This is a genomic window from Salinicola sp. CR57 (assembly GCF_003206585.1).
In the GTDB taxonomy this organism is placed as follows: Bacteria; Pseudomonadota; Gammaproteobacteria; order Pseudomonadales; family Halomonadaceae; genus Salinicola; species Salinicola lusitanus.
This window is the reverse complement of sequence record NZ_PZJL01000011.1, coordinates 57672-114801: the sequence shown is the minus strand read 5'-3', so window position 1 is coordinate 114801 and position 57130 is coordinate 57672. Positions and strand designations below refer to the sequence as shown.

Here is a 57130-nt window from a genome sequence, read left to right as displayed (position 1 = left end):
AACGGCGATTGCGTCTTCTCCCCCAATCCATCACTAGAGGTTCGACCATGAATCCCTGGCGTTTCGTGACCCAGCTTTCCCGCCTCAGACAGCGTGGCGGCGCATTGGCCCGGATCGGACGCGCCTTTCGCGTCTTCGGACCCATGAGCATGGACGTCCTTCGTGGACGCTACCGTCCCATCCCGTGGGCGGCTTTCGGGTGGATGGCGCTGGCACTGGTCTATCTGGTGTCGCCGCTGGACCTGATCCCCGACTTCCTGATGATCATCGGGCTCATCGATGACGTCTTCATCGTCGGCTGGTTGCTGACGCGGGTCGACCGGGCGATGGGCGACTATCGCCGCTGGAAGGGCATCGACGACGACGAGGTCGTCGTCGACTGAACGCGCTTCCCGCGAGCATGGCTTGAAATGGGGCTGGCCAGCCCCATATCGCTGGGCACCCGATTTCGTTCGTCTTCATTTCCCGTTTCGTCTTCATCACGAAAAACCGTCAAGAGGCCATCAATGACCACCGCGACTCAAGAAGAAACGCTAGGCTTTCAGACCGAGGTCAAGCAGCTTCTCCATTTGATGATCCACTCCCTGTACTCCAACCGGGAGATTTTCCTGCGTGAGCTGATCTCCAATTCGGCTGACGCCTGCGACAAGCTGCGCTACGAGGCGCTGGAGAATGACGGCCTCTACGCCGGTGATGCCGAGTTGCGCGTCGAGATCGAGCATGACGCCGAGGCGGGCACGGTGACCGTGCGCGATACCGGTATCGGCATGAGCCGCGACGAGGTGATCAAGAACCTGGGGACGATCGCCAAGAGCGGTACCGCGGATTTCCTCAAGCAGCTCTCCGGCGAAAAGCAGAAAGACGCCAAGTTGATCGGCCAGTTCGGCGTCGGCTTCTACTCCGGCTTCATCGTCGCCGACGAGATGGTCGTGCGTACGCGCCGCGCCGACAGCGATCAGGGGGTCGAGTGGCGCTCGAAAGGCGAGGGCGAGTTCACCATCGCCGACATCGACTACCCCCAGCGCGGTACCGAGATCGTGCTTCATCTGAAGGATGACGCCAAGGAGTTCGCCGACGACTTCCGGCTCAAGAATCTGGTTCGCAAGTACTCGGATCACATCGATGTGCCGGTGCGCATGCCCAAGGTCGAGAAGGCTCGCGACGAAGAGGGCAACGAGATCGAAGGCAGCGAGACCGTCAGTTGGGAGACCGTCAACGAGGCGACCGCGCTGTGGGTGCGACCCAAGGCCGAGATCGGCGACGACGAGTACAAGGCGTTCTACAAGCATATCGCCCACGATTTCAGCGACCCGCTGACCTGGAGCCACAACAAGGTCGAAGGCAAGCTCGAGTACACCAGCCTGCTCTACGTGCCGGAGCGTGCCCCGTTCGACCTCTACCAGCGTGACGGCGTGCGCGGGCTCAAGCTCTACGTCCAGCGTGTCTTCATCATGGACGATGCCGAGGCTTTCCTGCCGCTCTATCTGCGCTTCGTCAAGGGCGTGCTGGATTCCCGCGATCTGCCGTTGAACGTCTCCCGCGAGCTGCTGCAGAAATCGCCGCAGGTCGACTCGATGAAGTCGGCGTTGACCAAGCGTGCGCTGGACATGCTCAAGAAGCTGTCGAAGGACAAGGAAGCCTATCAGACCTTCTGGAACACCTTCGGTGACGTACTGAAGGAAGGTCCGGCGGAGGATTACGCCAACCGCGACAAGATCTCGGGGCTGCTGCGTTTCTCGACCACCCATACCGACAGTGCGACGCAGGACCAGTCGCTGGCGGATTACGTCGAGCGCATGAAGGAGGGCCAGAAGAAGATTTATTACATCGTCGCGGACGGTTTCAACGCGGCCAGCCACAGCCCGCACCTGGAGATCTTCCGCAAGAAGGGGATCGAGGTCCTGCTGCTGCATGATCGCATCGACGAGTGGCTGATGAGCCATCTGACCGAGTTCGACGGCAAGTCGTTTGCCGATGTCGCCAAGGGCGATCTGGAACTCGACGACATGGCCGATGAAGCCGAGAAGCAGGCGCAGGAAGAGACGGCCAAGTCGAAAGAGGAACTGGTCAAGCGAGTCAAGGAGGTGCTGGGCGATAACGTTCAGGAGGTGCGGGTCACCCATCGCCTGACCGACTCGCCGGCCTGCGTGGTCTTGCCAGAGCACGAGATGGGCTTCCAGATGCGTCGCATGATGGAGGCGGCCGGGCAGCCGTTGCCGGAAGTGAAACCTATCCTCGAGCTCAATCCGGAACACGCCCTCGTTTCACGACTCGAAAGTACCGAGGGGGGCAATTTCGACGATCTGGCTCATATCCTGCTGGATCAGGCGGTCATTGCCGAGGGTGGCCACCTCGACGATCCGGCAGCCTACGTCAAGCGCCTCAACCTGCTGCTAAGTGCCTGATCGATATCAGGCATCGCCCATTCAGCGTGTCATGGCCGGCCTTCGTGGCCGGCCATTCTTTTACTGAAAATGGGCTAATTGCACCTTTTTTCCTCAAGTTTGCAGTCAATGGCTGGTAACCTGCCGACTTCTTTTCAACGGAGGAGCGAGCATGTCGCGTTCCTTTTTATCGTATTTGTCTGAATTTTCCCCTGTCGACTCCCGTCGACGCAGTCGTCGGAAGCTATCGCAGCACGCTGCCGTGGCCATCGTGGGACTGGGGATCACACTCAGCACTGCAACGTTTTCGATAGCGGCTCATGGCGAACCGCTCTCAAAAACTCCTCAGTCGCCCCCTCACACCGTGTCGACGCTCACATCTCGCGTTCAGCCTCCGGCACTGGATCCGGTGAGTGAGCTTCCGGATCTGGGCGAGATCAAGGCGGGCCCGAAGCGCAAGGCCGCTTTCCTGAGCATGCTGGTCCCTCTGGTGCAGGCCGAGAACGCCCGCATTCAGAGCGACCGCAACTGGCTGTTCGCGGTCAGCACCCGTGTCAATCCGCTGCGCGACGACGAGAAGGCGCGTCTGGCGCGGCTGTGCGACGCCTACGGGGTGACCTGCGAGCCGGGCCAGGTGAGCCGGGATCTGCTCAGCCGGGTCAACACCATTCCGCTCGAGATGGTAGTGATCCAGGCCGTCGAGGAGTCCGGCTGGGGCACCTCGCGCATCGCCCGCGAGAGCAACAATCTGTTCGGTATGCGCTGCTTCTCGGCCGGCTGTGGCATTGCCCAGAACGGCACCTCGCGGCGCTTCCAGGTGTTCGATAGCGTGCGTGACGGCGTCCGTGCCTATCTGCACAACCTGAACACCCATCGGGCCTATGCCCAACTGCGCCAGGAGCGCATGGTGCTGGCCACGAGTGGCCGTTCGATTTCGGCCGAGCGGTTGATCGGCAAGCTGCACAACTACTCGACGTCTCCCAACTATCAGCAGCAACTGTTGTCGCTGTTGCGCACCAACGGTGACCTGATCCGGGATCATGGCATCGACGATCCTTTCGCGGCAGGCAGCCCGGCCTGATTCGTCAGGCCGAGTCCCCGACTCGACCCGGTCATCGCGAGCGCTACCGAGGAGAGATCGTCGGGTAGCGCCGGTTCGTGTGTGACCGCTCTTTTGGGCTAGACTACAGCCAATCCCCGCCAACCCGAGGAGGCCGCCATGGCCAGCGCGACATCCCTCGAGTCACTGACCTTCGACAATGTCTGGTCTCGCTTTCCCCAGGACTTCTTCAGCCGGGTGAATCCAACCCCTTGGCGCGACACTCGGCTGCTCGACGTCAGCCCTGCGGGCGCCGCGCGGCTGGGGCTGGAGGTGGACGATATCGATCGGGATCGGTTGACAGCCCTGATGAGCGGTGAGCGCCTGCTGGACGGCATGGAGCCGCTGGCCCAGAAATACACCGGCCACCAGTTCGGTACCTACAACCCGGCGCTCGGCGACGGCCGCGGGTTGCTGCTGGGCGAGGCGATGACGCCGCAGGGGCCGATCGACCTGCATCTCAAGGGTGCCGGCCAGACACCCTACTCGCGTTTCGGCGATGGCCGCGCGGTGTTGCGCTCCTCGATCCGCGAGTATCTGGCCGGGGAGGCGATGACCGGGCTCAAGATTCCCACCACTCAGGCGTTGGCGGTGGCCATCAATGGCGAGAAGGTCATGCGCGAGCGTGTCGAACCGGGTGCGACCCTGCTGCGCCTGGCCGAGAGTCACGTCCGATTCGGTCACTTCGAATGGCTCTACCAGCAGCAGCGGGTGGAGGACATCGAGCGGCTGATGCGCCACGTGATCGATCGCCACCGCTCCGACCTGGCCCAGGAGGAGGCACCGCTCGAGGCGCTGTTCCAGGACGTGGTCACCCGCACCGCCGAACTGGTCGCCCGTTGGCAGGCGTACGGTTTCGTGCATGCGGTGATGAACACCGACAACATGTCGATTCTGGGACTGACGCTGGACTACGGTCCCTATGCGTTCATGGATCGCTTCGAGTCCAATCTGACTCCCAACCATACCGATGCCTCGGGTCGCTACGCCTTCGACCAGCAGCCGGGCGTGGCGTTGTGGAACCTGACCATACTGGGGCAATCACTGACCCCCTTGATCGAAGTGGCGCGGCTGCGTGAAATACTCGACAGCTACGAGCCTACGTTGCAGGCCGCCTACGCCATCCTGATGCGGGGGCGTCTCGGGCTCGAGACCGAGCAGGAGAGCGACGGCGAACTGATCGACGAATGGCTCGACCTGCTCGAGCGCTCGCGGGCCGATTTCCATCGCAGTTTTCGCGCACTGAGCGACCGGGATGTGGTCGGCGGCCTGTCACTGGCCGAGGAGATCGACAGCCCCGCGCTCGGTCCCTGGCTCGAGCGCTACCATCAACGCCTGGCTTGCGAGCACCGCGGGGAAACGGAGCGTCTGGCAGCGATGCGGCGTGTCAATCCGCTCTACGTCCTGCGCACCCATCTGGCGCAACAGGTGATCGAAGCAGCGGAGGAGGGCGATGCTCGCCCGCTCGCGACGTTTCGCGAGCTGCTTTCATCACCGTTCAATCGTCGACCCGGCATGGATATCTGGGCCGAGGCACCGGCGGCGAGCGCGCCACCGGTATGCCTCTCCTGTTCGTCCTGATGGCCAGGTGCCGGTGGATTCCACCGGCATTATCGGTGATAAGTCATTCGTTATAAGTTGGATAACGAAAATGTGACGTTCATTTTTTAATATTGAAAACAAGCGGTTGTTGGCGGTTTTAAACATAACGCATTCATTATGCCTGCCATAAAATATTGATCGGGTTGGTTTTTCTCCTAATTACTTGATTCGCCTCCATTCTTGCCGGAAAACTGTCGTACCTATCCACAACGCTCAACCCGATGATCGTTGCCTTCTCTGCCTGGCTCATCGCTGCCGGGCATTGGGCCGCTGCGTCATCGGCGGGCCGGTCATCGGGAATCGTTGAGCGATATACGAAAAAAGGAATCTCGACACATGGCTGATCATCGGGAGAACGACGAATGAAAATTGGGGCGCCGAAGGAGCTCGCCAAGGGAGAGGCGCGGGTGGCGCTGACGCCCGAGAGTGCGCAGCAGATAAAGAAACTGGGGCATGAGTGCCTGATCGAGAGCGGTGCAGGCGTGCTGGCCGGGTTCAGCGACGAGGCGTATCGCGATGCCGGTGTCAGCGTGGTGGAAGGCGCTGCCGCCCTTTGGCGCGAAGCCGAGGTGGTGATCAAGGTGCGCGAGCCTCTGGCCGAGGAGACCGAGCGGCTAAGGGAAGGGCAGACGCTGATCACGTTCTTCTGGCCGGCGCAGAACGAGGAGAATCTCGAGCGTTGCCGTGCCAAGGGCGCGACGGTGGTCGCCATGGACATGGTGCCGCGGATCTCGCGTGCCCAGAAGATGGACGCGCTCTCCAGCACCGCCAACATTGCCGGCTATCGTGCCGTCATCGAAGCCGGCAATCAGTTCGGGCGCTTCTTCACCGGCCAGGTGACGGCAGCGGGCAAGGTGCCGCCGGCCAAGGTGCTGATCGTCGGCGCCGGCGTCGCCGGTCTGGCGGCGATCGGTACCGCCACCAGCCTGGGCGCGGTGGTGCGCGCCTTCGACGTGCGCCCGGAAGTCGCCGAGCAGATCGAGTCGATGGGCGCCGAGTTCCTGTTCCTCGATTTCGAGGATAGCCAAGATGGCGCGGGCAGCGGCGGGTATGCGGCACCCTCCAGCCCCGAGTTTCGTGACAAGCAGCTGGCACTGTTCCGCGAGCAGGCGCCGGAAGTGGACATCGTCATCACCACCGCGCTGATCCCGGGCCGGCCGGCACCCAAGCTGTGGCTCGAGGACATGGTCGCGCTGATGAAGCCCGGTTCGGTGATCGTCGATCTGGCCGCCGAGAAGGGCGGCAACTGCGATCTGACCGTACCCGACGAGCGCATCGTCACCGACAACGGCGTGATCGTGGTCGGTTACACCGATTTCCCCTCGCGCATGGCGACCCAGGCTTCGCTGCTCTACGCCACCAACATCCGCCACATGCTGACCGATCTGACGCCGGAGAAGGATGGTGTCATCGTCCATGACATGGAGGATGACGTCATTCGTGGGGCCACGGTGACGCACGCCGGTGAAGTCACCTTCCCGCCGCCCCCGCCCAAGGTCAAGGCGATCGCGGCTGCCAAGCCCAAGCCCAAGGTCAAGGAGCCGACACCGGAGGAGAAGAAGGCGGCCGAGCACGCCGCATTCCTGGCCCAGAGCAAGCGCCAGATCGGCATTCTCGTCGCCGGTGGCGTGCTGATGTGGTTGCTGGGGATGGTCGCGCCGGCGTCGTTCATGCAGCACTTCATCGTTTTCGTCCTGGCCTGCTTCGTCGGGTTCCAGGTGATCTGGAACGTCAGTCACTCGCTGCATACGCCGTTGATGGCGGTGACCAATGCGATCTCCGGCATCGTCATCCTGGGTGCGATCATGCAGATCGGCTCCGGCAGTGGGCTGGTGGCGCTACTGGCGGCCGTCTCGGTGCTGATCGCGTCGATCAACATCGTCGGTGGCTTCCTGGTGACCCGTCGCATGCTCGCCATGTTCCAGAAATCCTGACCCGCGGAGAGAAAGGCAATGTTGCAACATGAGTTCGTTTCCGCCGCGGCGATCGCGGCGAGTGTCCTGTTCATCCTCTCCCTGGGCGGGTTGAGCAATCAGGAGAAGGCCAAGCGCGCGGTCTGGTACGGTATCGTCGGGATGGCGATCGCGGTGTTCTTCACCGCCCTGGGGCCGCTGATCGGCGGCTACGGCTGGATGATCCCGATGATGCTGGTCGGCGGTCTGGTCGGCGCCTGGCTGTCACGCAAGGTCGAGATGACCGAGATGCCGCAACTGGTGGCGGCGCTGCACAGCTTCGTCGGGCTGGCGGCGGTATTCATCGGCTGGAACGCCGAGCTGGAACGAGCCCGGGTCATGGCGATCAAGGCCGCCGGTGTCTCCTTCGACGGGCTGTCGGCGTTCGCCGCGACCCTGGCCCACAAGACGCCGGCGGAACTCGCCTTCCTGCAGGGCGAGGTGGTGCTGGGCGTGTTCATCGGTGCGGTGACGTTTACCGGCTCGGTGGTGGCGTTCGGCAAGCTGGCCGGCAGAATCGGCGGCAAGCCGCACAAGCTGCCCGGCGGGCATCTGCTCAACGCCGGCGCGGTAGCGCTGTGCCTGCTGCTGGCCATCGCCTACTTCAACGGCGCCGGCTTCTGGACGCTGTTGCTGCTGGCGGCGCTGGCGTTCTTCATCGGCTGGCATCTGATCATGGGCATCGGCGGCGCCGACATGCCGGTGGTGGTGTCGATGCTCAACAGCTACTCCGGCTGGGCGGCGGCGGCGATCGGTTTCACCCTCTCCAATGATCTGCTGATCGTCACCGGGGCCCTGGTCGGCTCCTCCGGTGCGATTCTCTCCTACATCATGTGCAAGGCGATGAACCGCAACTTCGTCAGCGTGATTCTGGGCGGCTTCGGCGGGACCCAGGGGCCGGCTGCGGAGATCGAGGGCGAGCAGATCGCCATCGACACGGGGGGCGTGGCGAGCGCGCTCAACGATGCCGACAGCGTGATCATCGTCCCCGGTTACGGCATGGCTGTGGCCCAGGCCCAGAACGCGGTGAGCGATCTGGTGCGCAAGCTGCGGGCGGCGGGCAAGGAGGTACGTTTCGGCATCCATCCCGTCGCCGGCCGCCTGCCGGGGCACATGAACGTGCTGCTGGCGGAGGCCCGCGTACCCTACGACATCGTGCTGGAGATGGACGAGATCAATGACGATTTCGCCACCACCGACGTGGTGATCGTCATCGGCTCCAACGACATCGTCAATCCGGCGGCGCAGGAAGATCCCGCGAGCCCCATCGCCGGCATGCCGGTGCTGAAGGTTTGGGAGTCGAAGCAGGTGTTCGTGTGCAAGCGAGGCCAGGGCACCGGCTACTCCGGTATCGAGAACCCGCTGTTCTTCAAGGACAACACGCGCATGCTCTACGGCGATGCCCGCGCCAGCATCGACTCGCTGGTGGGGATGATCGACTAGGTCATGTCGGCAGCGTCGGCAAGCGATGACCGGGAGGCAAGGATCGGTCGAGAGGTGGGCCGATCCTTGACGACACATGGCCGAGCCCGGCTTAGGTGCCAGGCCTGGTGACCGCGACCTGCCGTCGATATCGCTGATCCGGCAAGAGCAACGCCCCGTTTTCGGGGCGTTTTTTCGTTACACTGTGGGTATCGCTCATCGTCAATGGAACGACCATGTCAGACAAGCACGGGTCAGAACAACGCATGCAGGTCGCGGTACTCGGCGGGGGGAGTTTCGGAACCGCCATCGCCAGCATCGCCGCCGACAATGGCGCCGAGGTTCGTCAATGGCTGCGCGACGAGGCCCTGGTCGATCAGATCAACCGTGAGCACCGAAATGGCCGCTATCTGCCGGACTATCCGATCAATCCGGCAGTGGTGGCCTCCACCGATCTGGCGACCACCGTCGCCGAGGCCGCCGTGGTGTTCATCGCGATCCCCTCCAAGGCGTTCCGCCAGGTGCTTCAGCAGGTGCGCCCGCATCTGAGGCCGGAGCAGATTCTGGTCAGTACCACCAAGGGGATCCAGGCCGACGGCTTCAAGCTGATGAGCCAGGTGATCGAGGAGGAGACCGGCTCGTCGCATATCGGGGCGTTGTCCGGCCCCAACCTGGCTGCGGAGATCGCCCAGAAGCATCTCACGGCCACGGTGATCGCCAGCGACGACCCGGTGACGAGGGCCTACGTCCAGGCGGCGCTGGGCTGCAGTTACTTCCGCGTCTATGCGGGCAACGATCGTTACGGCGCGGAGCTCGGGGGCTCGCTCAAGAACATCTACGCCATCGCCGCGGGCATGGCGGCGGCGCTGGGCATGGGCGAGAATACCCGCAGCATGTTGATGACCCGGGCGCTGGCCGAGATGAGCCGCTTTGCGGTGGCCCTTGGCGCCAATCCGATGACCTTTCTGGGGCTTTCCGGCGTCGGCGACCTGATCGTGACCTGTTCATCCGAGCTGTCGCGCAACTACCGGGTCGGCTATGCCCTGGGCCAGGGACACGATCTCGACTCCGCCATCGAAGTGCTCGGCCAGGTGGCGGAAGGCGTCAACACGGTCAAGCTGGTGTGCGAGAAAGCCCGCCAGGAGGATATCTACATGCCGCTGGCCCAGGGGCTCCACCAGGTCATGTTCGGCGGCATTCCGGCCAAGGACATGGCCAAGGCGCTGATGGAGAGCGAGCAGAGCAGCGACGTCGAGTTCATGCTGTCGCGAGAGGCGGTCTCCCGCGCTCACGACCTCGCGCCGGACAACGATTGATGGGCTGGCTGGCGGTGGTGCGGCATGGCGAGGCGGGGCCCGGGCGTACTGACCGGGAGCGTCGGTTGACCCCGCGTGGCGAACACGAGGCGCAGGGCGCCGGGCGGTGGTTGGCCGCTCGTCCCGAGCTGGAAGGGGCGATGGTCTGGGCCAGCCCGTACGATCGCGCCCAGCAGACGGCGCAGGCCGTGGTCGAGGCGACGCGTTGCGACCTTGAGACCGTGGACACGATAACGCCGGATGACGATGTCGATGCCCTCGTCGAACGGCTGACGGCACTCGAGGTGTCGCGACCCTTGATCATCGTCAGCCATATGCCGCTGGTCGGCGCATTGGTCGGGCGGCTGGTCGAGGGCTCCCCTGGCGCCGGCATCGCCTTTCCGACCGCCGGCATCGCGCTGCTCGAGGCCGATGTCTGGGCGGCGGGCTGCGCCACGTCGAGGGCCTTCGTCGGGCCTCCACATGCTTGAGGCGCGAGTGGTACACCGGGATATCCAGCCTCCATTCGCTGTCGAGATAGCCCCGTTCACTGTCGAGATAGCCCCGTGCGATCCACGGAATCGATAGGCCGCCGAATGAGTCATGACAGCCATGGACGATAACAGCACCAGGGGGCGCTCTTCCCGCTCCACCGGCAGCGCACGTCTGACCGACGTGGCGCGGGTGGCGGGCGTGGCGCCAATGACCGTGTCGCGGGCCCTCAATCGGCCGGAGCTGGTCAGCGAAAGCACGCGGCTGCGGGTGCAGCGGGCGGTACTGGAGACCGGCTACGTGCCCAACCGGGTTGCCGGCGCACTGGCGTCGAGCCGCAGCCGACTGGTGGCGCTGCTGGTGCCGACGGTGGCGCACTCGCTGTTCGCCGAGGTGGTGCAGACGGTGATGGGCGTCCTGGCCCCGCAAGGTTATCAGGTGCTGCTGGGCCTGACCGGCTACACGCCGGAACAGGAGGAGACGATTCTCGAGACCGTGCTGAGCCGCCGTCCCGACGGGATCGTGCTGACCGGCTGCCGTCATTCGGCGCTGACGCGTCAGCGACTCCTGTCGGCCAAGGTGCCGCTGGTCGAGATCTGGGACATGAGCGACGACCCGGTAGACATGCTGGTCGGGTTCTCTCATGAAGCGGTGGGGCGTGCCGTGGCCGAGCACCTGCTGGCACGCGGCTATCGCCGGTTCGGGCTCATCAGTGCGGACGATTCCCGCGGCAGGCGCCGCGTCGCCGGATTCATCGCCGGGCTCGAGGGCGCGGGCGAGGGCACCTATCAGCTGCGCGAGGTCGGTACACCCTCGAGCATGCCCTGGGGGCGAGGCATGAGCGCCGAGTTGCTCGATAGTCATTCGCTCGATGCGATCGTCTGCAGTTCCGATATCCTTGCCTTGGGTGTGCTGGCGGAAGCGCAGAGCCGCGGGCTGGCGGTGCCGGATCGACTGGCGATCATGGGCTTCGGCGACAGCAGCTATGCGGGTGCCAGCTTTCCGGCGCTGAGCACCGTGCGTATCGACGGCGCCGCCATCGGCCTGCGCGCGGCCGAGCACCTGCTCCAGCGGATGGCCCAGCCGACGTTCGAGCGCGCGGGCCAATCCCAGGATGTCGGCTTCGAGATCATCGATCGCGACACCACCTGACCGCTCCGAATCCGTCAGAGGCGCCTTTCATTCTTTGGTCGAAGCCGCTCTTGCGGTGCTTTGTCATACAAACTGATTGCGCTAACATTTCCTCGTTCAAGACTCGAATGCTGTGGTGATAACGCAACCATTCGCAGCGCCGAAACCCTCGGGAGCCAAGCCTCCCAGCCACGATAACGAGGAATCCGAATGTCTAGCGATGCGATCCGCTGGGTCCGTTTTTCCCATGTGCTGTTGCCACTGGCGACACCCATCAGTGACGCCAAGGTACTGACCGGTCGTCAGAAACCCATGACCGAGGTCTCGTTTCTGTTTGCCGAGATCGAAACCCGCGACGGCCATCAAGGTATCGGCTTCAGCTACTCCAAGCGCGCAGGGGGATATGGTCAGTTTGCCCACGCCAAGGAGATCGCCCCGGCCATTCTGGACGAGGACCCCAGCGACATTGGCAAGCTCTGGCAGAAACTGGTCTGGGCCGGCGCGTCGGTGGGGCGTAGCGGGCTGTCGACGCAGGCGATCGCTGCCATCGATGTCGGGCTGTGGGATCTCAAGGCCAGGCGGGCCGGGCTGCCGCTGGCCAAGCTGCTGGGGGCACATCGCGACTCCGTGCAGTGCTACAACACCTCGGGCGGTTTTCTGCACACGCCGATCGAGGAGGTCAAGGAGAACGCCACGCGCTCGCTCGAGAACGGTATCAAGGGCATCAAGATCAAGGTCGGCCAGCCCGACTCGCGTATCGACCTGCAGCGGGTGGAGGCGGTGCGCAAGCACTTGGGCGATGACATTCCGCTGATGATCGACGCCAACCAGCAGTGGGATCGCGCCACGGCACTGCGCTTCGGTCGGGCCATGGAGCCTTACAATCTGGTGTGGATCGAGGAGCCGCTGGACGCCTACGACGTGGAGGGGCATGCCGCGCTGGCCAGCGCGCTGGACACGCCGATCGCGACGGGAGAAATGCTGGCGAGCGTGGGCGAGCACATGGAGCTGATCAAGCATCGCAGCGCCGACATCATTCAACCGGACGCGCCACGCATTGGTGGGATCACCCAGTTCCTGAAGCTGGCGACGCTGGCGGATGCCGCCGGTCTGCAGCTGGCGCCGCACTTCGCGATGGAGATTCACCTGCATCTGGCGGCTGCCTATCCGGCCGAGCCGTGGGTCGAGCATTTCGACTGGCTCGAGCCGCTGTTCAACGAGAGCCTGGAGACCCGTGACGGTCGCATGCGAGTGCCGGGTCGTCCGGGGCTCGGCATCACGCTGACCGAGCAGGCACGTCGTTGGACGGTGGCCAGCGCCGAGTTCGGCAAACGCGGCTAGCAAACCCGGAATCAATAGCTGCGCAGGTGAATTGCTGCGTCGCCCGGTGCCGGGGCGCCGGGCGCCTTGCGCTTCATCTTGCGCGCGGGCTGCTGCGGCGTTCGTGCAACGACTGAATATCGAGGAGTGCGATATGAGTTTCCCCAAGATTACCAGGATGACCGTGATACCGGTCGCCGGCTACGACAGCTTCCTGCTCAACCTGAGCGGCGGCCACGCACCCTGGTTCATTCGCTGCCTGTTGATTCTCGAGGATGACGCCGGCAATCAGGGCGTCGGCGAGATTCCCTCCAGCGAGGGGATCCTCAAGGGACTCGAGCAGTGCCGCTCTCTGGTCGAGGGGGCTCGCGTCAACGAGGTCAAGCAGACGCTCAATCGTGCGCGGCTGCTGCTGGCCAGTAACGGCCGCGAGGAGCGGGGCCGCCAGACCTTCGACCTGCGCGTCGCCGTCCACGTCCTGACCGCCATCGAATCGGCGTTGTTCGATCTTTACGGTCAGGCGCTCGGTCAGCCGGTCGCCGACCTGCTGGGGCGGTTCGGGCGTCAGCGCGACGAGGTCGAGGCGCTGGGCTACCTGTTCCTGCTCGGCGATCCGGACAAGACCGATCTGCCATATCCCAAGGCCGACAGTCCGGCGGATGCCTGGGACGAGGTGCGCTGCAGGGAAGCCCTGACGCCGGATGCGGTGGCCAATCTGGCCAAGGCGGCTTATGAGCGTTATGGCTTCAGGGACTTCAAGCTCAAGGGCGGCGTCCTGCGCGGCGAGGAGGAGGCCGATTGCATTCGAGCGCTGCACGACGCCTTCCCCGAGGCGCGGCTGACCCTCGATCCCAACGGGGCCTGGAAGCTCGACGAGGCGGTCAGGATTCTCGAGCCGATCAAGGAGATTCTGAGCTACGCCGAAGATCCTTGTGGCCAGGAGGAGAGCTGGTCGGGTCGAGAAACCATGGCCGAGTTCAAGAAACGCACCGGCCTACCCACCGCCACCAACATGATCGCCACCGATTTCAAGCAGTTGCAGTACGCGGTGGCACTCAATGCGGTCGACATCCCGCTGGCGGATTGCCACTTCTGGACAATGCAGGGCGCGGTCATGGTCGGCGAGCTGTGCGACGAGTGGGGCATGACCTGGGGCTCTCACTCCAACAATCATTTCGATGTCTCCCTGGCGATGATGACCCACGTGGCAGCAGCCTGCCCGGGCAATATCACGGCCATCGATACCCACTGGATCTGGCAGGATGGGCAACGCCTGACCGAGCGACCCTTCGAGATCCGGGATGGCAAGTTGAAAGTGCCGAAAACGGGGGGGCTAGGGGTCAAGCTCGATATGGCCCAGGTGGAGAAGGCCCATGCGCTTTACAAGTCGCTCGATGTGCGCAGCCGTAATGACGCCATGGCGATGCAGTACCTGATCGATGGCTGGTCGTTCGACCCCAAGTGCCCGGCGCTGGTGCGCTGAATCGGCCGTATCAGCACGCGGCGGAGCCAGCGCCGACCGCGCTGCATCAATGGCCGAGGAGGAGCCGGAAGCGGGCGTCAGGCAGGGTAGTGGGCAGGACAAGGGCGTCAAGGGAGTAGACGAGGGTATTGCTGAATTACCTTTGGATACTTATCTTGACACTTGGTTTCATGACACTATGAGCTCCCCTGAGCGGTAGGAGCTCATCATGCGCGTGATCGGTGCCGTGACCGGCCTGTGCGTATTGCTGATCGGCATATTCGTGGCCTGGAGCTGGGCCACGCGTGAGCCCGAGGGTGAGATACCGAGCGTCGAGCCCAGCGGTTGGGAGTACCGCTGGGGCGACTCACCGCAGGATAGCGCCGGGCTGCCGGCCTGGCTGAACCCCGCTGCTCCTGGCTGGCAGCCGATTGCTTTTCCCGCCGACCCTCCGGCGCGTGAGGGTCACGACAAGGTGTGGTTTCGCCTGCGCCTGCCAGACAACCAATGGCACGATCCGGTACTGTTCATCTCCAGCATCGATCTGATCGCGCAGGTCTACCTCGGTAACCGGCTGATCTACCAGCACGGCGACTTCGACCAGGGCGACGGGATCGCCTTTGCCGGCTGGCCCTGGCACATGATCGCGCTGCCCCAGGACTTCGACGGGCAGACCCTCTGTCTGCGCATCTTCTCCGACTACACCAGTATCGGCCTATGGGGCCAGGTGCGCCTGATGGAGCGCGGAGAGGCCTATCGTCAGATCATCCGGCGCTCGGCCTGGGACGTGGCGGTGAGCGCGCTGGCCCTGGCGCTCTCGGTGTTCGCCGCGATCTTCGCCGCCAGCGGGGTCGAGCGGCGCAGCTTCGGTGCCATCGCGCTGTTCGCCGGCGCCTCGGGGCTGATGCTGCTGGCCGAGGCGCCGGCGCGGCAATTGATTGCCGGCAACCCGCTGGGATGGGATCTGATCAGGGCCTTCAGCTACTACATGCTGCCGGTGGCGACCGGGTTGATCCTGGCCCACTGGCTCCAGGGCCGTCCGCGGCGCTGGATGCAGCGGCTGTGGGCGCTGCATCTCGCCTACGTGATGCTGGTGATGGGGCTGGTCCAGGGGAATGTGATCAATCTGTCGCTGACCTTTCCGATCTTCGACGGCCTGCTGGTGGCAACGCTGCCGGCGATGCTGGCACTGGCGCTATGGCAGTGGCGAGCGCTGGATGGCACCCAGCGTACCGTGGTGCTCTGCTTCGCGCTGTTCGCGCCGTTGCTGCTGGCCGATATGCTGGTGGCTCACGGTTTCATCCCGTGGCAGCCGATACCGTTGAGCTTCGGCTCGCTGGCCTTCTCACTCTCCTGCGTGGCGATCTCGCTGCACCGTTACCATCGGGTCCATCGTGAGCTGGCCCGCTCCCATGAGACGCTGGAGCAGCAGGTGACGACGCGCACCGAAGAGCTGGCACGACTGGTCGAGGAGCTCGAGGGGCTGTCCTATCGCGATGCCCTGACCGGGCTCTACAACCGTCGTCACTTCGACGCCGCCTACGCCCAGGCGTGCCGGCGGGCGGTATCACGCGGCGAGTGTCTGACACTGGCGATTCTCGATCTCGACCACTTCAAGCGTATCAACGATCGCTTCGGGCATGATGCCGGCGACAGCGTGCTGGTGACCCTGGCCGGGCTGCTCAAGGCGCACCAGGAGATCGGCGAGAGTGTCTGCCGCCTGGGCGGCGAGGAGTTCGCGCTGTTTTCCCACGCCTCGCCGGAGGCGCTGGCCGAGCGCCTCGAGCGGCTGCTGGGGCGGCTCCTCGCGACGCCGCTCAAGCGTGGCGAATTGTGCCTGGGCCATGTCACCTTCTCCGCCGGTATCGCCAGCTACCCGGTGCACAGTGCAAGTCCAGACAGCCTGCTGCGACTGGCCGACGAAGCGCTCTACCGCGCCAAGCGTGGCGGGCGCAGTGCGGTGGCGATCTATTCGGCCTCGGCCGCGCCGTCCCTGCAGAAGGCGGATTTCGGTCGCGAGCGGTGCGGTGCGAGCGGCGATGCTCAGCCGCCGCGAGCGGAGGCGGAGCAAGGGTGACCGGCGGCAGTACCTGATCGCCGGACGGTCGTTCGATCCCAGGCGCCCCTCACTGATGCGTTGATGCAGGGGGCGCGATTCTTGATCTGGAGAGAGTGGGAAGGAGTCTCCTCGGAGGCGCCACATCTCTCTCCTTCGAGAATCGAAATGCGCGTCATCTGAAAAGCCAGTTCGATTTCTCGGTTAACGAAAAGAATCATGAAGTTGTCATTGGAAGTAATAATTTAGAGACAAAATTTTGTTTCATGACAATGAATTATCAGACATTCGTCTGCGAGCCCAAAGTCTAATATTGTTCTAAGTATGATGTATGGCAGCCTGTGAAACGATAACAAACAGGCGACCCATCGCTACAGGAGCAGATCATGCCGCAATCTCTTTTCTCGAGAATGACCGTGCCGCTGACGGCGCTATTGACCGCCGGTGCGCTGATGGGCGTCGCCGCGAGTGCCTCGGCGGAAGATTGGAGAGGTTGGAACGTCCACCCCGATGGTTATCCCAACTCGCTGGCGCTGAAATCCTTTGCCGACGAGGTCTCCGACAAGACGCAAGGCCGGGTCAATCCGCGCGTCTACAACAATGCGGTGCTGGGCGATCAGCCGGATGCGATCGATCAGACGCGCAGCGGGGCGCTGGACTTCGGCAATTTCAACATGGGGCCGATGGGCCCGATCGTGCCGGAAACCGACGTGCTGTCGCTGCCATTCCTGTTCGACAGCGTCGACCAGATGTACCAGGTCATGGATGGGGACATCGGCCAGCGCTTCGCCGACGCGCTGGCCGACAAGGATCTGATCGCGCTGTCGTGGTTCGGCTCCGGTGCGCGAAGTTTCTACGATACCGACCACCCGATCGAGGAGCCGGACGACGTCAAGGGGCTGAAACTGCGGGTCATGAACAACGACCTGTACGTGCAGATGGTCGATGCGCTGGGCGGCAACGCCACGCCAATGTCCTACGGTGAGGTCTTCCAGTCTCTCAAGACCGGGGTCATCGACGGTGCCGAGAACAATTTCCCGTCGTTCGAATCCAGCAACCACTACGAAGTCGCCAAGTACTTCTCCGAAACCGATCACCTGATCATTCCGGAGTGCCTGTGCATCGCCAGGACGAGCTGGGACGCACTCTCCGACGAGGACAAGTCGATCGTGCGCACCGCCGCGGAGAACGCCGCCAAGGAGCAGCGAAAACTGTGGGCGGAGCGCGTCGAGAAGAGTCGCGAGATCGTCGAGAAAGCGGGCGTGAAGGTCAACCAGGTCAAGGACAAGAGTGCGTTTCAAGCTCGGATGGAGCCCATCTATCAGGCATTCATCAAGGAGCATCCCGACCTGGAATCGCTGATCGACGATATCCGCAACACCCAGTGACAACCTCAGGGAGGCGGGGCCGGTTCACCGGCGCTCGCCACTCGCTCTCGACATCGACAGGATAACCCACGTGGACAAGGTTCCGGATTCGGCCTCCGCCCCTGGCTCGACATCGGACAGGGTGCTGGATGGTCTGGCACGTCTGTGTCTGATCGTCGCCGGCGTTCTGCTGGTGTTTCTCATCTTCTCGTTCGGCTGGCTGGTGTTCGGGCGCTACGTGCTCAACGACACACCGACCTGGATCGAGCAGTCGTCGCTCTTGATCGTCGTCTACATCACCTGTCTCGGCGCCGCGGCCGGGGTGCGCTTCAATTCCCACTTGAGCATCGATTTCCTGCGAGAGGGCGCGCCTCGCGTACCTCGCGCGATCATGCACGCCATCGCCGATGGCTTCGTGATCCTGTTCGGCGCCTTCATGGCGTGGCAGGGCGGGCTGATGGTCATGAACAACGCGGGACGGCCGATTCCGATGATCGGCTTGTCGGAGAGCTGGCGAGCCGCGCCGCTCGTCGTGTGTGGTGTACTGCTGGTGATCTTCACCGGCGCCAATCTCATCAAGCGATGGTTTTCGAACCCGCGGGCGGGGAGCTGAATCCATGGGACTGGCAATACTCTTCGGTGTTTTCCTGCTCGGCCTGATCGTGGGCGCACCGATCGCTTTCGCCGTGGGACTCGCTTCGATCGTGACCTTTCTCTACGAAGGACTGCCGCTGTTCGTGGGCTTCCAGCGTATCGTGTCGGGGATCTCCGTCTTCTCGCTGCTGGCGATTCCGTTCTTCATCTTCGCCGGCGAGCTGATGCTCCATGGCGGAATCTCGAGCCGGCTGGTGCGTTTCGCCTCGGCGGCCGTCGGGCGCATGCGCGGCGGGCTCGGCATGGTCAACGTCACCTCGTCGATGCTGTTCGGCGGCATTTCCGGGTCGGCGGTCGCGGACACGTCCGCGCTGGGCTCGATCCTGATCCCGGTGATGAAGGAGAAGGGTTATGACACCGACTATGCGGTCAACGTCACCGTCACTTCCTCCATCGCCGGTGTCGTGATCCCGCCGAGTCACAACATGATCCTCTATGCGGTGGCCGCCGGCGGGGGTGTTTCGGTGACGCAGCTTTTCGTCGCCGGCATCGTGCCGGGGGTACTGATGTGTCTGGCCCTGGCAGTGGCGGCCTATCTCGTTGCCGTCAAGCGGGGCTACGGTGGCGAGGCGTTTCCGGGCTGGGCGGCGCTGGTGGTCAGCTTCTTCGCCTCGTTACCGGGCCTGCTGACGGCAGTGATCATCGTCGGCGGCGTGCTCTCCGGCATCTTGACAGTGACGGAGTCGGGGGCATTCGGCGCCATCTACGCGATCGTGATTACCGGCCTGGTCTACCGGGAGCTGCGCTGGTCGGCCTTCAAGACGGCGGTCTACCAGGCCGTCAAGACCACCGCGCTGGTCATGATCCTGGTCGGCTGTGCCTCGGCATTTTCCTACCTGCTGGCGCTCTACAACGTGCCGGAGCTGCTCGCCGAGGCGCTGACCTCCATCTCCAGCAATCCGGTGGTGGTGCTGTTGATGCTCAATCTGCTGCTGCTGGCACTTGGCATGATCATGGACATGGCGCCGTTGATCCTGATCTGCACGCCGATCTTCCTGCCGGTGGCGCAGCAGTTCGGCATGGATCCGATCCAGTTCGGCATCCTGATGATGATGAACCTGGGAATCGGGCTCTGCACGCCCCCGGTCGGCGGCTGCCTGTTCGTCGGCAGCGCCATCGGCGGGATCAAGATCGAGCAGACGGTCAAGACCATCTGGCCGTTCTACCTGGCACTGTTCGTGGTACTGATGCTGGTGACCTATGTCCCCGCCGTGTCGTTGGCGCTGCCGAACTGGCTACAGTGATCCCGTTTCCCACCTCAGGCCCGACCCGATTTGGGCCCTGGCCATCCTGTGAATGATCTGACTCGAGGAGTCGACCGATGTTGAACCGACTGTTGGTCACCGGCGCCGCCGGTGGCGTGGGTCAAGCGATCCGCCCTCATCTTTCCCGGCTGGCCCGACAGGTACGCCTGTCCGATATCGCCGATCTGGGCAGTGCGGCCGATCACGAGGAACTCGTTTCCTGCGAGCTGTCGGATGCCCAGGCCGTCGCCCGGCTCGTCGACGGTTGCGATGGCGTCGTCCACCTGGGAGGCATCTCGGTGGAGAAACCCTGGGAAGGTATCCTCCAGGCCAATATCATCGGCGTCTACAATCTCTATGAAGCAGCTCGCCGACAGGGCAGGCCGCGAATCGTGTTCGCCAGCTCGAATCACACCATCGGGTACTACGAACGCGCGACGCACATCGATACCCGGGTTCCTCATCGGCCGGATTCGCTCTACGGCGTTTCCAAGTGCTTCGGCGAGGATCTGGCGAGTCTCTATTTCGATAAGTTCGCGATCGAGACCCTGAGTGTTCGTATCGGCTCCTGCTTTCCCCGGCCCAAGGATACCCGGATGCTGGCCACCTGGCTGGGAACCGAGGACTTCGTGGCGCTACTCGAGCGCGCCTTCCAGGCACCACGGCTGGGTCATACGGTGATCTACGGGGTTTCGGACAACGATGAACGCTGGTGGGACAACCGCCACGCGCAGTTTCTCGGTTGGGTGCCGCAAGAGAGTTCGTCTCCGTGGCGTGATGAGGTGGAGGCCCAGGCCCGCCAGGCGCCCCAGGATCCGCAGGACCCGGCGGTCGTCCGCCAAGGGGGTAAATTCGTCACCCTGGGGCATCCCGACGACGAAACATGAGCCCGTGGCCGCCAGATCGAACTGGTATGCTGATGGTCTCGAAGGTCATACAGCGCTGGCGATGTCCGGGTGATTCGGATGTCGGACAAGAAAATCGATAAGGTAGGCAGCACGATGGAGCAGACCAAGGCTTGGGAGATCAAGCGTATCTCGTCTCAGGAGAGTCTTTCGCGCCAGATTGCCCGGCAACTGGAGGCGCTGATCACTCAGGAGCGGATCGCGGTGGGGGACAAGTTGCCGACCGAGAGTCAGCTGTGCGACATGTTCGGTGTCAGCCGGACGGCGGTGCGCGAGGCGATCGCTCATCTCAAGTCGATGGGGCTGGTCGAGACGCGTCGCGGTATCGGTACGCGCGTGCTGCGCTCCGCACCGGATCACCACTTTCCTGCGCGTCGCATCAGTGCCACCACGGTGGAGGACATCCTGCACGTGTTGGAGATGCGCATCACGCTGGACTCCCAGGCCGCAGCGCTGGCGGCGGAGCGGCATACGCCGGCCGATGTCGCGGCGCTGGAATCGGCCCACGAACGGTTTCTGGCTGCCTGCAAGACCGACAGTCAGGCGCGTCACGAGGATTATGTCTTTCATCGCGCGGTCGTCGAGGCCACTCACAATCCGTTTTTCGTGTCGCTGTACGACCAGCTCCACGAGGGCGCCATCCCTCGCACCAAGCTCCTGTCCGTGGAACTCGACCCGGAAGCCGTATCTTACTATCTTGAAAGGGTGGCGCGTGAGCACGCCGAGGTCCTGCAGGCCATCGTCTCGGGCGAGGCCGAAGCCGCGCGCAATGCCATGCATCGTCATCTTCAGCGGGCGTACGACAATTACGCCGCGTATCAGGATCATTCCCAAGCGTGACGCCCACCGGCCCGGACCGGTGTCCGGGCTGGCCAACTGCAGTGCATCCGCGCCTATCGCCCTCGCCAGGAGGGTGGCGGTGTTGCGTTGGCGTCCGCACATTCAAGCGCTATCCAGGAGGTAACGTGAATCTGACTGGCGAATTATTGATCGGGCAGCAAACCGTCAAAGGTAGCCGCGACCCCATCGTGGCGATCAATCCGGCGACTGGAGAGCGGCTGCCGACCGAGTTCCCTGGGGGAACGGCGGAGGATGTCTCGCGAGCCTGCGAGCTGGCCTGGTCGGCCTTCGATACCTACCGTGAATCCTCGCTCGAGACACGCGCCAGCTTCCTCGAGACGATTGCCGACGAGATCGAAGCGATCGGCGATGACCTGATCGAGCGTGCGGTGGCCGAATCCGGCCTGCCGCAGGCGCGTATCCAGGGCGAGCGAGGGCGCACCTGCGGCCAGCTCCGGCTGTTCGCCAAGACCGTACGGGCCGGCGAATGGCTGGACGTGCGGGTCGACCCGGCCCTGCCGGATCGGCAGCCGATGCCGCGGGTCGATCTGCGTCAGCGCCACATCGCCCTGGGGCCGGTGGCCGTCTTCGGCGCCAGCAACTTTCCGCTGGCGTTCTCCGTGGCCGGCGGCGATACCGCCTCGGCGCTGGCCGCGGGCTGTCCCGTGGTGGTGAAAGCACACCCGGCGCATCCAGGCACCTGTGAACTGGTCGGCCGCGCGGTGCAAGCGGCCGTGAAGCAGTGCGGGCTGCCGGAAGGGGTGTTCTCGATGCTGCACGACGCCAGCTTCGAGGTCGGCCAGGCTCTGGTCGCCGATCCACGGATCAAGGCCGGCGGCTTCACCGGGTCGCGCAAGGGCGGACTGGCGCTGCTGGATATCGCCCAGCGTCGTCCGGAGCCGATTCCTTTCTACGCCGAGATGAGCAGCATCAATCCGGTTTTCCTGATGCCGGCGGCGCTCAAGGCGCGGGGCAAGGCGCTGGGCGAGGCGTTCGTGGGCTCTCTCAACATGGGGGCCGGGCAGTTCTGCACCAACCCGGGGCTGGTGATTGCGATCGAGGGCCCGGATCTCGATGCCTTCCTCGACGCTGCCGCGCAAGCCGTCGAGGCGAGCGCCGCCCAGACGATGCTGACCCCGGGCATCCACGATGCCTACGAGCATGGCGTCAGTGTCCTGGCCGCGAGTACCAAGGTGAAAGAAGTCGCGCGGGGCCAGCAGGGCGACGGCCCCAACCAGTGCCAGAGCGGGCTGTTCGTGGCCGCTGGGGAAGACGTGATCGCCGACGAATCGCTTCAGGCCGAGATATTCGGGGCCTCCTCGCTGGTCGTCTCGTGCCGTGACGCCGCCGAGGTCAAGCGCGTGGCCGAAGCGCTGGAAGGACAGCTCACGGCGACCCTGCAGATGGACGATGGCGATCTCGAAGCCGCCAGGGCGCTGTTGCCGATCCTGGAGCGCAAGGCCGGTCGCATCATGGCCAACGGCTGGCCGACCGGCGTCGAGGTTTGTCACGCCATGGTCCACGGCGGCCCGTTCCCGGCCACCTCCGATGCGCGTTCCACTTCCGTCGGCACGGCGGCGATCTTCCGCTTCCTGCGGCCGGTCTGCTACCAGGACCTGCCGGATGCGCTGTTGCCGGAAGCCGTTCGCGAGGGCAATCCGTTGAAGCTGCGCCGGCTGCTGGACGGCGAGCGCGAGGGCTGAGGCCTCGGCCCGGGTTCCGATCCCTGGCACGCCAGTGAAATGGGCCGCTCGAGAGAGCGGCCCGTTTTTTTCGAGGGACGGCGGTGGCAGGCTATATCAGCGCCAGCCACTTCAGCAGGAAGAGTCCCAGGCTCAAGGTGAACATGGAGGCGAAGGTGGTGATGACGATGATGTTGGCCGCCAGTTTGTCGTTGGCCTTGAACGCCTTGGCCATGACGAAGCTGGCCGCCGCCCCGGGGCAGCCCAGGTAAAGGAACAGGATCCCCAGGGCGGGCCCCCGGATGCCCATGGCAAGTGCCCCGGCAATCCCGAGCAGTGGAACCCAGACCAGCTTCCACAGGCTGGCATCGAGAGCGATGCTGCTGCTGCGCTTGAACGCGCTGACCGATAGCGTGCCGCCGATGCAGATCAATCCCAACGGCAGCGACATGCCGGCGAGATAGCCGCCCGAGGTCATGGCCCAGCCGGGCAGCTCGACGCCCGACAGCGCCACCGGAATGGCGAAGACCACGCTCAGGATCAGGGGGTTTTTGGCCAGGTTCTTGGCCAGGCTGCGGAAGTCGGTGGCGATCTGGTCGCTGTAGAATGACAGGATGAAGACCGAAAAGACGTTGTAGATGACGATGACGGCACCGGCCAGCACGCCACCGACGGAGAGACCGTAGTCGCCGTATTGGCCGGCGGCCAGCGCCAGCCCGACGATACCGTTGTTGGCCCGGAACGCCCCCTGGGTGAAGATGCCGCGCTCTATCCGCGGGTGTCGCCAGACCGCCCAGGCCCAGGCGAGGAAGAAGCTGACCACGGTGTAGCCGATGAAGTAGCCGATCAGCTCCGGTTGCAGCGCACGGTTCAGGTCGGCCTTGACGATGCTGAGGAACAGCAGCGCCGGCATGGTGACCTTGAACACCAGCATCGACGCCGTGGTGATGAAATGGGCGTCGATCCAGCCGATGCGCTTGAGTCCGAGGCCCAGGAAGACCATCAGGAAGACGGGGAGGGTGATCTCCAGCGTGTGGGTAAAGGCGGCCAGCAGCCCCATCGTTCACTCTCCGCCGCGTACCAGCCAGAAGCCGACGATCAGCGCGGCGATCAGCAGGGCCCAGAATAATCGGTTACGCAGACGCGTATCGCGATGGGATCCTTTGCGAGACACAGTACAATCCTTTTTTGGCAAACGCTTCGAACGCGCGTTCGACAAGCATGTCGACGATAGCGCCAGCAAGATGAAGCGGTGAAAATGTATAGCCGATAGTCTAAGGGAATTTGGATGTCGATGCTGCCTTATCCACTGGTCTTCGCCCACGCCAACGGCTTCACTGGCGCCAGCTATCGGACGTTGCTGTCGCCGTTGGCAGAGCGTTTCGCACTGCATCCGCTGGATCGTCTGGCTCACGACCCCCGCTATCCGGTCGGACGCAACTGGCTGGCGCTTCGCGAAGAGTATCTCGCCGCGATCGAGCCGCTGGCAGCGCCGGTCGTGGCCGTGGGTCACTCCATGGGCGGGGTGTTGTCGATCATGGCCGCGGCCAAGGCGCCACAACGTTTCCGGGCCGTGGTGGCGCTGGATCCTCCGCTGCTGCTCGGGCGCGACGCCTGGATGTTGAAGGCCGCCAAGCTGACAGGGTTCGTCGACCGGGTGACGCCGGCGGGCAAGACGCTGAAACGCCGCGAGACCTGGCCCAGCCGCGACGCCATGGCGGCGGCACTGCGTCGCCGCTCGTTGTTTCAGCGCTTCACCGAGACTGCCATGAGCGACTACGTCACCGGGGCGACCACGATCGACGATGACAGCGGCGCCGCCAGGTTGCGATATGCGCCCCGAACCGAAGCGGCCGTCTTTCGACACCTGCCCGATCACCTGGCGTCGGTGCTGCGCAAGCTCGCCGTGCCGCTGACGGTGATCGCCGGTGAGCAGTCCGACCTGCTGACGCCCGGTCGGCGACGCTCGCTCGAGCGATTGGGCATTCGACTTCGCTGCGTACCCGGGGGGCACATGTTCCCGTTCGAACAACCGGAAGCCACTCGCGAGGCGATCGTCAGGGCCGTTGGCGAGATGTTGGGAGAGAGCGTGTGAGACCGACAGAAACGGTATTGGGAGAAGGGCGGCTGGCGGCATTGAGCTGGGGCGACGAAACCGCGCCGACCTGGGTGGCCCTGCATGGCTGGCTAGACAATGCCGCGTCCTTCGCTCGCCTGGCGCCGGCGCTGGTCACCGGGCTGGGCATCCGCCTGGTGGCGCTGGACTTGCCGGGGCATGGTCATTCGCCGCACCGCGGCGAGCGCGCCGACTATCCGCTGTGGGGCTACGTCCCCGACGTGCTCGAGGCGCTGGATGGGTTGAATCTACGCGCCGCGACGCTGGTCGGCCACTCGATGGGTGCGGGGGTCGCCAGCCTGCTCGCCGCGGCGATGCCGGCGCGAGTGGAGCGGCTGGTGCTGATCGACGGGCTCGCCTCGACCACCAACGAACCGGCCGAAACGGTGGCACAGCTGCAGGCGGCGCTGGGCGCGCGCGCTCGGTCGCGCGGCGATACCGGCGGTTATCCCAGCGTGGAAGACGCCGTCGCCGCGCGGGTTCGGGGCGGAGTCACCCCGATCGATGCGGATACCGCGCGGCCCATCGTCGAGCGGAACCTGGTGAGAGCGCAGGATGGGCGCTATCGCTGGCGCACCGACCGGCGCTTGACCTGGCCATCGCTGCTGCGCTGGACGCCGGACCAGATGCTGGAGACGGTCGCCGCGATTCGGGCACCGGTATTGCTGTTACAGGCCACGGGCGGGGTGTTGACCCAGCGGCCGCATCTCGGTGATGCCTGCCGTCGGCTCGCCAGGCTCGAGCGACGCATCGTCTCCGGCGGTCATCATCTGCATCTGGAACGAATCAGAGTGGCGCAGGTGACGGACGAAATCGTACGCTGGCATCAATCGACCGTCGGGGAGTGCGTGTCATGAAACCTCGAGTCTCGTTGGTATTGGGCAGTGGTGGTGCGCGGGGCTATGCGCATATCGGCGTGATCGAGGAACTCGAGGCACGAGGCTACGAGATCGCCTCGATCTCCGGTTGCTCGATGGGGGCCCTGATCGGTGGCATCCATGCCGCCGGCCAGCTCGATGCCTATCGCGACTGGGTCTGTAAGCTCGACTATTTCGATGTGCTGCGACTGGTCGACATCACCTGGAGCGCCATGGGCGCGATGCGCGCCGGCAAGGTAATGACCAAGCTGGAGTCACTGGTCGGTGATATCCGCATCGAGGATCTGCCGATGCCGTTCACCGCCGTGGCCACGGACCTGGGACGGCAGCGCGAAGTGTGGTTCCAGAGCGGGCCGCTGCTGCGGGCGATCCGTGCTTCGATCGCGGTGCCGGGGATCATCACCCCGGTCCAGGAAAATGGCCATGTCCTGGTCGACGGCGGGCTGCTGAACCCGCTCCCGATCATCCCCACGGTGTCGGTCGACGCGGATCTGGTGCTGGCGGTCAACGCCACCGCCCAGACGCCGCGGCTGGTGACGCTGGAGGAGTTGCTGCCGGCCGACCAGGCAGCCCAGGAACACGCCCGCGAGATCGAGCGCGAGGCCGAGGGCAAGAGCTTCAGCGGCTGGCTGAAGAACGTGCGCACGCGGGTCCAGGGCATGGTCTCCTCGTTCAACGACGAGGAGGAAGCTTCCGAGAACGTCAGCTGGTCGAGCCAGACCGAGCGCGCCTGGAGCAAGCTGGACATGATGCTGGCCTCGTTCGATATCACCCAGGCTGCGCTGGCCAAGTACAAGGTCGCCGGTTATCCACCCGATATCCTGATCGACGTGCCCAAGAGCGTATGCGGAGCTTACGAGTTCCATCGGGCGGAGGCGCTGATCGAGCTGGGGCGCTATCTCACCGCCCAGGCCCTGGATCGCCATGAGCGCCAGCGTGACCAGACCATGGTGGCCGGTGAGCCAGTCGACGGCCGCCGCCATCCCTCCAGTAGCGGCGACCCCCAGGGGCGGTTGCCGCTGCCGCTGTCGTCGCCCAAGCGGCACGGTTGAAGACAAGGCAGGGCCGCCTGGGTGCGTCGCGCGAGTTCGCCCTTCCTCAAGCCCAATCTCGATCCAGGTCTGCGTTTCGCCGCGCGCTCCCTGGGCGTCCCAGGTGACGATTCAGCGGCTTGAATCGGCCCGGGTGCGCAGCAGGACATAGAGCGCGCCGGTGCCGCCGTCGATCTCGCTGGCGGAGCAGAAAGCGATCACTCGCGACCAGTTCTTGAGCCAGGCATTGACGTGGCTCTTGATCACCGGGTAGTCCGCGCCGCTGCCGCGATAGCCACGCGCCTTGCCATGGACCACCAGCACGCAGCGCACCCGGTTGGCGATGGCGTCATCGATGAACGATTCGAGCTCGAGGCGCGCCTCGTCGAGGGTGTGGCCGTGGAGGTCGAGTCCGCCCTCCCAGGCGATATGGCCCCGCTTGAGTTTGGCGAAGGTGCGCTGGGGGAGGTCGGGGATCGCGAATTCCAGCCGCTCGTGCGGTGTGACGGCCTCGACGCCACCGTCGGAGAGCTGGGACTGCACCACCGGTGCAGCCTGCTCGGCGGCTTCACGGCGGATGTCGGCGTTGATGTCGTTGCGGCGCGGCTTGCCGACGGCGGCGCGATTGACGCTGAGCCGCCTGACGCCGGCTGCTTTCAGCGCGTCGCGGAACGCATTTTGATCGTCATCGTCGCCTGAAGTCATGACCGTGGAACCTCCGCTTGCCATCGTCGTGCCGGCTGGAATCGTTGCGCGGCGCAAAGGGTAAACGATTCCAGGCTTCATGGCTTGTCTGCGGGGAGCGGTAGGTGATGAATCAGCCCGGCTGTGAACCCGCCACCCTTGAGGGTACAATCGTCGTCCGTTTTTCAGCCTGATGCGAGTCCCGTCCATGCCCCGTTTGCCGTCGACCCTGACGCTAGCCGACGATGCCATCGTCGCCGATCTGTTCAGCGTGCGGGACTGCCTGCGTTGGGCAACCAGCGAATTCCACGCCCACCGCCTCCATTTCGGCCACGGCACCGACAGCGCCTGGGACGAAGCGGTGGCGCTGGTGCTGGGGGCGCTGCATCTGCCCTGGGATGTCGACCCGGCGGTGCTCGATTCGCGGCTTCTGGGCGTCGAGCGCGAACGCATCGTGGCACTGGTCAGGACTCGGATCGAGACGCGCCAGCCGCTGCCTTACCTGATCGGCGAGGCGTTTTTCGCCGGCTTCCCGTTCGAGGTCGACGAACGAGTGCTGATTCCACGTTCGCCGACGGCGGAGCTGATCGAACAGGGGTTCTCGGCCTGGTTCGACGACAGGCCCCCGGCTCGCGTCCTCGATCTCTGTACCGGCTCCGGCTGCATGGGCATCGCCACCGCGCTTCACCTGCCGACCTGCGAGGTGGACCTGGTCGATATCAGCGTCGACGCGCTCGACGTGGCCAAGGCCAACATCGTGCGCCACGACGTCGGCCGGCGCGTGCGTGCCGTGGCCTCCGACCTGTTCGAGGGTATCGCCGGGCAGCGCTACGACCTGATCGTCAGCAACCCGCCCTACGTCGACAGTCGCGATCTGGCGGCGATGCCGGCGGAGTATCGCCACGAACCCGACCTGGCGCTGGGCGCCGGTCGAGACGGTCTCGACATCGTGCGACGCATCCTGCGCGAGGCGCGGGCCTATCTGAACGACGGCGGTATGCTGATCGTCGAGGTCGGCAATTCTCAGCACCACCTCGAGGCGGCCTTTCCGACGGTGCCGTTTCTCTGGCTCGAGTTCGAGCGCGGGGGCGAAGGCGTTTTCGCACTCAGTGCCGAGGATCTCGATACCTACGCGGATGTTTTCGCCGCTTCCCAAGCGCGCTGATTGCGAGCTTTTACCCTTTTCTGAGGATCGCGCATGTCCGGCAACACCTTCGGCAAACTGTTCACCGTCACCACTTTCGGTGAGAGTCACGGCCCCGCGCTGGGCGCCATCGTCGATGGCTGTCCGCCGGGACTCGAGATCGGCGAAGCGGACCTTCAGGTCGATCTGGACCGCCGTCGCCCCGGCTCCTCGCGTCATACTACCCAGCGCCGGGAGCCCGACCAGGTGAAGATCCTCTCCGGGGTGTTCGAGGGCAGGACCACCGGCACGCCGATCGGGCTGTTGATCGAGAACACCGATCAGCGCTCCAAGGACTACTCCAAGATCGCGGAGCAATTCCGGCCGGCGCACGCCGACTACACCTACCACCACAAGTACGGCATCCGCGACTATCGGGGTGGCGGACGCTCCAGCGCTCGCGAGACCGCGATGCGGGTGGCCGCCGGCGCCATCGCCAAGGCCTGGCTGGCGCAACAGGGCATCCGGGTGCGCGGCTACATGAGCCAGCTCGGGCCGATCGAGCTCGACTTCAAGAGCTGGGAGGGGGTGGACGACAACCCGTTCTTCTGTCCCGATCCGGACAGGCTCCCGGAGCTCGAGGCCTACATGGATCAGCTGCGCCGTGACCAGGATTCGGTCGGCGCGAGAATCACCGTGGTTGCCGAGGGGGTGCCGGTGGGGCTGGGCGAGCCGGTCTTCGACCGTCTGGATGCCGACCTCGCCCACGCCCTGATGGGCATCAACGCGGTGAAGGGCGTCGAGATCGGCGACGGCTTCGGTGTCGTGGCGCAACGGGGCAGCGAACACCGCGACGAGATGACGCCTGAAGGCTTTCTCTCCAATCATGCCGGTGGCGTTCTCGGTGGGATCTCCAGCGGCCAGCCGATCGTCGCGCATCTAGCGCTGAAGCCGACCTCCAGCATCACCCGGCCGGGGCGTTCCATCGACGTGCACGGCGAGCCGGTGGAGGTGGTCACCAAGGGCCGTCACGACCCCTGCGTCGGTATCCGCGCCACACCGATCGCCGAGGCGATGATGGCGCTGACGCTGATCGATCACCTGCTGCGCCACCGGGGGCAGAACGGCGACGTCCGCGTCGATACGCCACGCCTCGGCCAGCGCTGACGCATCCGGGCTGGCGCGCCCGGTGACGCGTGGTGTGCTCAGGAGCGCGGGTCGGCGTCGTCCTTCTCGCTCCTCTCTTGCCGTTCTCCCTGGGTCTTCGCTTCCTCGTCCGCTGCCTGGCGCTCCTTGACCTTGCGCTGGCGAAGCTGCTGGCGATAGCCGTAGGTCGCGCTGCGGATCGTTTCGTCGCTCTCCAGGCTCGACCCCAGGGCGCCGGCGACGGTGGCCACCGAGGCGGCGAGCCAGGCCAGGGCAGGGAAGTTGAGCCAGTTGATCGATTGGCCAACCGTCGTCTCCAGCAGGTTGGCAGGGACGAACAGGATCACCGCCGCCAGAAACAGGGCGAACAGGATGACGTAATAGCAGGCAACGCCCGCTGTCAGCGTCAGCACCGTGGTCAGATTGTAGAAGCCCGTCAGGCGGTTCGATCCGCTGTATCGCCTGGGTTCCCACAGGCCGTGATCGAGTATCAGCCAGGTCACCATCGCTGCCATGGCGGCGATCATCAGAATCACGAAACGGTAGAGCTCGTAGGCAGCGCTGAGTTTCCACAGCGAGGGAAAGATCAGGCCGTAGGCGCCAGTGGCGAAGGCCACCGCGATGACGCGGCGGAAGGCGGGCAGGATGGTCCAGGGGCGATTGGCCCGCACCATGCCGCCGAGCAGTTTGGCGTACCCCCGCCACTTGGCGGCGCTGACGAAGCGCACATCGACATGCTTCTCGTGCTCATCGGAAGGCGTGATCCTCTGGATTGGGACCAGTCGCTCGGAGAGCCGCCAACCCATCAGCTCGCGTGAATTGCGATTGCGAATCCCGCTCCGTTCACGGGCCTCTCGCCCCTGCTCCAGATGCTGCTGCTGACGCTCGCGCTCTTCACCATCGCTGCCGTGATGCATCTCGTTGACCAGATGCAGGATCGCTTCCCGCAGCCGCCGCCTGAGCGGCGAGATACCCAAGGCGGGCTGCGAGATGATCGCCACGCCAAGATTCTCGCTGGCTTCCGCCAGCGTCAGGCGGTCATCGCGGAAGAGCGGCAGGTCGGTAATGCAGACCACGTAGTGCCAGCCGTGGTCACGCTTGATCCGCTCTGCCTGATCGATGACGTTGTCCGTCGAATCCTCGGCCCCGATCAGTGCGTCGGTGACGCACTCCACCCGCCACCGATGACGATCATCGGTGTGGCGTTCGAGCAGTTCGGACAGTTCGTCGGCGATCAGGCCGGCGACCCGCTCCGGCAGCTCCGGTGCCGGGACCAGGCCCAGGCGCAATACATCCTCGCAACGCGCCTCCCGTGTCGTCGATTCCTGCGATCCATCCCCATGGTCCTGCGCCATGCGCGACAACTCCTCACTTTCTGGATTGGCGCCTCTCGAACGAGGGCGTCTCGAATGACTCCACTTCGAACCCGAACCGATCGGGCGTGGCCTTGCAACAGGGCCTGCGACGGGGCTAAGCGTAGCCGCTTCGGGAGGCTTCGGCCGCCCTGATCGTCTCGAGTTCGGCGATCATCGCGCGACCGGCGTTGGAGAGCGTGCGTTCGCGGTGAACCAGGTAGCCGAGGCGACGCACGATCGGCGGGTGATCCACCGGCAGCACCGCGATGTCGTCGTCGATCAGGCTTTCCGGCAGCACGCTCCAGCCCAGGCCGATGCTCGCCATCATCTTGAGCGTTTCGAGATAGTTGGTGGACAGCGCCACGTCGATGGACAGTGCCGCCTGGGTGAAGGAGTTGATCACGATATCCCGGGTAAAGGTGAGCGGTCCGGGCAGGACCGCGGGGTAATCGACGAGATCGGCGAGCGAGAGCGAGCCCCTCGCGGTCAGCGGGTGGTCGGGCGCGGCGAGGAATCGCAGCTGATCGATCCACACCGGCACCGACTCCACTTGCGGGTAGGGCTGGGGTGAGAGCGTTACCACGGCCAATTCGATCTCGCCGGCGATCACGCCATGATAGGCCTGCTCGGAGTCGAGGAAGCGCAGGTCCAGATCGACATCGGGATAGCGCTGGGTGAAGGCCTTGAGCACCGCCGGTAGCCGGTGAAGGCCGACATGGTGGCTGGTCGCCAGCGTCAGGCTGCCCTCGACACTGCCGCTCAGGTTGCTCAAGGTGCGGCGGCTGTCCTCGACCAGCTGCAGGATCTGACGAGCGCGTGGCAGTAGCAGACGGCCGGCTTCGGTCAGGCTGACCCGACGATTGATGCGATCGAACAGTTTGGCCCCGGTCTGATACTCCAGCGCGGCGATGCGTTTGCTGATCGCCGGCTGGGTAAGGTGCAACTGCTCGCCGGCCAGCGAGAACGACGCCGTGTCGGCGACCGCGATGAAGGCCTGCAGGCTCTGCGTGTCCATGGCGCGGGTTCCTGATGACGATTTCATGAATTCTGTTATGGAATGCAAAGCATAATCAAGATGAATTGATTTTATGCATGCTATGGCCGTATCTTGACGCTTCAATCAGTTGCAGCGCCGAAGCGAAGCGCTGCGATTCGCAGGCATCACGTCACTCAAGCTGCGACAGACAGCGTGACGGAGGAGATAACCCCAATGGCAAGCCAGACGCTCTACGACAAGTTGTGGGCCCAGCACCTGGTGACTCAGCGCGATGACGGTTCCGCGCTGATCTACATCGATCGTCACCTGCTGCACGAAGTCACCTCGCCCCAGGCATTCGAAGGGCTGCGGCTGGCCGGTCGCAAGCCGTGGCGCCGCGACGCCAATCTGGCGACTCCCGATCACAACGTGCCGACCACGCTCAAGGAGCGTAGCGCCGGCAATGCCGGGATACTCGACGATGTCTCGCGGATTCAGGTCGAAACCCTGGATGCCAACTGCGAGAGCTTCGACATCGAGGAGTTTCGCATCAACGATGAGCGCCAGGGCATCGTCCACGTGGTCGGGCCCGAGCAGGGCGCCACGCTGCCGGGCATGACCGTGGTCTGTGGCGACTCCCACACCGCGACCCACGGCGCCTTCGCCGCGCTCTCCCACGGTATCGGCACCTCCGAGGTGGAGCACGTACTGGCGACCCAGTGCCTGATTGCGCAGAAGATGAAGAACATGCAGGTGCGGGTCGAGGGCAAGCTGGGGCTCGGCGTCACCGCCAAGGATATCGTGCTGGCGATCATCGGCCGTATCGGTACCGCCGGTGGCACCGGCTACGCCATCGAGTTCGCCGGCAGCGCGATTCGCGAGCTCTCCATGGAAGGTCGCATGACGATCTGCAACATGGCGATCGAAGCCGGTGCCCGCGTTGGCCTGGTGGCGGTGGACGACCACACCATCGATTACCTGAAAGGTCGGCCCTATGCGCCCTCGGCCGAGCAGTGGCCGGCGGCCGTCGAGGCCTGGCGCGATCTGGTCTCGGACGATGGCGCGCATTTCGACAAGATCGTCGAGCTCGACGCTGCCGAGATCGAGCCGCAGGTGACCTGGGGAACCAGCCCGGAAATGGTCGTCAACGTCTCCGCCGAGGTGCCTGACCCGGCCGGCGCCGCCGACGAGACCGTCACCCAGGGCATGACCCGTGCGCTGGAGTACATGGGCCTCAGCGCCGGACAGAAGATCACCGATATCCGGCTCGACAAGGTGTTCATCGGCTCCTGCACCAACTCGCGGATCGAGGATCTGCGCGAGGCCGCCAAGGTGGCGAAAGGGCGCAAGGTCGCCGAGAACATCCAGTTGGCCATGGTGGTGCCGGGCTCCGGTCTGGTGAAGCGCCTGGCCGAGGCCGAGGGGCTCGACAAGATCTTCCTCGAGGCCGGCTTCGAGTGGCGCGAGCCGGGCTGCTCGATGTGTCTGGCAATGAATGCCGACAAGCTGGGCGCCGGCGAGCGCTGCGCCTCGACCTCCAACCGCAACTTCGAGGGGCGCCAGGGTTATGGCGGCCGGACCCATCTGGTCAGCCCGGCGATGGCGGCGGCCGCTGCCATCGAAGGCCATTTCGTCGATGTCCGCGAGTACGACTATGACCGGGGCAATGCACGGGAGATGAGCGCATGAAGAAGTTCGAACGCCTGCAGGGTCTGGTCGCGCCGCTCGATCGGGCCAACGTCGATACCGACCTGATCATTCCCAAGCAGTTCCTGAAGTCGATCAAGCGCACCGGCTTCGGTCCCAACCTGTTCGACGAGCTGCGTTACCTCGACGAAGGCTATCCCGGCCAGGATGCGTCGAGTCGGCCGCTCAATCCGGACTTCGTGCTCAACCAGTCGCGCTATCGCGATGCGCAGGTATTGCTGGCCCGGCGCAATTTCGGTTGCGGCAGTTCGCGAGAGCACGCGCCCTGGGCGCTGGACGATTTCGGTTTCCGTGTGGTGATCGCGCCGAGCTTCGCCGATATCTTCTATAACAACTCGTTCAAGAACGGCATCCTGTTGATCGCCCTGGACGAGGAGACGGTCGACAGGCTGTTCCTGGAGACCGAGGCGACCGAAGGCTACCGTCTGGATATCGATCTCGAAAGGCAGACGGTTACCACGCCGGATGGCGAGGCGATCCCGTTCGAGGTCGATGCCTTCCGCAAGCACTGCCTGATCGAGGGGCTCGACGATATCGGCCTGACCCTCGAGCAGTCCGGCGCGATCCACGATTTCGAGCGTGGTCACCGCGCCGCGCGTCCGTGGCTGTTTCGTGATGCCTGAGGCCCCCGGCAGCGCCGATCATGGCGCCGTCGTCGAGCGCCAGTTCGGCGCCCAGGCGGCGGCCTATCTGAGCAGCAGCGTGCATGCCCAGGGCCAGGAGTTCGCCCAGCTTCGCGAGCGGGTCGGCGAGATCGATGCACCCCGGGTGCTGGATCTGGGGTGTGGCGCCGGCCATGTCAGTTTCCAGCTGGCCGAGCTGGCGTCCGAGGTTGTCGCCTACGACCTGTCGCCGCGGATGCTCGCGGTGGTCGGCGAGGCGGCCGGCGAGCGTGGCTTCGGCAATATCCGCACGGTACAGGGGGTCGCCGAGTCGCTGCCGTTCGCCGCTGACAGTTTCGACGTGGTATGCAGCCGTTTCTCCGCCCATCACTGGCGCGACGTAGGGCTGGCGCTGCGGGAAGCGAGGCGGGTCCTGAAACCGGGTGGCCTGGCGGCGTTCATCGACGTCGCCGCCTCCGAGCAGCCGCTGTTCGACAGCTTCCTGCAGACGGTCGAGATGCTGCGCGATACCAGTCATGTGCGGGATTACGCGCCCAGCGAATGGGCGAAGATGGTGGGCGAGGCGGGGCTGGCGGTGACCGCCAGTTCGCGCCAGCGACTACGGCTGGATTTCGAGACATGGATCGCGCGCATGCGCACGCCTGACGTCATGCGCGATGCGATCCGCCACCTGCAGAGTCAGGTCGGCCAGGAAGTGCGAGACGCCTTCGAGATCGGTGAGGATGGCTCCTTCACGACCGACATGCTGGTGTTGTGGGCGACCAAGGAACACGTTTGAGGACAATGCATGAGCAAGAAGATTCTGGTTCTTCCCGGTGACGGCATCGGCCCGGAAATCACCGCCGAGGCGGTCAAGATTCTGAATGCCTGCCGCGAAGCCGGGCTGAATGCCGAGCTGGAAGAGGCGCTGGTCGGCGGTGCCGGCTACGACGCCGAAGGGCACCCGCTGCCCGATGCCACTTTGGCCAAAGCCAAGGCGGCGGACGCGATCCTGCTCGGCGCCGTCGGCGGCCCGAAATGGGACACGCTGGAAGATCTGAGCAAGCGTCCCGAGAAGGGGCTGCTGGGGCTGCGCAAGCATCTCAACCTGTTCGGCAACCTGCGTCCGGCGCTGCTCTATCCGCAGTTGGCCGAGGCGTCGACGCTGAAGCCGGAAGTGGTCTCCGGGCTCGATATCATGATCGTGCGCGAGCTCACCGGAGGGATCTACTTCGGCCAGCCGCGGGGCATCGAGGAGCGTGACGGCGAGCGGGTCGGGTTCAACACCTACGTCTACTCGGAGTCCGAGATCGAGCGGATCGGTCGGGTCGCCTTCGAGATGGCGCAGAAGCGTAGCAAGAAACTCTGCTCGGTGGACAAGGCCAACGTGCTCGAAGTCACCATCCTGTGGCGCGAGGTGATGAACCGGCTGGCACCCGAGTATCCGGACGTCGAGCTGTCGCACATGTACGTCGACAACGCCGCCATGCAGCTGGTGCGCGCGCCCAAGCAGTTCGACGTGGTGGTCACCGGCAACATGTTCGGCGATATCCTGTCGGATGCCGCGGCGATGCTGACCGGCTCCATCGGCATGCTGCCGTCGGCGTCGCTCAACGAGCATCAGCAGGGCATGTACGAGCCATGCCACGGCAGCGCACCGGACATCGCCGGCCAGGGCCTGGCCAACCCGCTGGCGACGATCCTGTCGGTGGCGATGATGCTGCGCTATTCGCTGGGGGAGCCGGCCCTGGCCGAGCGCATCGAGCGGGCGGTCGGCAGCGTTCTCGATCAGGGCCTGCGAACTGCCGATATCGCCTATCCGGGCACGCGTCAGGTTTCCACCAGCGAGATGGGGGATGCGGTACTGGCGGCTTTCGCCGACGCCTGAGCGCGGATAGCGGGCGCCAATGCGCTATAATGTGCGTTCAAGATCGACATGATACGACGACTCGAATGAGTCGTCGTGTCGCATTCATGATCATGAAAAGTGTCCGGTGGCCCGCGTGGCCACGCAGACGCCACTTTTCCAACAGCTTCGGGGTAACCAATCTATGTTGAAAGTCGGATTCGTCGGCTGGCGCGGTATGGTCGGTTCCGTGCTGATGCAGCGCATGCTGGATGACAACGATTTCGCCGGGCTCGAGCCCGTCTTCTTTTCCACCTCGCAGGCAGGTCAGGCCGGGCCCGATATCGGCATCGACGTGCCGGCGTTGAAGGATGCCAACGACATCGAGTCGCTCAAGGCGATGGACGTGATCGTCACGTGTCAGGGGGGCGACTACACCGGCGCGGTCTATCAGCCGCTGCGCCAGGCCGGCTGGAAAGGCTACTGGATCGATGCGGCCAGCACCCTGCGCATGGCGGAGGAGTCGTCCATCGTGCTCGATCCGGTCAATCGACACGTGATCGATGCCCAGCTCGCCAAGGGTGCTAGAACCTTCGTCGGCGGCAACTGTACCGTCAGCCTGATGCTGATGGGCCTCGGGGGGCTGTTCGAAGCCGGCATGGTCGAGTGGATGACTTCTATGACCTATCAGGCGGCCTCGGGTTCCGGCGCCAAGCACATGCGCGAGTTGCTGTCGCAGATGGGCGCACTGCAGTCGGCCGTGGCTCGTGATCTCGCCACGCCCTCCAGCGCCATCCTCGACATCGACCGCGATGTCACTGCCGCCATGCGCGGGGGCGAATTCCCGGTCGATAACTTCGGCGCGCCGCTGGCCGGCAGCCTGCTGCCGTGGATCGACAAGGCGATGGAGAACGGTCAGAGCAAGGAAGAGTGGAAGGGAGGCGTCGAAACCAACAAGATTCTCGCCACCGGCAACAATCCGATTCCCATCGATGGTCTCTGCGTGCGGATCGGCGCGATGCGCTCCCACAGTCAGGCGTTCACCATCAAGCTCAAGCAGGACGTGCCGATCGACGAGATCGAGGATCGCCTGGCCAAGCACAACGACTGGGTCAAGGTCGTTCCCAACGAGAAGGAGGCCACGCTGGCGCAACTGACGCCGGCGGCTGTCAGCGGCACGCTCACCGTTCCGGTGGGTCGACTGCGCAAGCTGGCCATGGGGGGCGAGTACCTGACCGCCTTCAGCGTCGGCGACCAGCTACTGTGGGGCGCAGCCGAACCACTCAAGCGCATGCTGAAGATTCTGCGCGAGCAAGCCTGAAGGCAGTCCGCGTTCGCGGTATCGCTGCGAGGTCGAGCCCCGTCAACGTTCGTTGGCGGGGCTTTTGTTATCCAATTGTTAACGGAAAGATAAAGTTTAGTGAGCCTGTGCCGATGAGTGATTCGAGATTCACTCCAATGCGTTGGCGAGGACACCATGCGGCAATGGCTCACAATGATGGCCGGCGGACTCTGTCTGGCACTGGCTTCGGCGGCCCATGCACTCGGCGTTGGCGATCCGCAGCAGGTGTCGCCGCTCAATCGTCCGCTGCATGTGGTACTGCCCCTGAGCGATGCGAAAGGGCTGGATGCATCGCGAATCTCGGTCGTCGTGGCCGACGCCGCGGCCTATCGCCAGGCGGGGCTGACCCGGACTGCCCTGGTCGACACCGTGTCGACCAGAGTCGTGCGTCAGGATGGCGGGTTGACGCTGGTGCTCGAGAGCCCGAATCGGGTGCGGGAACCTTACCTCGATCTGTTGCTGGTGGTGACCTGGCCGGAGGGGCAGTGGCAACGGGACGTGTCGTTACTGTTCGATCCCGTTGACTATGCCAGTTCGAAGCCGCTGCTGGACGGCGATGCCTCGGCGGAGTCACGGCCAGCGTCGACATCGCCCGCACCGGCACCACCTCCGGTGCGGGCAGTGACAGCTGCGCCCGGGGCCTGGCCTGCCCATCTGCCTGTGCAGCCGGGTGACTCGCTGTCGGGCCTGGCGGCCTCGCTACTGCCTCGCGCCGGGATCAGTCGCCAGGCGTTGATGGTGAGTCTCTTTCAGGCCAACCCCGCGGCATTCATCGATGGCGATATCGGCCGGCTGCGGGCCGGGGCCGATCTGCAGGTCCCTGCGGTCGACGCCGTGACCGGATTGTCCCGTGAAGATGCCGTGGCTCGGTTGCGGACGCTGGCGGGACAGGTCCGTGAGAGCCGCCCGGTCGTCGATGACCCGGGAGTGCGGCCCACGTCCGATCAAGCTGGCAGTGCACCGACCTCGCAGCTCGCCTCGCTGGAGCAGCGTCTGGCCGAGTTGACCGCCGAATCCGAACGGCAACGGACCACCATCGATGCCTTGAGCGCCGAGCGCGACGAACTGCTGGAGACCCTCGCGGCGGTGCCCGCGGTCGGCGTTCAGTCGGCAGCAACGGTGCGCGATGACGATCCCGCTCCCGAACGTTCCCTCGCGGGCCAGACTCCCGCCGGGGAGACCGGTGTCGCGAACGATCCGGCGGCGGCAGCGGTCGCGCCGGTGGCCGCGGGCAGGAGCGTCTCCGATGCCGGGGCAGCGACCTTGGCGGTGTCTGCCCCGAGCGTCGCTCGCGCGCCGACGCCGATGACGTCGGCGGGAGGGTCGCTGCTGGATCACCTGGACTGGGTCGGTGGCGGATTGGTGGTGGTGCTGCTGGCGCTGTGGGGCTTTCAGCGGCGGCGTCGAGCCAAGGGCGAGGCGCCTCCGGTCGCCGACGATCCCTCCCCAAAAGGGGCGACGGAAGCCGGTGCGAACAGCGCCGCGAGGACCTCCCCGCTTCGGCGCGCGGCGGGCGCCGACCTGGATCTCGACTCCGCCTCGATCAGCCAGGCGGACATCTACATGGCCTACGGTCGCTACGCCGAGGCGCGTGATTGGCTACGTCAGCGTCTCGCGGAGCGGGAGGACGCCCAGCTTCGGCTGGGCCTACTGAGAGCGCTGGGAGAGCTCCGGGATATGGACGCGCTGGAGATGGCGCTTTCTGGTTTTGGCGAGGATGCCACGCCACAACAGCGACGAGCAGGCCAGACCCTGGTCGACGAATACCGCGTCCGCCACGTCGAGGAGAGCTGGCAGGAGGCGACAGGCGACGGCATCACGAGTGATGGTGAAGCAGGGTGGCAGGCAAACGTGGACGACGTCGATGCGCTGTTCGAGTCCCAGGTCCCGCACGCTGCCCCCGAGATCCCGGCCTCGAGGGGAATCGACGGCATTGCGTCTTTCCAGGCGGCCTCGCCCCGAAGCGAAGACGCGCGTTTCGATCTCGATGCCACTCCCCGTCGGCCCCCGCAGGGGGACGCCGACGTCGAGGAAGCGGGGACGCGGCGCGACGCCTTGGCAGCGCTGTTCGAGGATGACCTGAGCGCGGCTGTCGAAGCTTCGGAAAGGTCACCGCTCGTTGCCCGCATCGAGTACGAAGCGCCGACGCTGGAACTGGCGACGGAACCGCCAGAAAAAACCACGCCGGCCTCCTCTGAGGCCAGACCTGTCGTAGACTTCTCGGCCCTCTCGCTGGAGCCCATGGAACGGTCGCTGGAGCCCACGGAGCATTCCCTGGAGATCGTGGCCGGGCCGGAGCGCGGAGGCAGGCTCGAGCCGACGGAGGCGGAGTCGTTCGACGACGGCGAATTCGGCTTCAGGATCAATGACGCCGCGAGTGCGGCACCAAGGCATGCCGATGGTGCTGGCGTCGTGTCGAGGATCTCCGAGGAGGCTATTAGCCGTCGACGCGAAGTTCCCGCCGATCGCGACGTCGAGGAGGTGGAATTCCGGTCGTCGCATCGGGATAATGGGCGCCCCTAACGACTTTCGGCTGCACAGGTTTCGATGGCGTTTTTCTCCCGGCAGGACGACAACCAGCCGCTGACGGGCCGTCTGGCCCTTGGCGTCGAGTACGACGGCACGCACTACTGCGGCTGGCAACGCTTGCGCCAGGCTCCATCGGTGCAGGGCGCGCTCGAGGCGGCGTTGAGCAAGATCGCCGCCGCGCCAGTGCGCGTGCTCTGCAGTGGGCGCACCGACAGTGGCGTCCACGCCACGCGCCAGATCGTTCACTTCGATGCGCCGGTCGCGCGCACCCAGAAGGCTTGGCTGTTCGGCGCCAACGCGCAATTGCCGCGGGATATCGCGGTGCGCTGGCTCACGCCGGTCGCCGACGACTTTCATGCCCGCTTCTCGGCGCTGGCCCGCCGCTATCGCTACCTCATTCTCAATCAGCCGACGCGCCCGGTCATGGAACGGAACAACGTGACATGGTGCCGGGAGCCGCTGGATGCCGAGCGCATGCATCGCGCCGCTCAAGCTTTGGTCGGCGAACATGACTTCTCCAGCTACCGGGCCGCCGGCTGCCAGTCGAAGGTGCCGGTGCGCCACCTCCATTTCATCGAGGTACGCCGCCTGGGGCCGCTGGTCATGATCGATGTGCAGGCCAACGCCTTCCTGCATCACATGATCCGCAACATCGCTGGCGTGCTGGTGGCGGTCGGGCGGGGAGACGAGGATGAGACCTATCCCGCCAGGCTGCTGGCGCTGAGGGATCGCAAGCTGGGTAACGTCACCGCGCCCGCCTGCGGGCTGCATTTCGTCGACGTGCGCTTCGACGAACGCTTCGCGTTGCCCGAGGAGCCGGTCGGGCCGAACCTGATGGCGTTTCTCGGTGACTGGACCGGCGAGCGGGACATGATCCCGGATACGCCGCTGATGCGCCGGCGTCGGGTATGGCCGAAGTGGATCGACGACCAGGGCCGGGTGGTCGACCAGCACCCCCAGGCCACGACAGAAGCCGGAGAGGAGGTCTCGCCATGAGCACGGAGATCGATCCGGTCAGAATCAAGATATGCGGTCTGACCCGGGCCGAGGACATTCGGGTCGCCATCGCTTGCGGTGCCGACGCCCTGGGTTTCGTGATGTGGGCGGGCAGCGCTCGCGCCATCGATGCCGATAGGCTCGCGATGCTGAGTGCCACGGTGTCACCCTTCGTGACCCGGGTGGGCCTGTTCGTCGATCCGGGCGTTGCCGATGTCGAGGCGTGTCTACCCTATCTCGACCTGCTACAGTTCCATGGCGACGAGCCTGCCGATTTCTGCGCTCGGTTCGACAAGCCCTGGATCAAGGCGATCCGAATGCGCGACGAGATCGATCTCGGGGCGGCGGCCGAGACCTACTCGGGAGCCGGTGCGCTGCTTCTCGATGCGTTTCGCCCGGGTGTCCCCGGCGGCACGGGAGAGACCTTCGACTGGCAGCGCATCCCCGACTCGTTGGCGAAACCCGTGATCCTCGCCGGTGGCCTGACCCCTGACAATGTCGCCGCCGCCATCATGCAGGTACGACCCTATGCGGTCGATGTCTCCGGCGGCGTCGAGTCGGGCAAGGGCATCAAGGATCCGCTGCGGATCCGGGCTTTCTGCGCGCAGGTGCAGGCAACGACTGCCGCACTGTCCGCGGGGGCGTCCGCTGCGCCGTTCACCACCAAATCATCCACCGCCAACTGATGAGGGTCCCTTCGTGAGCCGATTCCACGACCTGACGCAACTGCCGGACGCTCGCGGCCACTTCGGTCCATACGGCGGCCGTTTCGTATCCGAGACCCTGAGCTTCGCGCTGGAAGAGCTCGAGACCATCTATGCCGGTCTCAAGGACGATCCCGAGTTCCAAGCGGAGTTCGATCGCGACCTGACACACTATGTCGGTCGGCCATCTCCGCTCTATCACGCCGAACGCTGGTCGCGGGAGATCGGCGGGGCGCAGATCTGGCTCAAGCGCGAGGATCTGAACCACACCGGCGCGCACAAGGTGAACAACACCATCGGTCAGGCGCTGCTGGCCAAGAAGTCCGGCAAACCCCGGGTGATCGCGGAAACCGGCGCCGGGCAGCATGGCGTCGCTACCGCGACGGTCGCCGCGCGGCTGGGCCTGAAGTGCGAGATCTACATGGGCGCCGAGGATGTCGAGCGCCAGAAGCTCAACGTCTATCGCATGCATCTGCTGGGCGCCAAGGTGGTACCGGTGGAGTCCGGCTCGCGGACGCTCAAGGATGCGATGAACGAAGCGCTGCGCGACTGGGTCACCAACGTCGACGACACCTTCTACATCATCGGCACCGTGGCCGGTCCGCATCCTTATCCGATGCTGGTCCGCGACTTCAGCGCCATCGTCGGGCGCGAGGCGCGCCGCCAGTCGCTCGAGCAGATCGGGCGGCTGCCCGATGCGCTGGTGGCGTGCGTGGGCGGCGGTTCCAACGCCATGGGCCTGTTCTACCCGTTCGTCGAAGACGACGACGTCATCATGTACGGGGTCGAGGCCGGTGGTGAAGGCGTTGCCACCGGTCGTCACGCCGCGCCGCTGACGGCCAACGCGCCGCGGGGCGTACTCCACGGTAACCGGACCTACCTGATGTCCGACGAGGGCGGACAGGTCGCCGACACCCAGTCGATCTCCGCCGGCCTGGATTATCCCGGTGTCGGCCCCGAGCATGCGCTGTGGAAGGACGTCGGCCGGGTGCGCTACGTGGCGGCGGACGACGACGAGGTGCTGGCGGCGTTTCGCGAACTGACGCTCGTCGAGGGCATCATGCCCGCGCTGGAATCCGCTCACGCGCTGGCCCACGCCAAGAAGCTGGCGGGGGAGATGTCTCCGGACCAGCATATCGTCGTCAACCTCTCCGGGCGCGGTGACAAGGACATCCACACCGTCGCCAAGCTCGACGGCATCGAATTTTGACTGGGGTCGACATGAATCGAACCGCATCCAACCGTATCGACCGGCGCTTCGCGGCGCTCAAGGCCCAGGGCCGGACCGCGCTGATCCCCTACATCACTGCCGGTGATCCGGCACCGGCGCACACGGTCGATTTCATGCATGCCTGCGTGGAAGCGGGCGCCGACATCCTTGAGCTCGGGGTGCCGTTCTCCGATCCGATGGCGGACGGGCCGGTGATCCAGAAGGCGTGCGAGCGGGCGCTGGTGCACGGTACTCGGCTACGCCACGTGCTGGAAATGGTGGCCGAATTTCGCCAGCGGGACAGCGAAACGCCGGTGGTGCTGATGGGGTATCTCAACCCCATCGAGCGGATGGGATATGACGTCTTCACGCGCCAGGCGGAAGCGTCCGGGGTCGATGGGGTACTGGTGGTCGATATGCCGCCGGAGGAAGCCGGCGACAATGCCGCGCTGTTCGCGGCCCACGGCCTGCAGTCGATCTTCCTGCTCGCACCGACGACCTCCGAGGCGCGAGCCAGGGAGATCTGCAGCCACGGCGAGGGCTATCTCTATTACGTTTCGCTCAAGGGCGTGACCGGTGCGGCAACGCTCGACGCCGATGCCGTCGGCGAGCAGCTGAGCAAGCTCCGGCGCGTGACCGAGCTGCCGCTGTGCGTCGGCTTCGGCATCCGGGACGGCGAGACGGCGGCGGCGATCGGCCGGGTGGCCGACGGCGTCATCGTCGGCAGCGCCCTGGTCGGCCGTATCGCCGAGCGTGCCGACGACCCGGCCTCCATCCCCGCGGCGCTGAAGTCGATCCTCGGCGAGATGCGGGAAGCGCTCGACCGTGACGTGGCCGGCTGAGGCCGGGGCGACGATTTGGTATCATCCAGCGTTTCCGTTTCTCGTATGGCTGTTTTCAACACTTTCTGTTTTGGCAAATAGGGAAGCTTTCCTGACATGAGCTGGCTAGACAAGATCGTTCCGTCGATGAGCCGCACCCAGCGCAATGACCGCCGCGCTAGCGTGCCGGACGGCCTGTGGCGCAAGTGCCCGAACTGTGAATCGGTGCTCTACCTTCCCGAGCTGGAGAAGCACCAGAACGTCTGCCCCAAGTGCCAGCATCATCTGCGGCTGACCGCGCGCAAGCGGCTCAACTGGTTCCTCGACGCGGAAGGGCGCGAGGAGATCGCCGGTGATCTTCAACCGAGCGACCGGCTCAAGTTCCGCGACTCCAAGAAGTACAAGGATCGGCTGGCGTCGGCCCAGAAGTCGACCGACGAGAACGATGCGCTGATCGCCATGCGCGGGACGCTCGATGGCCTGCCGGTGGTGGCGGTGGCGTTCGAATTCTCGTTCATGGGCGGCTCCATGGGGGCGATCGTCGGCGAGAAGTTCGTGCGTGCGGCGACGCTGGCCCTCGAAGAGCGGATCCCGCTGGTCTGCTTTGCCGCCTCCGGTGGCGCGCGCATGCAGGAAGCCCTGTTCTCGCTGATGCAGATGGCCAAGACGTCGGCCGCGCTCGAGAAGCTCAAGCTGGCCGGCGTGCCCTATATTTCGGTGCTCACCGACCCCGTCTTCGGCGGTGTGTCGGCGTCGCTGGCGATGCTGGGTGACCTCAACGTGGCCGAACCCAATGCCCTGATCGGCTTCGCCGGCCCGCGCGTCATCGAGCAGACGGTACGCGAGACCCTGCCGGAAGGCTTCCAGCGCAGCGAGTTCCTGCTCGAGCACGGCACCGTCGACATGATCGTGTCGCGACCGGAGCTTCGCGAGCGACTGGGCAGCGTGCTGCGCAAGCTGACGCATCAGCCGGTCGTCGGCGTGGCGGTGGACGAGACGTCCGAAGCGGTCGAGGATTTCTCTCCCCTACCGGAAGAGCCGGACGCTCCCCGGGCCTCGCGTTAAGGAACCTGTCGAGCCATGAGTGCCACCCTCGACGACTGGCTGGCGCGTCTCGAGCGCCAGCATCCGGTCGCCATCGACATGGGACTGGAGCGGGTGGCCGTCGTGGCCGAGCGGCTCGGCCTGACGCAGGGCCCGATCGCGCACCGTGTGGTGACCGTTGCCGGTACCAATGGCAAGGGTTCCACGGTGGCGATGCTGGAGCGGCTGGCTCGAGCCCACGGTTTGACGACGGCCAGTTATACCTCGCCTCACCTCCTGCGCTACAACGAGCGGCTCTGCTTCGACGGTCGTGCGGCCGGGGACGAACTCCTGGTTGCCGGGTTCGAGCGCGTCGAGGCCGCACGCCTGGCCGGCGATCCCGTCAGCCTGACCTATTTTGAAGCGGGAACCCTGGCGGCGCTGGTGACGATCGCCGACGTCCGCCCCGAGCTGGCCATTCTGGAGGTGGGCCTGGGCGGTCGCCTGGACGCGGTCAACGTGGTCGACAGCGACGTCGCGATCATCACCACCATCGCCCAGGATCATGCGGATTTTCTCGGCACCGATCTCGAGGGCATCGGCTTCGAGAAAGCCGGCATCCTCAGGCAGGGGCGACCCGCGGTGCTGGGGAGTCGTGAACTGCCGGTGAGCGTGTCTCGGCGGATCCAGGCGCTGGCCGTCGCCGATCATTGGCTGGGCCGCGATTTCGATCACGCCGAAGCGGGCGATGGCGGCTGGTCCTGGCAGGGCCGGTCGGAGGCGGGTGATCGCTATCGTCTCGATAGCTTGCCCGACCCGGGGTTGCCGCTGGACAATGCCGCCGTCGCGCTCGAGGCCCTGAGCCTTTGCGGCGTGCCGCCACGAGAGGCCGAATCTCGCCTGGCGATGTCGAACGTGGCGCTGGCGGGCCGGCTGCAGTGGCTGGGTAACTGGTGCTTCGACGTGGCGCACAACCCGCATGCGGCGCGTTACGTAGGCTCGCGGCTGGCCCGGCGCCCGCGACCGGCACGCCGTATCGGACTGCTCGGCGTGCTCAGGGACAAGGACGCCGCGGCGCTGATCGAGGCGCTGGCACCGGTCATCGACGTGTGGCTGCCGGTGGACTTGCCGGGTGAACGCGGCCGCTCCGGTGAGGAGCTTGCCACGGTCGTTGCCTCGCAGGGCGGAGAGACGTTGGCGGCGGCATCGTCGCCGGCGGCGGCTGTCGCCTGGCTCACGCCTCGTCTTGCGCCCGATGAAGAAGTGTTAGTATGCGGTTCGTTTCTGACCGTGGCCGGCGCGCTCGAGGCGCTCCAGACCCGGCTGAATGACGACGCGTAGTGAATTCGATCACAGGATGATCGAGCGGCTGTCGAAGCATGTCTAAGGAGGTCCAGGTCCTATGAAGTATGGATGGCGTGAACGTATCAGCGGCGCGGTCATTCTCGTCGCGCTGGGGGCCATTTTTCTGCCGATGCTGTTCGACGATCCCGAACCGCGCCAGCAGGAACCAGGGCCGGTCATGGTGATAGAGCAGCCGATCGACGGAGGCGAGACACGTCAGCGTATCATCGAGTCGCCGCAGCCGCCGGCGTCGGTCGCTGCCCAGAATGGTGCCAGCGGTGGCGGTACCGCCGTCCCCGAGCCGGATACCCGCGATCAACTGGGGACAGGCAGTGACGACTCGTTCGGCCAGAACGGCGCTGGCGGTGGATCATCCACCACCGGCAGTGATGATCCGATTGCCGATATCGCCCAGTCCGAGCAGCCACAGTCGGCTTCCCGCCAGCCGGAACCAGAGCCGGAGCCGGAACCGACCAGGCCCGCTGCCAGCCAGCCCTCCTCGCCGCAGCAGGCGTCGACGCCCGAACGCACCTCCGCGAGCAGCGATGGCGGCTGGGTGGTTCAGGTCGGCAGCTTCGGGCAGTCCGACAACGCCACGCGACTGGCGGCCAAGCTCAAGGAGCAGGGCTTCGCGGCTTACTCCCAGCCCCGGGACAACAATCTGACCACGGTCTACGTGGGGCCGTTCTCGTCGTCGGACGCCGGTGAAAAAGCTCGCGCCGAGCTCAAGCAGGCCGCCAATATCCAGGGGCTGCTGATCCGCAAGCCGGGTAGCTGATGACATTGACCTGGCTCGACTATGCCTTCCTGCTGGTATTGACGATATCGATGCTGGCAGGTTTCATGCGTGGCCTGGTACGGGAGGCGCTGGGACTCGGCGCCTGGATCGTGGCGTTGCTGGCGGCGCGGGTATTCGCCAAACCGATCGCCGATCTGCTGGCACCGTACATCTCCCACCCCGACGCACGGCTGGTACTCGGTTTCGTGCTGATCATCTTCGTGGTGGTGATGATCTGCGGCTTCGTCATCCGGCTGCTCAACGCGGCGGTGGAGTGGGTCGGCATGGGCTTCTTCAATCGCCTGGCCGGAGCGGTCTTCGGTCTGGCCCGGGGAGCCGCGATCCTGGTGATCGTCACGGTCGTCATCGGGCTGACACCGCTGGCGCAGTTGCAGGCATGGCAGCAGGCGCAGTTGAGGCCGTCGTTCGAATCCCTGCGCGAGTGGGCACTGGTTCAGCTGCAGAGCTGGGACGTCGATACGACGGCTGCGGAGGATGCCATGCGGCAACTGCCGATGACATTACCGCAAAGCGACAATTCTTCATCCAGTCAGAACGGGCGGGGTGTGACGATTCCGATCCCCGGTCCGACCGAAAAACCAGCGCCCTGAAGGAAGCGATGAACGAATAGGCGAGCGGGATGAAGTGCCGGATATCCGTAGTACGGGGCCCCGACGCATGGGGCCCGGGCGATGATTCCGGGAATCGCGTCACGGCGCGATTCATCCACGCTGGCATTCGTGCACTGTCTCCCGAATGGGTGCGACCAAGCGAGGTAAGTCGGCATGTGCGGTATCGTAGGCCTCATGGCCAATGAAGCGGTCAATCAGTTGATCTATGACGCATTGACGGTTTTGCAGCACCGCGGACAGGACGCCGCCGGCATGATGACCTGGGATGAAGGTCGCTTTCTGCTGCGCAAGAACAACGGGCTGGTTCGCGATGTCTTTCATACGCGCCACATGAAGCGTCTGCAGGGCCACCTGGGGATCGGTCATGTGCGCTATCCGACCGCGGGTTCGGCGAGCGAGGCCGAGTCTCAGCCGTTCTACGTCAATTCGCCCTACGGCATCACCTTGGCCCACAACGGCAACCTGACCAACTCCGATCAGCTCAAGCAGGAGCTGTTCTCCTCCGACCTGCGTCATATCAATACCAGCTCCGATTCCGAGGTGCTGCTCAACGTGTTCGCCCATGAGTTGGGCAAGCAGGGGCTCTACCTGACGCCGGAAGACATCTTCGACGCGCTGCGTCGCGTCCATCGCCGCTGCAGTGGCGGTTACGCGGCAGTCGCGATCATCAACGGCTTCGGCCTGGTGGCCTTCCGCGACCCCCATGGCATCCGGCCGGTGGTCTACGGCACGCGCCAGACCGCCGAGGGCCAGGAGGTGATGATCGCCTCCGAGTCGGTGGCGCTCGATGTCGCCGGCTTCGAACTGGTGCGCGACCTGGCACCGGGCGAAGCGATCTTCGTCGACATGGACAAGAACATCCATACGCAACAGTGCGCCGACAAGCCGCGGCTGACACCCTGCATCTTCGAGCACGTCTACCTGGCGCGCCCCGACTCGATGCTCGACGGTGCCTACGTCTACGGCACCCGGATGCAGATGGGCCGCAAGCTGGGCGATCGTATCCAGCGCGAGTGGCCGGATCACGATATCGACGTGGTGATCCCGATTCCGGATACCTCCCGGACCACGGCGCTGGAACTGGCCCAGCACATCGGAGTGACCTTCCGTGAAGGTTTCATGAAGAACCGCTACATCGGGCGGACCTTCATCATGCCGGGCCAGACCCAGCGTAAGAAATCGGTTCGCCAGAAGCTCAACGCCATCGCCAGCGAGTTCGAGGGCAAGAACGTGCTGCTGGTGGACGACTCCATCGTGCGCGGCACGACCTGCAAGCAGATCATCCAGATGGCGCGGGACGCCGGCGCCAACAAGGTCTACTTCGCTTCCGCCGCACCGGCGGTGCGCTATCCCAACGTCTACGGCATCGACATGCCGGTGGCCACCGAGCTGGTCGCCCACGGTCGCACCGATGCCGAGGTCAGCGAACTGATCGGCGCCGACAAGCTGATCTACCAGGACCTGGAGGACCTCAAGGCCGCCTGTCGCGAGGTCAATCCGGCACTGGACGATTTCGATTGTTCCGTCTTCGACGGCAGTTACGTGACCGGCGATGTCGACGAGGCCTATTTCGCCGCGCTGGAGGCTTCGCGCAACGATGCCGCCAAGCAGCGCGAGAGCCTCAACGCCGTGGTCGACCTGCACAACGATATCGAAGACGATTGAACCTTCCGACCCGATGATCCGCTCATCGGGTCCTGCTTTCAGGAGCTGCAGGATGAGTTTTGACGACCATCTCACGCCGGGGTTGGAGACACTGGGGCTGGAGACGCTGGCGATCCGCGCGGGACACGAGCGTACCCACGAGCAGGAGCACGGCGAGCCGATCTTCCCGACCTCGAGCTTCGTCTACGGCAGCGCGGCGGAGGCGGCGCGCAAGTTCAAGGGCGAGGAGCCGGGCAACGTCTACTCTCGCTTCACCAATCCCACGGTGCGCACCTTCGAACGGCGGCTGGCGGCGCTCGAGGGTGGCGAGCGCTGCGTCGCCACCAGCTCCGGCATGGCCGCGATCCTCTCCACCGTGCTGGCGCTGCTGGAAGCGGGCGACGAGGTCATCGTCTCGCGCTCGGTGTTCGGCTCGACCATTGCTTTGTTCGACAAGTATCTCGCCAAATTCGGCGTGGTGCCGCGCTATGTCGAACTCAACGATCTGGCGCAGTGGGAAGCGGCGATCACGCCCCGGACCAAGCTGCTCTTCGCGGAGACGCCGTCGAATCCGCTCAACGAGCTGGTCGACATCGCGGCGTTGGCCGAGCTGGCCCACCGGCACGGCGCCTGGCTTGCGATCGACAACTGCTTCCTCACCCCGGCGCTGCAGCGGCCGCTGGATCTGGGCGCGGACCTGGTCATTCACTCGGCCACCAAGTATCTCGACGGTCAGGGCCGGGCGATCGGCGGGGCGGTCGTGGGGCGTGACCAGGAGCTCGAGCAACTCTACGGCGTCGTCCGTACCTGCGGCCCGTGCATGAGTCCGTTCAACGCCTGGATCTTCCTCAAGGGGCTGGAGACACTGAGCCTGCGGATGGAGGCCCATAGCCGCAACGCGCTGGCGTTCGCCGAGTGGCTGGAGTCGCAGCCCGCCATCGAGCGTGTCCACTACAGCGGACTCGAGAGTCACCCGCAGCATTCACTGGCCAGGCAGCAGCAGCGGGGATTCGGCGCCGTGATGGGGCTCGAGGTGAAGGGTGGCCAGGAGGCGGCATGGACTGTGATCGACAACACCCGGTTGATGTCGATCACCGGCAATCTGGGGGACGTCAAGACCACCATCACCCACCCCGGCACCACCACCCATGGCCGTCTCAGCGACGCCCAGCGCGCTTCCGCCGGCATCCGTGACGGCCTGATTCGCATCGCCGTCGGGCTGGAGACGCTCGACGATCTCAAGGCCGATCTCGAACGGGGCCTGAAATTGCTCTAGCCGGCGGACCTATCGCGTTACGATAGTGGACGCTAATCCGGGGGGCGTGGCGACAGCGTATTCCAAGGAGACGAGGCTGCGGCGGTTGCCCCGGAGCCTCGTCGGTTTTGACGGTCGGGTTTCGGTTGGCCACGGCTATCTATTGCGCCTTCATGGGACCATACTGGCGTTGTACGTCGGCTTGGCTGGCTGAAAAATCATCACGCGCTCGCAGCCGCCGGGTTGACCAACTGGGTCGTATGCGGACGAGGAAAATGTGATGAGCAAAGGACGAGACAGCAAGAAAGACGCCAAGAAGAAGCCCCTCCTGACGGCCAAGGAGAAGAGGGCGGCAAAGGCCTCCAAGAAGTCCGACAGCAGCCTGTTCAGTCACTGAAAGCGAAGCAGCCATCGATGCTTCGATGGCTGTGACGACAGCTCTCCATCCCACCGTTACCGGCATGCCAGGCACTGATGGCCAGGCTGCCACGCGTTCGGGTATCAGCGTGCTCCTCCTCGCTCCTCTCCATCAACGTGAATGACTCCGATGCCTCCCTGAGAGGCCCTGCTGGACGTCGACTGGCGCCGAGGTGAGCGGGGAGTCCGGCTCACGTCTCCGCCTTATTGTTTCCCGCTCGTCACCAATCGTTTTACGGATCCCGCTCTAGCGTCCTGATCGTCAGGCAGTATGCTGAATCGGAACGAAGGGGAGATACGCCGTGTGGGGTAATACGCGATCGGGTTGGGGCTGGGTCAGCATCGCCATTCACTGGGCGAGCGCGCTGGCGATTTTCGGTCTGTTCGCCCTGGGCTGGTGGATGACCGGTCTGGGTTACTACGATCACTGGTATCACCTGGCGCCGTGGTGGCACAAGTCGATAGGCATCCTGATACTGCTGGTGAGTGTACTGAGGGTGATCTGGAGAGTGCTGCAGCCGACGCCGGTCGCCCATGGCACGCGGCTTGAACGACGTGCGGCGCACATCGGCCATGGCCTGATCTATGCGCTGATGTTCGTCGTGATGATCTCCGGTTACCTGATTTCCACGGCGGAAGGCGATGGCATCAGCGTGTTCGGCTGGTTCACCATGCCGGCGCTGGTGTCGGGTCTACCGAATCAGGCCGTGCTGGCGGGCGATGTGCACTGGTACGCGGCCTGGGCGCTGGTCGTTCTGGCCGTCGGCCACGGTCTGGCGGCATGCAAGCATCACTGGCTGGATCGCCAGGATACGCTGGTTCGGATGCTGACGCCCCGCGCGGCCAGGCAGCGCTGATCACGTTTTCCCGGCCAGGGCGACCGACATACGAGCCGGTCGCCCTGGCCGAATCGCTCGACAATACGAACGCAAACGTTTCGAGGAGCAAGACGATGTTGAAGAAGACCGCACTCGCCACGCTGATCGCCGCCGCGTCGGCCATGCCGCTGGCCCAGGCCCAGGCAGCCGACTACAAGATCGACACCGAGGGCCAGCACGCCTTCATCCAGTTCAAGATCAGCCACCTCGGCTACTCGTACATTCTGGGCAACTTCAAGTCGTTCGACGGCGGTTTCAGCTACGATCCCGAGTCACCGGACGACTCCAGCGTCAACGTCACCGTTGACGTCGACAGTCTGGAAACCAATCACGCCGAGCGTAACAAGCACATCCTGAGCGGTGACTTCCTCGACGCGGGCGAGTTCCCTCAGGCCACGTTCCAGTCCACCAGCTTCGACGTCGACGATGATGGCGAGGAAGCCGAAATGACCGGCGACCTCACCCTTCATGGCGTGACCAAGCCGGTCACCTTCGAGGTCGATCACATTGGCGGCGGTGACGATCCGTGGGGCGGCTATCGACAGGGCTTCGAGGCTTCTACGACACTGGACCTGGCCGATTTCGATATCGACATGAGCCAGTTCCCGGAGCCGATGCACAGCGTCGAGCTCTATATCGTGCTCGAGGGTATTCGTCAGTAAGCCGTTTCGGGCAGGGAGGGTGTCAGCCGACGACCTCCCCGTACGGGATCCCGGCCATGTGCCGGGATCTTGCGTCATGGGGTATCGGTACGGGAGGCGTCGTCCGGCCTGCCGCGGCAGGGGTCAGCGCTGGCCCAGGTAGTGCGCCACCTCGCGGCGGTCGCGACGGTGTTTCCAGCGCCGGACCCAGCGACCGCGGCACCAGAGCGGGCCGCGCCAGGCGATGTCACGAAGATCGCCCAGGTTGAGCGCCTTCCAGTGCTCGTTGTGGCCATGGTGCAGGGCCCGGGATTCTCCGCCGGCAGCCTCCTCCAGCGAGGCCAGCAGCAGCGCGTTGCGCTCGCGCGTGGTCAGCGGCGCGCTGCGACCGGCGGGCTTCTCCCTGGCGAGAAACAGGTTCGGATCTTGCCGGCTACGCAGTTTCGCGTCGACATCGATGGCGTCGTTCTCGTCCCGGGTCAGACCGAACATCTCCAGCGTGGGCGAGGGTTTCAGGTGATCGGTCACGACCAGTAGATCGGCGTCCACGCCGCTGCCATCGTCCAGGATCAACTGACCACGGTGGTAGCGGCTTGCCTTCGCGACCAGCTCCAGTTGCAACCCGCGACGATGCAGGCGCTGCGTCAGCCAGCGATTGGCGCGCTGGCAGGCGCCGGGGAGCAGTTTGCGGTCGTTGGCGATCAGCGTCACCGGCAGTCGCCGTCCATAGCGTTCGCCCAGTGCCAGCAGATTGGCGGCAAGCTCGACGCCATTCGGCCCGCCGCCGAGGAGGGCGACTCGTGGCAGTCTGGCCGCGGCGCCGGCGAGCTGGCTTTCCAGCCGTTGGCGCAACTGCCAGAGATCGTCGGCGGAAGCCGTGAAAACGCCCTGCGCGGTATAGAAACCGGGGATGGCGTGCTCATCCACGACCGGTGGCAGGTCGAGCGATAGCCAGTCGTAATCGAGCTCGCGCCCGTCGGTGAGCGTGATTCGGCGCTGGTGTCGATCGACCTGGACCACCTCGGCGCCAACATGTACACCGCCGTGAACGGCGATGCGGTCGGCAGGAAGACGAACGTCGTCGCGCTGCCATTCGCCGCCCAGCATGCCGCCGAGCCAGTCCGAGAATGCGAAGTCCTGCCGGGTGACCAGCGTCACTCGGGCACCGTGTCGTATGAGCCGCTCGGCATGAGCAGCGACGTGGAGATGGGCGTCGCCGTTGCCGACGAGTATCAGATGCCGGCCCTCGGGCGGAGGGTCGGTGGCGCGCGGCTGGGTATTTGGCATGCCTCGATCCGGGCGGAAAATCAGCGTTCAGTCTAGCATGGGCTGGTAGCGGGGCTTGAAGATCTCTTTGTCGCCTACAGTCTCCTTCTAGCCACGCTTCGATCTCATCTGACCTTTCCGATCAAGGAGAAAGCATCGTGACACGTCATCTACTGCCGCAACCCGGTCTGGGAACCTATCGCCTCAAGGAGCAGGCGGTGATCGATTCGGTGACCTCCGCACTCCAACTCGGCTATCGCCATCTCGACAGCGCCCAGATGTACGAGAACGAGGCGGCGGTGGGGAAGGCGATCCGCCAGAGCGGCGTCGCGCGCGACGAGCTGTTCGTGACCACCAAGATCTGGTGGGACAAGCTGGAGCCGGAGGCGCTGACCCGGGCCGTCGAGCAGAGTCTCGAGAACTTCGGTCTGGAGCAGCTCGATCTGATCCTGATCCACTGGCCTTCGCCCGGTGACGAGGTGCCGATGGCGGATTATATCGCCGCCCTGGACGCGGCCCGGGCTCGCGGCCAGACCAGGCACATCGGCGTTTCCAACTTCACCGTCGCCCAGATCGACCAGGCGCTCGGCTTGCCGGGGGGCGAGAACATCGTCACCAACCAGATCGAGGTGCACCCGTTCCTCGCCAACCGCAAGCTGGTCGAGCACTGTCAGGCCAAAGGGCTCGATGTCACGGCCTACATGCCGCTGGCGGTGGGCAAGGTGATGAAGGACCCGGTGCTCGAACGGATCGCCAACGCCCACGATGCCTCTCCGGCGCAGGTCGCCCTGGCCTGGATCGCGGCACGCGATATCATCGTGATTCCGTCCTCGACCAACCCGGCCAATCAGAAATCCAATCTCGAGGCGATGAAGCTTCGGCTCAGCGACGACGAGATCGCCCAGATCGACGATCTCGACCGGGGCGACCGGCAGGCCAATCCATCGTTCGCGCCGCAATGGGACGAGTGAAACCGGGCGGCGAGCGCGAGTGGCGTCCGGCCAATTGCCGTGAGACGAAGCTTTGCCGCCATCGAATCTTTATCGCGCTCGCGGGTCAAAGCGTTACCGTTTCAAGAGGACAAGCGATGCGTACACGGATGATGGCGAAGCGAGGGTGTTCCGGCCTGCGCCCTGGCCTGGGTCTGGGCGTGGGCGTTCTGGCAGCCATGCTGGCGTTACCGGTCTGGGCCCAGGATGGTACGACGACGCCGGATTCGGCGCCGAATGCCGCGGCAAGCGATGAAGCGCCGCAGGCGCCCGCCAATGCTTCCCAGGTCGACCACGAGTCGATCGAGAAGTCCGGCGGTGTCGGGCGGGAGAACGCCGGTTTCACCGATGGCGGCGCCCAGACTCCAGTCGACCAGCGCCCCAACGCCCTGAGCTTCGATCAACTGGATGTGGATGGTGATGGTGTGATCGACGAGGACGAGGCGGTCAGCGCCAAGCAGCAGGCCCTGTTCCAGCAGCTCAACGATCCGCAAGCCGGCGGCGTGACACGGCAGCGCTTCGAGCAGTCAATGGGCGCCGATACGTTACCCGAGTGACATCGTCACGTCGTGGCGTGATAGCTCCGCGCAAAGAAAAATCCCGGCCTGAGCCGGGATTTTTTTTCGAGCCGGATGGGCGATGCCGGGTTCAGTCGACCACGGCAGCGATCGCCTTGGCCACGTAGGGCAGGTTCTCGCTGGTGAAACCGGCGACGTTGGCGCGGCCGGAGCCCACCATGTAGATGCTGAACTCGTCGCGCAGCCGCTTGACCTGCTCGGTGGAGAGCCCGGTATAGGAGAACATGCCGCGTTGCTCGGCCACGTGGGCGAAGCGCTGGTCGAGGCCATAGGGCTTGAGCGAATCGACCAGGTCGCGACGCAGGGTATTGATGCGGTCGCACATCTCGGTCAGTTCGCTTTTCCAGAGCTGGGTCAACTCTTCGGACTCGAGAATGTCGACCACGATCGCGGCGCCATGGGAGGGCGGCGTCGAGTAGTTCTCGCGCGCGACGATCGCCATCTGGGAACGCACGTTCTCCATCTGCTCGGCGGTCTTGGCGATCACGATCAGGCAGCCGGTACGCTCGCGGTAGAGGCCGAAGTTCTTCGAGCAGGAGCTGGTGATCAGCATCTCCTCGAGATTCTCGGCCAGCAGGCGGACGCCGAAGGCATCGATCTCCAGGCCATCACCGAAACCCTGGTAGGCGAAGTCGACCAGCGGCAGCAGCCCGCGCTCCTGGACGACATCCAGGACCTGGCGCCACTGGGCCTGGTTGAGGTCGAAACCGGACGGGTTGTGGCAGCAGGCATGGAGCAGCACCACGTCACCCCGGGGGATCTGCTTGAGGGCAGCCAGCATGCCGTCGAAGTCGAGACGGTTGTTCTCGTCGACATAGGGGTAGCGCTGGATCGGGATCTCGGCGCCCTCGAAGATGCCGATGTGGTTGGGCCAGGTCGGATTGGATAGCCACACGCTCTTGCCCGGCAACTGGGTGCGGATGAAATCCGCCGCCAGGCGCAGGGCGCCGGTGCCGCCGGGTGACTGGGTGGCGCTGGCCCGGTTGGCGGCCAGGACCGGCGAATCCGGACCCAGCACCAGTGGCAGGACAGCCTTGCCGTAGCGCGGATCGCCATGGGAGCCGATGTAGCTCTTGGTCGTCTCGCTCTCCAGCAGGCGAGCCTCGGCCTGTTTCACGGCGCGCATGATCGGCGTGTTGCCGTTGGGATCCCGGTAGACGCCGACGCCGAGATCGACCTTCTGCGGATTGGCATCCTGATTGTACGCTTCGATCAGCCCGAGGATGGCATCTCCCGGGACGCGCTCGATCTTCTCAAACATTAGCGTGCACTACCTCGTCGGTTCTGGCGGCCATGATGAAATCGTTGCGATGCAGGCCGCGGATCTTGTGGGTCCACCAGGTCACGGTGACCTGGCCCCATTCGGTGGTGATCGCCGGGTGATGGCCTTGCGACTCGGCGAGTTCGCCCACGCGGTTGGTGAAATCCAGGGCCTGCGCGAAATTGCGGAACGTGAAGGTTCGCTGCAACTGCATGATGCCACCGCGTTCCACGATCTGCCACTTGGGCAGGGCTGGAAGCAGGTGGTCGATCTGCTCCGGCGTCAGCGGCGCTGCGTCCCGGTGACAGGCGCTGCAGTGCTGTTCGGCGAGGGTCGGCATGGCTCGCTCTCCCGGCATGAATGACGAGCGCCATGCGGCTTTGGCATGGCGCGGAACGCCGCCGCCGGACGTCAGGCGAATCCGACGACCTCGTGCGGCACGTAAGGCGCT

51 protein-coding genes (1 of these 51 running past the window's edge) are annotated in these 57130 nt (G+C 64.9%); 43 read left to right on the top strand and 8 right to left on the bottom strand.

Annotated features, from left to right (window positions below; genetic code table 11):
* Window positions 1-47: 47 nt before the first annotated feature.
* The 18 genes from DOM56_RS15880 to DOM56_RS15795 all read left to right on the top strand — a co-directional run bounded on the left by DOM56_RS15880 (window position 48) and on the right by DOM56_RS15795 (window position 22928).
* Complete coding sequence (locus DOM56_RS15880; protein ID WP_232822335.1) at window positions 48-383, top strand: DUF1232 domain-containing protein; 336 nt, start codon at window positions 48-50, stop codon at window positions 381-383.
* A 123-nt stretch (window positions 384-506) separates the two neighbouring features.
* Window positions 507-2405, top strand: a complete 1899-nt coding sequence (gene htpG / locus DOM56_RS15875; RefSeq protein WP_110710044.1) for a molecular chaperone HtpG — start codon at window positions 507-509, stop codon at window positions 2403-2405.
* Window positions 2406-2793: 388 nt separating this feature from the next.
* A complete protein-coding gene (locus DOM56_RS15870; protein WP_232822334.1) occupies window positions 2794-3465 on the top strand; it encodes a glucosaminidase domain-containing protein in 672 nt (223 codons plus the stop codon).
* A 138-nt stretch (window positions 3466-3603) separates the two neighbouring features.
* Window positions 3604-5064 carry a protein adenylyltransferase SelO gene (locus DOM56_RS15865; protein WP_110710042.1) on the top strand — a complete coding sequence of 487 codons (1461 nt, stop codon included), beginning with the start codon at window positions 3604-3606 and terminating at the stop codon, window positions 5062-5064.
* Between the two features lie 383 nt (window positions 5065-5447).
* The gene (locus DOM56_RS15860) at window positions 5448-7019 is read left to right on the top strand and encodes a Re/Si-specific NAD(P)(+) transhydrogenase subunit alpha (protein ID WP_110710041.1); all 1572 of its coding nucleotides are present in this window, start codon (window positions 5448-5450) and stop codon (window positions 7017-7019) included.
* Window positions 7020-7037: 18 nt separating this feature from the next.
* Window positions 7038-8480: an NAD(P)(+) transhydrogenase (Re/Si-specific) subunit beta gene (locus tag DOM56_RS15855; RefSeq protein ID WP_110600949.1), complete on the top strand. Its 1443-nt coding sequence runs from the start codon at window positions 7038-7040 to the stop codon at window positions 8478-8480.
* 215 nt (window positions 8481-8695) lie between these two features.
* Window positions 8696-9775 carry an NAD(P)H-dependent glycerol-3-phosphate dehydrogenase gene (locus DOM56_RS15850; RefSeq protein ID WP_232822333.1) on the top strand — a complete coding sequence of 360 codons (1080 nt, stop codon included), beginning with the start codon at window positions 8696-8698 and terminating at the stop codon, window positions 9773-9775.
* The gene (sixA, locus tag DOM56_RS15845) at window positions 9775-10245 is read left to right on the top strand and encodes a phosphohistidine phosphatase SixA (RefSeq protein WP_110710039.1); all 471 of its coding nucleotides are present in this window, start codon (window positions 9775-9777) and stop codon (window positions 10243-10245) included. The genes DOM56_RS15850 and sixA overlap by 1 nt, the downstream gene beginning before the upstream one ends.
* 112 nt (window positions 10246-10357) lie before the next feature.
* Window positions 10358-11398, top strand: a complete 1041-nt coding sequence (locus DOM56_RS15840; protein ID WP_198655815.1) for a LacI family DNA-binding transcriptional regulator — start codon at window positions 10358-10360, stop codon at window positions 11396-11398.
* A 189-nt stretch (window positions 11399-11587) separates the two neighbouring features.
* Window positions 11588-12718, top strand: coding sequence for a mandelate racemase/muconate lactonizing enzyme family protein (locus DOM56_RS15835; RefSeq protein WP_110710037.1), 1131 nt, complete (start codon window positions 11588-11590; stop codon window positions 12716-12718).
* A gap of 133 nt (window positions 12719-12851) precedes the next feature.
* Complete coding sequence (locus DOM56_RS15830; protein WP_110710036.1) at window positions 12852-14180, top strand: enolase C-terminal domain-like protein; 1329 nt, start codon at window positions 12852-12854, stop codon at window positions 14178-14180.
* Window positions 14181-14388: 208 nt separating this feature from the next.
* On the top strand, window positions 14389-16236 hold the full coding sequence (locus tag DOM56_RS15825) for a GGDEF domain-containing protein (protein ID WP_110710035.1): 1848 nt from the start codon (window positions 14389-14391) through the stop codon (window positions 16234-16236).
* A gap of 365 nt (window positions 16237-16601) precedes the next feature.
* On the top strand, window positions 16602-17603 hold the full coding sequence (locus DOM56_RS15820) for a TRAP transporter substrate-binding protein (RefSeq protein ID WP_110710034.1): 1002 nt from the start codon (window positions 16602-16604) through the stop codon (window positions 17601-17603).
* Window positions 17604-17673: 70 nt separating this feature from the next.
* A complete protein-coding gene (locus DOM56_RS15815; protein ID WP_110710033.1) occupies window positions 17674-18195 on the top strand; it encodes a TRAP transporter small permease in 522 nt (173 codons plus the stop codon).
* A gap of 4 nt (window positions 18196-18199) precedes the next feature.
* Window positions 18200-19480 carry a TRAP transporter large permease gene (locus DOM56_RS15810; protein ID WP_110600967.1) on the top strand — a complete coding sequence of 427 codons (1281 nt, stop codon included), beginning with the start codon at window positions 18200-18202 and terminating at the stop codon, window positions 19478-19480.
* 77 nt (window positions 19481-19557) lie between these two features.
* Entirely contained in the window at window positions 19558-20367 is an 810-nt protein-coding gene (locus DOM56_RS15805) for an NAD(P)-dependent oxidoreductase (protein WP_110710032.1), read from the top strand.
* A 78-nt stretch (window positions 20368-20445) separates the two neighbouring features.
* Window positions 20446-21225 carry a FadR/GntR family transcriptional regulator gene (locus DOM56_RS15800; RefSeq protein ID WP_232822332.1) on the top strand — a complete coding sequence of 260 codons (780 nt, stop codon included), beginning with the start codon at window positions 20446-20448 and terminating at the stop codon, window positions 21223-21225.
* 125 nt (window positions 21226-21350) lie between these two features.
* On the top strand, window positions 21351-22928 hold the full coding sequence (locus DOM56_RS15795) for an aldehyde dehydrogenase (NADP(+)) (RefSeq protein ID WP_110710030.1): 1578 nt from the start codon (window positions 21351-21353) through the stop codon (window positions 22926-22928).
* A 91-nt stretch (window positions 22929-23019) separates the two neighbouring features.
* Here the strand turns inward: DOM56_RS15795 and DOM56_RS15790 are convergent, their stop codons facing one another.
* Entirely contained in the window at window positions 23020-23967 is a 948-nt protein-coding gene (locus DOM56_RS15790) for an AEC family transporter (RefSeq protein WP_110710029.1), read from the bottom strand.
* A gap of 228 nt (window positions 23968-24195) precedes the next feature.
* Between DOM56_RS15790 and DOM56_RS15785 the strand changes: the two genes are divergently transcribed.
* From DOM56_RS15785 to DOM56_RS15775, 3 genes are read left to right on the top strand one after another with little or no spacing between them, the layout of a single operon-like run.
* A complete protein-coding gene (locus DOM56_RS15785) occupies window positions 24196-25002 on the top strand; it encodes an alpha/beta hydrolase (RefSeq protein ID WP_110710028.1) in 807 nt (268 codons plus the stop codon).
* Window positions 24999-25880, top strand: coding sequence for an alpha/beta hydrolase (locus DOM56_RS15780; RefSeq protein ID WP_110710027.1), 882 nt, complete (start codon window positions 24999-25001; stop codon window positions 25878-25880). Before DOM56_RS15785 ends, DOM56_RS15780 begins: the two co-directional genes overlap by 4 nt.
* Complete coding sequence (locus DOM56_RS15775; RefSeq protein ID WP_110710026.1) at window positions 25877-26953, top strand: patatin-like phospholipase family protein; 1077 nt, start codon at window positions 25877-25879, stop codon at window positions 26951-26953. Before DOM56_RS15780 ends, DOM56_RS15775 begins: the two co-directional genes overlap by 4 nt.
* 111 nt (window positions 26954-27064) lie before the next feature.
* Here DOM56_RS15775 and DOM56_RS15770 read toward each other — a convergent pair whose 3' ends face one another.
* The gene (locus DOM56_RS15770) at window positions 27065-27637 is read right to left on the bottom strand and encodes a Smr/MutS family protein (protein ID WP_110710025.1); all 573 of its coding nucleotides are present in this window, start codon (window positions 27635-27637) and stop codon (window positions 27065-27067) included.
* 187 nt (window positions 27638-27824) lie between these two features.
* Here DOM56_RS15770 and prmB point away from each other — a divergent pair, with 187 nt between their 5' ends.
* The gene (gene prmB / locus DOM56_RS15765; RefSeq protein ID WP_232822331.1) at window positions 27825-28781 is read left to right on the top strand and encodes a 50S ribosomal protein L3 N(5)-glutamine methyltransferase; all 957 of its coding nucleotides are present in this window, start codon (window positions 27825-27827) and stop codon (window positions 28779-28781) included.
* Window positions 28782-28814: 33 nt separating this feature from the next.
* Window positions 28815-29906 carry a chorismate synthase gene (gene aroC, locus DOM56_RS15760; RefSeq protein WP_110710023.1) on the top strand — a complete coding sequence of 364 codons (1092 nt, stop codon included), beginning with the start codon at window positions 28815-28817 and terminating at the stop codon, window positions 29904-29906.
* Between the two features lie 38 nt (window positions 29907-29944).
* Here the strand turns inward: aroC and DOM56_RS15755 are convergent, their stop codons facing one another.
* Both DOM56_RS15755 and DOM56_RS15750 read right to left on the bottom strand, forming a co-directional pair.
* Window positions 29945-31240 (bottom strand): hypothetical protein, encoded by a 1296-nt coding sequence (locus DOM56_RS15755; RefSeq protein WP_110710022.1) that lies wholly within the window; start codon window positions 31238-31240, stop codon window positions 29945-29947.
* Window positions 31241-31355: 115 nt separating this feature from the next.
* The gene (locus DOM56_RS15750) at window positions 31356-32255 is read right to left on the bottom strand and encodes a LysR family transcriptional regulator (protein ID WP_110710021.1); all 900 of its coding nucleotides are present in this window, start codon (window positions 32253-32255) and stop codon (window positions 31356-31358) included.
* Between the two features lie 195 nt (window positions 32256-32450).
* On the opposite strand from DOM56_RS15750, the gene leuC reads away from it, so the two are divergent.
* The 18 genes from leuC (at window position 32451) to DOM56_RS15660 (ending at window position 52606) form a co-directional block, all read left to right on the top strand.
* Complete coding sequence (leuC, locus tag DOM56_RS15745; protein WP_110710020.1) at window positions 32451-33905, top strand: 3-isopropylmalate dehydratase large subunit; 1455 nt, start codon at window positions 32451-32453, stop codon at window positions 33903-33905.
* Window positions 33902-34546 (top strand): 3-isopropylmalate dehydratase small subunit, encoded by a 645-nt coding sequence (gene leuD / locus DOM56_RS15740; protein WP_110710019.1) that lies wholly within the window; start codon window positions 33902-33904, stop codon window positions 34544-34546. The genes leuC and leuD overlap by 4 nt, the downstream gene beginning before the upstream one ends.
* Window positions 34539-35324 (top strand): class I SAM-dependent methyltransferase, encoded by a 786-nt coding sequence (locus tag DOM56_RS15735; RefSeq protein WP_110710236.1) that lies wholly within the window; start codon window positions 34539-34541, stop codon window positions 35322-35324. Before leuD ends, DOM56_RS15735 begins: the two co-directional genes overlap by 8 nt.
* Before the next feature lie 9 nt (window positions 35325-35333).
* Window positions 35334-36413 carry a 3-isopropylmalate dehydrogenase gene (gene leuB, locus DOM56_RS15730; RefSeq protein ID WP_110710018.1) on the top strand — a complete coding sequence of 360 codons (1080 nt, stop codon included), beginning with the start codon at window positions 35334-35336 and terminating at the stop codon, window positions 36411-36413.
* Between the two features lie 163 nt (window positions 36414-36576).
* On the top strand, window positions 36577-37692 hold the full coding sequence (asd, locus tag DOM56_RS15725) for an aspartate-semialdehyde dehydrogenase (RefSeq protein ID WP_110710017.1): 1116 nt from the start codon (window positions 36577-36579) through the stop codon (window positions 37690-37692).
* 156 nt (window positions 37693-37848) lie between these two features.
* Entirely contained in the window at window positions 37849-40236 is a 2388-nt protein-coding gene (locus DOM56_RS15720; RefSeq protein WP_157958256.1) for a hypothetical protein, read from the top strand.
* Between the two features lie 24 nt (window positions 40237-40260).
* Window positions 40261-41238 carry a tRNA pseudouridine(38-40) synthase TruA gene (gene truA / locus DOM56_RS15715; protein ID WP_110710015.1) on the top strand — a complete coding sequence of 326 codons (978 nt, stop codon included), beginning with the start codon at window positions 40261-40263 and terminating at the stop codon, window positions 41236-41238.
* Complete coding sequence (locus DOM56_RS15710; RefSeq protein ID WP_110710014.1) at window positions 41235-41924, top strand: phosphoribosylanthranilate isomerase; 690 nt, start codon at window positions 41235-41237, stop codon at window positions 41922-41924. The genes truA and DOM56_RS15710 overlap by 4 nt, the downstream gene beginning before the upstream one ends.
* Before the next feature lie 13 nt (window positions 41925-41937).
* Window positions 41938-43152 (top strand): tryptophan synthase subunit beta, encoded by a 1215-nt coding sequence (gene trpB / locus DOM56_RS15705; protein WP_198655823.1) that lies wholly within the window; start codon window positions 41938-41940, stop codon window positions 43150-43152.
* Between the two features lie 11 nt (window positions 43153-43163).
* Entirely contained in the window at window positions 43164-43994 is an 831-nt protein-coding gene (gene trpA, locus DOM56_RS15700) for a tryptophan synthase subunit alpha (RefSeq protein WP_110710012.1), read from the top strand.
* A 96-nt stretch (window positions 43995-44090) separates the two neighbouring features.
* Window positions 44091-45038: an acetyl-CoA carboxylase, carboxyltransferase subunit beta gene (accD, locus tag DOM56_RS15695; RefSeq protein ID WP_198655814.1), complete on the top strand. Its 948-nt coding sequence runs from the start codon at window positions 44091-44093 to the stop codon at window positions 45036-45038.
* Window positions 45039-45053: 15 nt separating this feature from the next.
* Entirely contained in the window at window positions 45054-46337 is a 1284-nt protein-coding gene (locus tag DOM56_RS15690; protein ID WP_110710011.1) for a folylpolyglutamate synthase/dihydrofolate synthase family protein, read from the top strand.
* Window positions 46338-46398: 61 nt separating this feature from the next.
* Window positions 46399-47118: an SPOR domain-containing protein gene (locus DOM56_RS15685; protein ID WP_110710010.1), complete on the top strand. Its 720-nt coding sequence runs from the start codon at window positions 46399-46401 to the stop codon at window positions 47116-47118.
* The gene (locus DOM56_RS15680; RefSeq protein ID WP_110601011.1) at window positions 47118-47729 is read left to right on the top strand and encodes a CvpA family protein; all 612 of its coding nucleotides are present in this window, start codon (window positions 47118-47120) and stop codon (window positions 47727-47729) included. Before DOM56_RS15685 ends, DOM56_RS15680 begins: the two co-directional genes overlap by 1 nt.
* A gap of 174 nt (window positions 47730-47903) precedes the next feature.
* Window positions 47904-49415, top strand: coding sequence for an amidophosphoribosyltransferase (gene purF / locus DOM56_RS15675; RefSeq protein WP_110601013.1), 1512 nt, complete (start codon window positions 47904-47906; stop codon window positions 49413-49415).
* Window positions 49416-49467: 52 nt separating this feature from the next.
* Window positions 49468-50670, top strand: a complete 1203-nt coding sequence (locus DOM56_RS15670) for an O-succinylhomoserine sulfhydrylase (protein ID WP_110710009.1) — start codon at window positions 49468-49470, stop codon at window positions 50668-50670.
* A 698-nt stretch (window positions 50671-51368) separates the two neighbouring features.
* Window positions 51369-51923 (top strand): cytochrome b, encoded by a 555-nt coding sequence (locus DOM56_RS15665; protein WP_110710008.1) that lies wholly within the window; start codon window positions 51369-51371, stop codon window positions 51921-51923.
* 95 nt (window positions 51924-52018) lie between these two features.
* Complete coding sequence (locus DOM56_RS15660) at window positions 52019-52606, top strand: YceI family protein (RefSeq protein ID WP_110710007.1); 588 nt, start codon at window positions 52019-52021, stop codon at window positions 52604-52606.
* Between the two features lie 123 nt (window positions 52607-52729).
* Here DOM56_RS15660 and DOM56_RS15655 read toward each other — a convergent pair whose 3' ends face one another.
* Complete coding sequence (locus DOM56_RS15655) at window positions 52730-53872, bottom strand: FAD-dependent oxidoreductase (RefSeq protein ID WP_110710006.1); 1143 nt, start codon at window positions 53870-53872, stop codon at window positions 52730-52732.
* 137 nt (window positions 53873-54009) lie between these two features.
* Here DOM56_RS15655 and dkgB point away from each other — a divergent pair, with 137 nt between their 5' ends.
* Both dkgB and DOM56_RS15645 read left to right on the top strand, forming a co-directional pair.
* On the top strand, window positions 54010-54822 hold the full coding sequence (gene dkgB / locus DOM56_RS15650; RefSeq protein WP_110710005.1) for a 2,5-didehydrogluconate reductase DkgB: 813 nt from the start codon (window positions 54010-54012) through the stop codon (window positions 54820-54822).
* A 116-nt stretch (window positions 54823-54938) separates the two neighbouring features.
* Window positions 54939-55397 carry an EF-hand domain-containing protein gene (locus tag DOM56_RS15645; protein ID WP_110710004.1) on the top strand — a complete coding sequence of 153 codons (459 nt, stop codon included), beginning with the start codon at window positions 54939-54941 and terminating at the stop codon, window positions 55395-55397.
* A gap of 91 nt (window positions 55398-55488) precedes the next feature.
* Here the strand turns inward: DOM56_RS15645 and DOM56_RS15640 are convergent, their stop codons facing one another.
* The 3 genes from DOM56_RS15640 to DOM56_RS15630 form a co-directional block, all read right to left on the bottom strand.
* Window positions 55489-56679: an amino acid aminotransferase gene (locus DOM56_RS15640; protein WP_110710003.1), complete on the bottom strand. Its 1191-nt coding sequence runs from the start codon at window positions 56677-56679 to the stop codon at window positions 55489-55491.
* The gene (locus DOM56_RS15635; protein ID WP_110710002.1) at window positions 56672-57019 is read right to left on the bottom strand and encodes a 4a-hydroxytetrahydrobiopterin dehydratase; all 348 of its coding nucleotides are present in this window, start codon (window positions 57017-57019) and stop codon (window positions 56672-56674) included. The genes DOM56_RS15640 and DOM56_RS15635 overlap by 8 nt, the downstream gene beginning before the upstream one ends.
* A 71-nt stretch (window positions 57020-57090) precedes the next feature.
* On the bottom strand, window positions 57091-57130 hold the final stretch of the coding sequence (locus tag DOM56_RS15630) for an aldo/keto reductase (protein ID WP_110710001.1). 947 nt of this gene lie beyond the right edge of the window; only the last 40 of its 987 coding nucleotides appear in the window; its start codon lies off the right edge, out of view — the gene reads right to left on this strand; its stop codon occupies window positions 57091-57093.

What these genes read in the sequence shown, in the direction of transcription:
- sixA (WP_110710039.1), top strand. Translation starts at nt 9,775, where the DNA reads ATGGGCTGGCTGGCGGTGGTGCGGCATGGCGAGGCGGGGCCCGGGCGT.
- truA (WP_110710015.1), top strand. Translation starts at nt 40,261, where the DNA reads ATGGCGTTTTTCTCCCGGCAGGACGACAACCAGCCGCTGACGGGCCGT.
- DOM56_RS15755 (WP_110710022.1), bottom strand. Translation starts at nt 31,240, where the DNA reads ATGGCGCAGGACCATGGGGATGGATCGCAGGAATCGACGACACGGGAG.
- DOM56_RS15790 (WP_110710029.1), bottom strand. Translation starts at nt 23,967, where the DNA reads ATGGGGCTGCTGGCCGCCTTTACCCACACGCTGGAGATCACCCTCCCC.
- DOM56_RS15720 (WP_157958256.1), top strand. Translation starts at nt 37,849, where the DNA reads ATGCGGCAATGGCTCACAATGATGGCCGGCGGACTCTGTCTGGCACTG.
- DOM56_RS15635 (WP_110710002.1), bottom strand. Translation starts at nt 57,019, where the DNA reads ATGCCGACCCTCGCCGAACAGCACTGCAGCGCCTGTCACCGGGACGCA.
- DOM56_RS15775 (WP_110710026.1), top strand. Translation starts at nt 25,877, where the DNA reads ATGAAACCTCGAGTCTCGTTGGTATTGGGCAGTGGTGGTGCGCGGGGC.
- DOM56_RS15820 (WP_110710034.1), top strand. Translation starts at nt 16,602, where the DNA reads ATGCCGCAATCTCTTTTCTCGAGAATGACCGTGCCGCTGACGGCGCTA.
- prmB (WP_232822331.1), top strand. Translation starts at nt 27,825, where the DNA reads ATGCCCCGTTTGCCGTCGACCCTGACGCTAGCCGACGATGCCATCGTC.
- DOM56_RS15860 (WP_110710041.1), top strand. Translation starts at nt 5,448, where the DNA reads ATGAAAATTGGGGCGCCGAAGGAGCTCGCCAAGGGAGAGGCGCGGGTG.
- DOM56_RS15680 (WP_110601011.1), top strand. Translation starts at nt 47,118, where the DNA reads ATGACATTGACCTGGCTCGACTATGCCTTCCTGCTGGTATTGACGATA.
- DOM56_RS15690 (WP_110710011.1), top strand. Translation starts at nt 45,054, where the DNA reads ATGAGTGCCACCCTCGACGACTGGCTGGCGCGTCTCGAGCGCCAGCAT.
- leuC (WP_110710020.1), top strand. Translation starts at nt 32,451, where the DNA reads ATGGCAAGCCAGACGCTCTACGACAAGTTGTGGGCCCAGCACCTGGTG.
- DOM56_RS15750 (WP_110710021.1), bottom strand. Translation starts at nt 32,255, where the DNA reads ATGGACACGCAGAGCCTGCAGGCCTTCATCGCGGTCGCCGACACGGCG.
- DOM56_RS15735 (WP_110710236.1), top strand. Translation starts at nt 34,539, where the DNA reads ATGCCTGAGGCCCCCGGCAGCGCCGATCATGGCGCCGTCGTCGAGCGC.
- DOM56_RS15855 (WP_110600949.1), top strand. Translation starts at nt 7,038, where the DNA reads ATGTTGCAACATGAGTTCGTTTCCGCCGCGGCGATCGCGGCGAGTGTC.
- purF (WP_110601013.1), top strand. Translation starts at nt 47,904, where the DNA reads ATGTGCGGTATCGTAGGCCTCATGGCCAATGAAGCGGTCAATCAGTTG.
- trpA (WP_110710012.1), top strand. Translation starts at nt 43,164, where the DNA reads ATGAATCGAACCGCATCCAACCGTATCGACCGGCGCTTCGCGGCGCTC.
- DOM56_RS15825 (WP_110710035.1), top strand. Translation starts at nt 14,389, where the DNA reads ATGCGCGTGATCGGTGCCGTGACCGGCCTGTGCGTATTGCTGATCGGC.
- DOM56_RS15640 (WP_110710003.1), bottom strand. Translation starts at nt 56,679, where the DNA reads ATGTTTGAGAAGATCGAGCGCGTCCCGGGAGATGCCATCCTCGGGCTG.
- leuB (WP_110710018.1), top strand. Translation starts at nt 35,334, where the DNA reads ATGAGCAAGAAGATTCTGGTTCTTCCCGGTGACGGCATCGGCCCGGAA.
- DOM56_RS15880 (WP_232822335.1), top strand. Translation starts at nt 48, where the DNA reads ATGAATCCCTGGCGTTTCGTGACCCAGCTTTCCCGCCTCAGACAGCGT.
- DOM56_RS15800 (WP_232822332.1), top strand. Translation starts at nt 20,446, where the DNA reads ATGTCGGACAAGAAAATCGATAAGGTAGGCAGCACGATGGAGCAGACC.
- DOM56_RS15660 (WP_110710007.1), top strand. Translation starts at nt 52,019, where the DNA reads ATGTTGAAGAAGACCGCACTCGCCACGCTGATCGCCGCCGCGTCGGCC.
- asd (WP_110710017.1), top strand. Translation starts at nt 36,577, where the DNA reads ATGTTGAAAGTCGGATTCGTCGGCTGGCGCGGTATGGTCGGTTCCGTG.
- DOM56_RS15645 (WP_110710004.1), top strand. Translation starts at nt 54,939, where the DNA reads ATGCGTACACGGATGATGGCGAAGCGAGGGTGTTCCGGCCTGCGCCCT.
- leuD (WP_110710019.1), top strand. Translation starts at nt 33,902, where the DNA reads ATGAAGAAGTTCGAACGCCTGCAGGGTCTGGTCGCGCCGCTCGATCGG.
- DOM56_RS15655 (WP_110710006.1), bottom strand. Translation starts at nt 53,872, where the DNA reads ATGCCAAATACCCAGCCGCGCGCCACCGACCCTCCGCCCGAGGGCCGG.
- DOM56_RS15840 (WP_198655815.1), top strand. Translation starts at nt 10,358, where the DNA reads ATGACAGCCATGGACGATAACAGCACCAGGGGGCGCTCTTCCCGCTCC.
- DOM56_RS15835 (WP_110710037.1), top strand. Translation starts at nt 11,588, where the DNA reads ATGTCTAGCGATGCGATCCGCTGGGTCCGTTTTTCCCATGTGCTGTTG.
- accD (WP_198655814.1), top strand. Translation starts at nt 44,091, where the DNA reads ATGAGCTGGCTAGACAAGATCGTTCCGTCGATGAGCCGCACCCAGCGC.
- DOM56_RS15850 (WP_232822333.1), top strand. Translation starts at nt 8,696, where the DNA reads ATGTCAGACAAGCACGGGTCAGAACAACGCATGCAGGTCGCGGTACTC.
- DOM56_RS15770 (WP_110710025.1), bottom strand. Translation starts at nt 27,637, where the DNA reads ATGACTTCAGGCGACGATGACGATCAAAATGCGTTCCGCGACGCGCTG.
- DOM56_RS15865 (WP_110710042.1), top strand. Translation starts at nt 3,604, where the DNA reads ATGGCCAGCGCGACATCCCTCGAGTCACTGACCTTCGACAATGTCTGG.
- DOM56_RS15810 (WP_110600967.1), top strand. Translation starts at nt 18,200, where the DNA reads ATGGGACTGGCAATACTCTTCGGTGTTTTCCTGCTCGGCCTGATCGTG.
- htpG (WP_110710044.1), top strand. Translation starts at nt 507, where the DNA reads ATGACCACCGCGACTCAAGAAGAAACGCTAGGCTTTCAGACCGAGGTC.
- DOM56_RS15785 (WP_110710028.1), top strand. Translation starts at nt 24,196, where the DNA reads ATGTCGATGCTGCCTTATCCACTGGTCTTCGCCCACGCCAACGGCTTC.
- DOM56_RS15710 (WP_110710014.1), top strand. Translation starts at nt 41,235, where the DNA reads ATGAGCACGGAGATCGATCCGGTCAGAATCAAGATATGCGGTCTGACC.
- DOM56_RS15830 (WP_110710036.1), top strand. Translation starts at nt 12,852, where the DNA reads ATGAGTTTCCCCAAGATTACCAGGATGACCGTGATACCGGTCGCCGGC.
- aroC (WP_110710023.1), top strand. Translation starts at nt 28,815, where the DNA reads ATGTCCGGCAACACCTTCGGCAAACTGTTCACCGTCACCACTTTCGGT.
- DOM56_RS15670 (WP_110710009.1), top strand. Translation starts at nt 49,468, where the DNA reads ATGAGTTTTGACGACCATCTCACGCCGGGGTTGGAGACACTGGGGCTG.
- DOM56_RS15685 (WP_110710010.1), top strand. Translation starts at nt 46,399, where the DNA reads ATGAAGTATGGATGGCGTGAACGTATCAGCGGCGCGGTCATTCTCGTC.
- DOM56_RS15805 (WP_110710032.1), top strand. Translation starts at nt 19,558, where the DNA reads ATGTTGAACCGACTGTTGGTCACCGGCGCCGCCGGTGGCGTGGGTCAA.